This window comes from Peribacillus sp. NPDC097225 (assembly GCF_044761955.1).
Taxonomy (GTDB): domain Bacteria; phylum Bacillota; class Bacilli; order Bacillales; family DSM-1321; genus Peribacillus.
On sequence record NZ_JBIWDJ010000011.1, the window covers coordinates 1 to 55,182 of the forward strand.

55 protein-coding genes, 21 tRNA genes, 1 rRNA gene, 2 pseudogenes, 1 riboswitch and 1 other annotated feature are annotated in these 55,182 nt (G+C 43.7%); of the genes and pseudogenes, 55 read left to right on the plus strand and 24 right to left on the minus strand.

The features are described 5' to 3' along the window. The 22 genes from rrf to ACIQXH_RS18995 all read left to right on the plus strand — a co-directional run. A 5S ribosomal RNA gene (gene rrf / locus ACIQXH_RS18890) occupies nt 1–94 on the plus strand; the annotation flags it as partial. 9 nt (nt 95–103) lie between these two features. Then, nucleotides 104–179, plus strand: a tRNA-Val gene (locus ACIQXH_RS18895). Between the two features lie 15 nt (nt 180–194). Continuing rightward, a tRNA-Thr gene (locus ACIQXH_RS18900) sits at nt 195–270 on the plus strand. Nucleotides 271–291: 21 nt separating this feature from the next. Then, nucleotides 292–364: transfer RNA gene (locus tag ACIQXH_RS18905), tRNA-Lys, on the plus strand. Between the two features lie 12 nt (nt 365–376). Then, nucleotides 377–458, plus strand: a tRNA-Leu gene (locus ACIQXH_RS18910). Between the two features lie 8 nt (nt 459–466). Further along, nucleotides 467–541 (plus strand) — tRNA-Gly (locus tag ACIQXH_RS18915). 12 nt (nt 542–553) lie between these two features. Further along, a tRNA-Leu gene (locus tag ACIQXH_RS18920) sits at nt 554–642 on the plus strand. Nucleotides 643–651: 9 nt separating this feature from the next. Next, nucleotides 652–728: transfer RNA gene (locus ACIQXH_RS18925), tRNA-Arg, on the plus strand. Nucleotides 729–738: 10 nt separating this feature from the next. Further along, nucleotides 739–815, plus strand: a tRNA-Pro gene (locus ACIQXH_RS18930). Between the two features lie 18 nt (nt 816–833). Beyond that, nucleotides 834–909 (plus strand) — tRNA-Ala (locus tag ACIQXH_RS18935). A 31-nt stretch (nt 910–940) separates the two neighbouring features. Continuing rightward, nucleotides 941–1,017 (plus strand) — tRNA-Met (locus ACIQXH_RS18940). Nucleotides 1,018–1,027: 10 nt separating this feature from the next. After that, a tRNA-Ile gene (locus ACIQXH_RS18945) sits at nt 1,028–1,104 on the plus strand. Nucleotides 1,105–1,124: 20 nt separating this feature from the next. Continuing rightward, nucleotides 1,125–1,217 (plus strand) — tRNA-Ser (locus tag ACIQXH_RS18950). A 102-nt stretch (nt 1,218–1,319) separates the two neighbouring features. After that, nucleotides 1,320–1,393, plus strand: a tRNA-Met gene (locus tag ACIQXH_RS18955). Between the two features lie 6 nt (nt 1,394–1,399). Then, a tRNA-Asp gene (locus ACIQXH_RS18960) sits at nt 1,400–1,475 on the plus strand. Between the two features lie 7 nt (nt 1,476–1,482). After that, nucleotides 1,483–1,558: transfer RNA gene (locus tag ACIQXH_RS18965), tRNA-Phe, on the plus strand. Between the two features lie 18 nt (nt 1,559–1,576). Further along, a tRNA-His gene (locus tag ACIQXH_RS18970) sits at nt 1,577–1,652 on the plus strand. 4 nt (nt 1,653–1,656) lie between these two features. Continuing rightward, nucleotides 1,657–1,730 (plus strand) — tRNA-Gly (locus ACIQXH_RS18975). A 4-nt stretch (nt 1,731–1,734) separates the two neighbouring features. Then, nucleotides 1,735–1,811: transfer RNA gene (locus ACIQXH_RS18980), tRNA-Ile, on the plus strand. An 11-nt stretch (nt 1,812–1,822) separates the two neighbouring features. Continuing rightward, nucleotides 1,823–1,897: transfer RNA gene (locus tag ACIQXH_RS18985), tRNA-Asn, on the plus strand. Between the two features lies 1 nt (nt 1,898). Continuing rightward, nucleotides 1,899–1,989, plus strand: a tRNA-Ser gene (locus tag ACIQXH_RS18990). A gap of 3 nt (nt 1,990–1,992) precedes the next feature. Next, nucleotides 1,993–2,064, plus strand: a tRNA-Glu gene (locus ACIQXH_RS18995). A gap of 191 nt (nt 2,065–2,255) precedes the next feature. Here the strand turns inward: ACIQXH_RS18995 and ACIQXH_RS19000 are convergent. The 3 genes from ACIQXH_RS19000 to hxlA form a co-directional block, all read right to left on the minus strand. Then, a complete protein-coding gene (locus tag ACIQXH_RS19000) occupies nt 2,256–2,669 on the minus strand; it encodes an ABC transporter permease (RefSeq protein WP_402875241.1) in 414 nt (137 codons plus the stop codon). Between the two features lie 447 nt (nt 2,670–3,116). After that, a complete protein-coding gene (gene hxlB, locus ACIQXH_RS19005; RefSeq protein WP_402875239.1) occupies nt 3,117–3,674 on the minus strand; it encodes a 6-phospho-3-hexuloisomerase in 558 nt (185 codons plus the stop codon). A gap of 8 nt (nt 3,675–3,682) precedes the next feature. After that, nucleotides 3,683–4,315 carry a 3-hexulose-6-phosphate synthase gene (gene hxlA / locus ACIQXH_RS19010; protein ID WP_403125294.1) on the minus strand — a complete coding sequence of 211 codons (633 nt, stop codon included), beginning with the start codon at nt 4,313–4,315 and terminating at the stop codon, nt 3,683–3,685. Between the two features lie 209 nt (nt 4,316–4,524). On the opposite strand from hxlA, the gene hxlR reads away from it, so the two are divergent. Continuing rightward, entirely contained in the window at nt 4,525–4,890 is a 366-nt protein-coding gene (gene hxlR, locus ACIQXH_RS19015; RefSeq protein ID WP_402875234.1) for a transcriptional activator HxlR, read from the plus strand. Nucleotides 4,891–4,975: 85 nt separating this feature from the next. On the opposite strand, the gene ACIQXH_RS19020 is transcribed toward hxlR, so the two are convergent. Both ACIQXH_RS19020 and ACIQXH_RS19025 read right to left on the minus strand, forming a co-directional pair. Then, nucleotides 4,976–5,746, minus strand: a complete 771-nt coding sequence (locus tag ACIQXH_RS19020; RefSeq protein ID WP_403125297.1) for a TraR/DksA C4-type zinc finger protein — start codon at nt 5,744–5,746, stop codon at nt 4,976–4,978. Nucleotides 5,747–5,884: 138 nt separating this feature from the next. Beyond that, on the minus strand, nt 5,885–6,808 hold the full coding sequence (locus ACIQXH_RS19025) for a 1,4-dihydroxy-2-naphthoate polyprenyltransferase (protein WP_402875228.1): 924 nt from the start codon (nt 6,806–6,808) through the stop codon (nt 5,885–5,887). A 298-nt stretch (nt 6,809–7,106) separates the two neighbouring features. Between ACIQXH_RS19025 and ACIQXH_RS19030 the strand changes: the two genes are divergently transcribed. The 8 genes from ACIQXH_RS19030 to ACIQXH_RS19065 all read left to right on the plus strand — a co-directional run bounded on the left by ACIQXH_RS19030 (nt 7,107) and on the right by ACIQXH_RS19065 (nt 15,008). Beyond that, nucleotides 7,107–8,516 carry an isochorismate synthase gene (locus tag ACIQXH_RS19030; RefSeq protein ID WP_403125300.1) on the plus strand — a complete coding sequence of 470 codons (1,410 nt, stop codon included), beginning with the start codon at nt 7,107–7,109 and terminating at the stop codon, nt 8,514–8,516. After that, on the plus strand, nt 8,509–10,260 hold the full coding sequence (gene menD / locus ACIQXH_RS19035) for a 2-succinyl-5-enolpyruvyl-6-hydroxy-3-cyclohexene-1-carboxylic-acid synthase (protein ID WP_403125304.1): 1,752 nt from the start codon (nt 8,509–8,511) through the stop codon (nt 10,258–10,260). Before ACIQXH_RS19030 ends, menD begins: the two co-directional genes overlap by 8 nt. Next, complete coding sequence (gene menH / locus ACIQXH_RS19040; RefSeq protein ID WP_402991853.1) at nt 10,257–11,066, plus strand: 2-succinyl-6-hydroxy-2,4-cyclohexadiene-1-carboxylate synthase; 810 nt, start codon at nt 10,257–10,259, stop codon at nt 11,064–11,066. The genes menD and menH overlap by 4 nt, the downstream gene beginning before the upstream one ends. A 12-nt stretch (nt 11,067–11,078) precedes the next feature. Beyond that, nucleotides 11,079–11,897 (plus strand): 1,4-dihydroxy-2-naphthoyl-CoA synthase, encoded by an 819-nt coding sequence (gene menB, locus ACIQXH_RS19045; RefSeq protein ID WP_402991850.1) that lies wholly within the window; start codon nt 11,079–11,081, stop codon nt 11,895–11,897. A gap of 101 nt (nt 11,898–11,998) precedes the next feature. Then, nucleotides 11,999–13,480: an o-succinylbenzoate--CoA ligase gene (locus tag ACIQXH_RS19050; protein ID WP_403125344.1), complete on the plus strand. Its 1,482-nt coding sequence runs from the start codon at nt 11,999–12,001 to the stop codon at nt 13,478–13,480. Next, a complete protein-coding gene (menC, locus tag ACIQXH_RS19055; RefSeq protein WP_403125307.1) occupies nt 13,477–14,580 on the plus strand; it encodes an o-succinylbenzoate synthase in 1,104 nt (367 codons plus the stop codon). Before ACIQXH_RS19050 ends, menC begins: the two co-directional genes overlap by 4 nt. A gap of 41 nt (nt 14,581–14,621) precedes the next feature. Further along, nucleotides 14,622–14,750 (plus strand): hypothetical protein, encoded by a 129-nt coding sequence (locus ACIQXH_RS19060; protein ID WP_403125310.1) that lies wholly within the window; start codon nt 14,622–14,624, stop codon nt 14,748–14,750. Between the two features lie 111 nt (nt 14,751–14,861). Continuing rightward, nucleotides 14,862–15,008, plus strand: coding sequence for a hypothetical protein (locus ACIQXH_RS19065; protein ID WP_402991844.1), 147 nt, complete (start codon nt 14,862–14,864; stop codon nt 15,006–15,008). 44 nt (nt 15,009–15,052) lie between these two features. Here the strand turns inward: ACIQXH_RS19065 and ACIQXH_RS19070 are convergent, their stop codons facing one another. Both ACIQXH_RS19070 and ACIQXH_RS19075 read right to left on the minus strand, forming a co-directional pair. Beyond that, complete coding sequence (locus tag ACIQXH_RS19070) at nt 15,053–15,748, minus strand: response regulator (protein ID WP_402875198.1); 696 nt, start codon at nt 15,746–15,748, stop codon at nt 15,053–15,055. After that, nucleotides 15,745–17,349 carry an ATP-binding protein gene (locus ACIQXH_RS19075; RefSeq protein ID WP_402875194.1) on the minus strand — a complete coding sequence of 535 codons (1,605 nt, stop codon included), beginning with the start codon at nt 17,347–17,349 and terminating at the stop codon, nt 15,745–15,747. Before ACIQXH_RS19075 ends, ACIQXH_RS19070 begins: the two co-directional genes overlap by 4 nt. A 143-nt stretch (nt 17,350–17,492) precedes the next feature. On the opposite strand from ACIQXH_RS19075, the gene ACIQXH_RS19080 reads away from it, so the two are divergent. Further along, nucleotides 17,493–18,554 carry a DctP family TRAP transporter solute-binding subunit gene (locus ACIQXH_RS19080; RefSeq protein ID WP_402875191.1) on the plus strand — a complete coding sequence of 354 codons (1,062 nt, stop codon included), beginning with the start codon at nt 17,493–17,495 and terminating at the stop codon, nt 18,552–18,554. Between the two features lie 48 nt (nt 18,555–18,602). Here ACIQXH_RS19080 and ACIQXH_RS19085 read toward each other — a convergent pair whose 3' ends face one another. The 3 genes from ACIQXH_RS19085 to yidD form a co-directional block, all read right to left on the minus strand. Further along, nucleotides 18,603–18,764: a DUF1540 domain-containing protein gene (locus ACIQXH_RS19085; RefSeq protein WP_402875188.1), complete on the minus strand. Its 162-nt coding sequence runs from the start codon at nt 18,762–18,764 to the stop codon at nt 18,603–18,605. Between the two features lie 113 nt (nt 18,765–18,877). Further along, nucleotides 18,878–19,819 carry a metal ABC transporter solute-binding protein, Zn/Mn family gene (locus ACIQXH_RS19090; protein WP_402875186.1) on the minus strand — a complete coding sequence of 314 codons (942 nt, stop codon included), beginning with the start codon at nt 19,817–19,819 and terminating at the stop codon, nt 18,878–18,880. Between the two features lie 143 nt (nt 19,820–19,962). Continuing rightward, nucleotides 19,963–20,181 carry a membrane protein insertion efficiency factor YidD gene (gene yidD, locus ACIQXH_RS19095; protein ID WP_402875252.1) on the minus strand — a complete coding sequence of 73 codons (219 nt, stop codon included), beginning with the start codon at nt 20,179–20,181 and terminating at the stop codon, nt 19,963–19,965. A gap of 205 nt (nt 20,182–20,386) precedes the next feature. Here yidD and ACIQXH_RS19100 point away from each other — a divergent pair, with 205 nt between their 5' ends. Further along, nucleotides 20,387–20,860, plus strand: a complete 474-nt coding sequence (locus tag ACIQXH_RS19100) for an S-ribosylhomocysteine lyase (RefSeq protein WP_402957008.1) — start codon at nt 20,387–20,389, stop codon at nt 20,858–20,860. Between the two features lie 40 nt (nt 20,861–20,900). On the opposite strand, the gene ytzI is transcribed toward ACIQXH_RS19100, so the two are convergent. Then, nucleotides 20,901–21,056, minus strand: a complete 156-nt coding sequence (gene ytzI, locus ACIQXH_RS19105) for a YtzI protein (RefSeq protein WP_402875181.1) — start codon at nt 21,054–21,056, stop codon at nt 20,901–20,903. Between the two features lie 122 nt (nt 21,057–21,178). On the opposite strand from ytzI, the gene ACIQXH_RS19110 reads away from it, so the two are divergent. Continuing rightward, the gene (locus tag ACIQXH_RS19110; protein ID WP_402875179.1) at nt 21,179–21,619 is read left to right on the plus strand and encodes a Dps family protein; all 441 of its coding nucleotides are present in this window, start codon (nt 21,179–21,181) and stop codon (nt 21,617–21,619) included. 52 nt (nt 21,620–21,671) lie between these two features. Here ACIQXH_RS19110 and ACIQXH_RS19115 read toward each other — a convergent pair whose 3' ends face one another. Next, nucleotides 21,672–22,586, minus strand: a complete 915-nt coding sequence (locus ACIQXH_RS19115) for a DMT family transporter (RefSeq protein WP_403125315.1) — start codon at nt 22,584–22,586, stop codon at nt 21,672–21,674. Between the two features lie 152 nt (nt 22,587–22,738). Between ACIQXH_RS19115 and pdxR the strand changes: the two genes are divergently transcribed. Both pdxR and ACIQXH_RS19125 read left to right on the plus strand, forming a co-directional pair. Continuing rightward, complete coding sequence (pdxR, locus tag ACIQXH_RS19120) at nt 22,739–24,142, plus strand: MocR-like pyridoxine biosynthesis transcription factor PdxR (RefSeq protein ID WP_403125318.1); 1,404 nt, start codon at nt 22,739–22,741, stop codon at nt 24,140–24,142. Between the two features lie 29 nt (nt 24,143–24,171). Next, on the plus strand, nt 24,172–24,624 hold the full coding sequence (locus ACIQXH_RS19125) for a GNAT family N-acetyltransferase (protein ID WP_403125321.1): 453 nt from the start codon (nt 24,172–24,174) through the stop codon (nt 24,622–24,624). Between the two features lie 535 nt (nt 24,625–25,159). Here the strand turns inward: ACIQXH_RS19125 and ACIQXH_RS19130 are convergent. Both ACIQXH_RS19130 and ACIQXH_RS19135 read right to left on the minus strand, forming a co-directional pair. After that, nucleotides 25,160–25,693: an isochorismatase family protein gene (locus ACIQXH_RS19130; protein WP_402875164.1), complete on the minus strand. Its 534-nt coding sequence runs from the start codon at nt 25,691–25,693 to the stop codon at nt 25,160–25,162. 253 nt (nt 25,694–25,946) lie between these two features. Further along, nucleotides 25,947–26,204 carry a DUF6154 family protein gene (locus ACIQXH_RS19135; RefSeq protein ID WP_402875161.1) on the minus strand — a complete coding sequence of 86 codons (258 nt, stop codon included), beginning with the start codon at nt 26,202–26,204 and terminating at the stop codon, nt 25,947–25,949. 241 nt (nt 26,205–26,445) lie between these two features. Here ACIQXH_RS19135 and ACIQXH_RS19140 point away from each other — a divergent pair, with 241 nt between their 5' ends. From ACIQXH_RS19140 to ACIQXH_RS19150, 3 genes are all read left to right on the plus strand, one after another. Beyond that, a complete protein-coding gene (locus ACIQXH_RS19140; protein ID WP_402875159.1) occupies nt 26,446–26,790 on the plus strand; it encodes a hydrolase in 345 nt (114 codons plus the stop codon). A gap of 97 nt (nt 26,791–26,887) precedes the next feature. Next, the gene (ytkD, locus tag ACIQXH_RS19145; RefSeq protein ID WP_402875156.1) at nt 26,888–27,349 is read left to right on the plus strand and encodes an RNA deprotection pyrophosphohydrolase; all 462 of its coding nucleotides are present in this window, start codon (nt 26,888–26,890) and stop codon (nt 27,347–27,349) included. A gap of 94 nt (nt 27,350–27,443) precedes the next feature. Further along, on the plus strand, nt 27,444–28,046 hold the full coding sequence (locus tag ACIQXH_RS19150) for a hypothetical protein (RefSeq protein ID WP_402875153.1): 603 nt from the start codon (nt 27,444–27,446) through the stop codon (nt 28,044–28,046). 99 nt (nt 28,047–28,145) lie between these two features. Here ACIQXH_RS19150 and ACIQXH_RS19155 read toward each other — a convergent pair whose 3' ends face one another. From ACIQXH_RS19155 to ACIQXH_RS19175, 5 genes and pseudogenes are all read right to left on the minus strand, one after another. After that, nucleotides 28,146–28,937, minus strand: a complete 792-nt coding sequence (locus ACIQXH_RS19155) for an ABC transporter permease (RefSeq protein WP_403080342.1) — start codon at nt 28,935–28,937, stop codon at nt 28,146–28,148. Beyond that, nucleotides 28,927–29,697 (minus strand): ABC transporter ATP-binding protein, encoded by a 771-nt coding sequence (locus ACIQXH_RS19160; RefSeq protein ID WP_402957022.1) that lies wholly within the window; start codon nt 29,695–29,697, stop codon nt 28,927–28,929. The genes ACIQXH_RS19155 and ACIQXH_RS19160 overlap by 11 nt, the downstream gene beginning before the upstream one ends. 24 nt (nt 29,698–29,721) lie before the next feature. Further along, a pseudogene (locus ACIQXH_RS19165) lies at nt 29,722–30,183 on the minus strand (ABC transporter substrate-binding protein); the annotation flags it as partial. 167 nt (nt 30,184–30,350) lie between these two features. Next, nucleotides 30,351–31,850 carry a malate:quinone oxidoreductase gene (locus ACIQXH_RS19170; RefSeq protein WP_403080344.1) on the minus strand — a complete coding sequence of 500 codons (1,500 nt, stop codon included), beginning with the start codon at nt 31,848–31,850 and terminating at the stop codon, nt 30,351–30,353. A 511-nt stretch (nt 31,851–32,361) separates the two neighbouring features. Next, nucleotides 32,362–32,898: a TetR/AcrR family transcriptional regulator gene (locus ACIQXH_RS19175; protein ID WP_403125325.1), complete on the minus strand. Its 537-nt coding sequence runs from the start codon at nt 32,896–32,898 to the stop codon at nt 32,362–32,364. A 165-nt stretch (nt 32,899–33,063) separates the two neighbouring features. Between ACIQXH_RS19175 and ACIQXH_RS19180 the strand changes: the two genes are divergently transcribed. From ACIQXH_RS19180 to ACIQXH_RS19190, 3 genes are all read left to right on the plus strand, one after another. Beyond that, nucleotides 33,064–34,494: a DHA2 family efflux MFS transporter permease subunit gene (locus ACIQXH_RS19180; protein WP_403125330.1), complete on the plus strand. Its 1,431-nt coding sequence runs from the start codon at nt 33,064–33,066 to the stop codon at nt 34,492–34,494. A gap of 152 nt (nt 34,495–34,646) precedes the next feature. Then, complete coding sequence (locus ACIQXH_RS19185) at nt 34,647–34,853, plus strand: hypothetical protein (RefSeq protein WP_402875142.1); 207 nt, start codon at nt 34,647–34,649, stop codon at nt 34,851–34,853. A gap of 61 nt (nt 34,854–34,914) precedes the next feature. Then, nucleotides 34,915–36,516: a recombinase family protein gene (locus ACIQXH_RS19190; protein ID WP_402875139.1), complete on the plus strand. Its 1,602-nt coding sequence runs from the start codon at nt 34,915–34,917 to the stop codon at nt 36,514–36,516. An 18-nt stretch (nt 36,517–36,534) separates the two neighbouring features. Here ACIQXH_RS19190 and ACIQXH_RS19195 read toward each other — a convergent pair. After that, a pseudogene (locus tag ACIQXH_RS19195) lies at nt 36,535–37,041 on the minus strand (ABC transporter substrate-binding protein); the annotation flags it as partial. A gap of 180 nt (nt 37,042–37,221) precedes the next feature. Between ACIQXH_RS19195 and ACIQXH_RS19200 the strand changes: the two are divergent. The 7 genes from ACIQXH_RS19200 (at nt 37,222) to ACIQXH_RS19230 (ending at nt 43,711) form a co-directional block, all read left to right on the plus strand. Continuing rightward, nucleotides 37,222–38,010 (plus strand): alpha/beta hydrolase family protein, encoded by a 789-nt coding sequence (locus ACIQXH_RS19200; RefSeq protein ID WP_402957029.1) that lies wholly within the window; start codon nt 37,222–37,224, stop codon nt 38,008–38,010. A 39-nt stretch (nt 38,011–38,049) separates the two neighbouring features. Further along, nucleotides 38,050–38,292: a DUF2584 domain-containing protein gene (locus tag ACIQXH_RS19205; RefSeq protein WP_402875134.1), complete on the plus strand. Its 243-nt coding sequence runs from the start codon at nt 38,050–38,052 to the stop codon at nt 38,290–38,292. Between the two features lie 299 nt (nt 38,293–38,591). Further along, on the plus strand, nt 38,592–39,362 hold the full coding sequence (locus tag ACIQXH_RS19210; RefSeq protein WP_402875132.1) for a TSUP family transporter: 771 nt from the start codon (nt 38,592–38,594) through the stop codon (nt 39,360–39,362). A 156-nt stretch (nt 39,363–39,518) separates the two neighbouring features. Further along, nucleotides 39,519–40,091, plus strand: a complete 573-nt coding sequence (locus ACIQXH_RS19215) for a TetR/AcrR family transcriptional regulator (RefSeq protein WP_402957031.1) — start codon at nt 39,519–39,521, stop codon at nt 40,089–40,091. 24 nt (nt 40,092–40,115) lie between these two features. Next, nucleotides 40,116–41,477 carry an MATE family efflux transporter gene (locus ACIQXH_RS19220; protein ID WP_403125333.1) on the plus strand — a complete coding sequence of 454 codons (1,362 nt, stop codon included), beginning with the start codon at nt 40,116–40,118 and terminating at the stop codon, nt 41,475–41,477. A 130-nt stretch (nt 41,478–41,607) separates the two neighbouring features. Beyond that, complete coding sequence (locus ACIQXH_RS19225; protein WP_403125336.1) at nt 41,608–41,745, plus strand: hypothetical protein; 138 nt, start codon at nt 41,608–41,610, stop codon at nt 41,743–41,745. 277 nt (nt 41,746–42,022) lie between these two features. Next, complete coding sequence (locus tag ACIQXH_RS19230) at nt 42,023–43,711, plus strand: methyl-accepting chemotaxis protein (RefSeq protein WP_403125339.1); 1,689 nt, start codon at nt 42,023–42,025, stop codon at nt 43,709–43,711. Between the two features lie 241 nt (nt 43,712–43,952). Here ACIQXH_RS19230 and pckA read toward each other — a convergent pair whose 3' ends face one another. Beyond that, complete coding sequence (pckA, locus tag ACIQXH_RS19235; RefSeq protein WP_402875118.1) at nt 43,953–45,536, minus strand: phosphoenolpyruvate carboxykinase (ATP); 1,584 nt, start codon at nt 45,534–45,536, stop codon at nt 43,953–43,955. Between the two features lie 579 nt (nt 45,537–46,115). Beyond that, nucleotides 46,116–46,279, plus strand: a riboswitch (SAM riboswitch). A gap of 168 nt (nt 46,280–46,447) precedes the next feature. Between pckA and metK the strand changes: the two genes are divergently transcribed. Beyond that, nucleotides 46,448–47,644 (plus strand): methionine adenosyltransferase, encoded by a 1,197-nt coding sequence (metK, locus tag ACIQXH_RS19240; RefSeq protein ID WP_402875116.1) that lies wholly within the window; start codon nt 46,448–46,450, stop codon nt 47,642–47,644. Nucleotides 47,645–47,785: 141 nt separating this feature from the next. Here the strand turns inward: metK and ACIQXH_RS19245 are convergent, their stop codons facing one another. Beyond that, entirely contained in the window at nt 47,786–48,304 is a 519-nt protein-coding gene (locus ACIQXH_RS19245; protein WP_402875249.1) for a gamma carbonic anhydrase, read from the minus strand. 214 nt (nt 48,305–48,518) lie between these two features. On the opposite strand from ACIQXH_RS19245, the gene ACIQXH_RS19250 reads away from it, so the two are divergent. After that, complete coding sequence (locus ACIQXH_RS19250; RefSeq protein WP_402875113.1) at nt 48,519–49,322, plus strand: alpha/beta hydrolase; 804 nt, start codon at nt 48,519–48,521, stop codon at nt 49,320–49,322. Between the two features lie 41 nt (nt 49,323–49,363). Beyond that, nucleotides 49,364–49,576, plus strand: coding sequence for a hypothetical protein (locus tag ACIQXH_RS19255; RefSeq protein ID WP_402957041.1), 213 nt, complete (start codon nt 49,364–49,366; stop codon nt 49,574–49,576). Nucleotides 49,577–49,654: 78 nt separating this feature from the next. Here ACIQXH_RS19255 and mnmM read toward each other — a convergent pair whose 3' ends face one another. Beyond that, a complete protein-coding gene (gene mnmM, locus ACIQXH_RS19260; RefSeq protein WP_402957043.1) occupies nt 49,655–50,227 on the minus strand; it encodes a tRNA 5-(aminomethyl)-2-thiouridylate-methyltransferase MnmM in 573 nt (190 codons plus the stop codon). Beyond that, the gene (gene mnmL / locus ACIQXH_RS19265) at nt 50,224–51,189 is read right to left on the minus strand and encodes a tRNA modification radical SAM protein MnmL/YtqA (protein WP_402957045.1); all 966 of its coding nucleotides are present in this window, start codon (nt 51,187–51,189) and stop codon (nt 50,224–50,226) included. Before mnmL ends, mnmM begins: the two co-directional genes overlap by 4 nt. Nucleotides 51,190–51,353: 164 nt before the next feature. Between mnmL and ACIQXH_RS19270 the strand changes: the two genes are divergently transcribed. The 3 genes from ACIQXH_RS19270 (at nt 51,354) to leuS (ending at nt 55,064) form a co-directional block, all read left to right on the plus strand. Further along, complete coding sequence (locus ACIQXH_RS19270; RefSeq protein ID WP_402875102.1) at nt 51,354–51,857, plus strand: SMI1/KNR4 family protein; 504 nt, start codon at nt 51,354–51,356, stop codon at nt 51,855–51,857. A gap of 87 nt (nt 51,858–51,944) precedes the next feature. Then, complete coding sequence (locus ACIQXH_RS19275) at nt 51,945–52,208, plus strand: DUF2524 family protein (RefSeq protein WP_402875099.1); 264 nt, start codon at nt 51,945–51,947, stop codon at nt 52,206–52,208. A gap of 159 nt (nt 52,209–52,367) precedes the next feature. Continuing rightward, nucleotides 52,368–52,596, plus strand: a binding site (T-box leader). Nucleotides 52,597–52,649: 53 nt separating this feature from the next. Further along, nucleotides 52,650–55,064 carry a leucine--tRNA ligase gene (leuS, locus tag ACIQXH_RS19280; protein ID WP_403125343.1) on the plus strand — a complete coding sequence of 805 codons (2,415 nt, stop codon included), beginning with the start codon at nt 52,650–52,652 and terminating at the stop codon, nt 55,062–55,064. The last annotated feature ends 118 nt before the right edge of the window (nt 55,065–55,182 follow it).

Consider the following 55,182-nt stretch of genomic DNA (forward strand, 5'->3'; position numbering starts at 1 on the left):
TCACACCCGTTCCCATTCCGAACACGGCAGTTAAGCTCTTCAGCGCCGATGGTAGTTGGGGGTTTCCCCCTGTGAGAGTAGGACGCCGCCAAGCATATAATATGGAGGATTAGCTCAGCTGGGAGAGCATCTGCCTTACAAGCAGAGGGTCGGCGGTTCGATCCCGTCATCCTCCACCATTATTTTTTACACCTGCCGGTGTAGCTCAACTGGTAGAGCAACTGACTTGTAATCAGTAGGTTGGGGGTTCAAGTCCTCTTGCCGGCACCATTTTTATAGTAAGACAAGCATGAGCCATTAGCTCAGTTGGTAGAGCATCTGACTTTTAATCAGAGGGTCGAAGGTTCGAATCCTTCATGGCTCATCATTTTTTCATGCGGGTGTGGCGGAATTGGCAGACGCACCAGACTTAGGATCTGGCGCCGCAAGGCGTGGGGGTTCAAGTCCCTTCACCCGCATCATTCATGCGGAAGTAGTTCAGTGGTAGAATACAACCTTGCCAAGGTTGGGGTCGCGGGTTCGAATCCCGTCTTCCGCTCCACTTTTCGTATGTGCCGGGGTGGCGGAACTGGCAGACGCACAGGACTTAAAATCCTGCGGTAGGTGACTACCGTACCGGTTCGATTCCGGTCCTCGGCACCATCTTAATATGCGCCCGTAGCTCAATTGGATAGAGCATCTGACTACGAATCAGAAGGTTGTAGGTTCGACTCCCGCCGGGCGCACCATGTTTTTTTGCGGGAAGTAGCTCAGCTTGGTAGAGCACTTGGTTTGGGACCAAGGGGTCGCAGGTTCGAATCCTGTCTTCCCGACCATGTGATTTTTAATGAAATGGGGCCTTAGCTCAGCTGGGAGAGCGCCTGCCTTGCACGCAGGAGGTCAGCGGTTCGATCCCGCTAGGCTCCACCATTTTTTCAAAAAAGAAAACTTATATTATTTTGGCGGTGTAGCTCAGCTGGCTAGAGCGTACGGTTCATACCCGTGAGGTCGGGGGTTCGATCCCCTCCGCCGCTACCAATAAATATAAGGACCTTTAGCTCAGCTGGTTAGAGCAGACGGCTCATAACCGTCCGGTCGTAGGTTCGAGTCCTACAAGGTCCACCATAGAATTTTTTCTTAGCCATGGAGGTATACCCAAGTTCGGCTGAAGGGATCGGTCTTGAAAACCGACAGGGGAGTCAAATCCCGCGGGGGTTCGAATCCCTCTACCTCCTCCATTTTTTTAAAAGCAACAAGTTGTTTTAAAACAACCTTACATATTAGGAAGTAAAAAAACAGTATTCATGAAAACTTGGTGCAAAATGATTCATTATTACCGTCGCGGGGTGGAGCAGTCCGGTAGCTCGTCGGGCTCATAACCCGAAGGTCGCAGGTTCAAATCCTGTCCCCGCAATCATTAGGTCCCGTGGTGTAGCGGTTAACATGCCTGCCTGTCACGCAGGAGATCGCGGGTTCGATTCCCGTCGGGACCGCCATTTTTTAGGCTCAGTAGCTCAGTCGGTAGAGCAAAGGACTGAAAATCCTTGTGTCGGCGGTTCGATTCCGTCCTGAGCCACCATTACAATTTCATATTACGGCGATTGTGGCGAAGTGGTTAACGCACCTGATTGTGGTTCAGGCATTCGTGGGTTCGATTCCCATCAGTCGCCCCATTTTGCGGGTGTAGTTTAGTGGTAAAACCTCAGCCTTCCAAGCTGATGATGAGGGTTCGATTCCCTTCACCCGCTCCAATATGGGCCTATAGCTCAGCTGGTTAGAGCGCACGCCTGATAAGCGTGAGGTCGATGGTTCGAGTCCATTTAGGCCCACCATATTTTATTGTTCCGCAGTAGCTCAGTGGTAGAGCATTCGGCTGTTAACCGAACGGTCGTAGGTTCGAGTCCTACCTGCGGAGCCATGGGGAAGTACTCAAGAGGCTGAAGAGGCGCCCCTGCTAAGGGTGTAGGTCGCGCGAGCGGCGCGAGGGTTCAAATCCCTCCTTCTCCGCCATTCGGCCCGTTGGTCAAGCGGTTAAGACACCGCCCTTTCACGGCGGTAACACGGGTTCGATTCCCGTACGGGTCATAAAAAGAAGCATACTTATGTATGCTTCTTTTTTTATGACTGTTTTTCTTGAAGAGATGCGACAAGGTTGATGCAGTCTATTTACTTATTATAGATGTATTTAATCAATCCGATGTTTAATAAAGCTAATTCTATCTATTTAACCGATTGCGTAATGTGCATTCCTACCATAATGATCACTCCTATTCCTACTAATACTCTATCAATGTTAAGTTCGCTGAAGGCTGTGCAATAAAATAGCCTATTCCCCCCGTTGAAACAAACATTTCAGCAGCAATTACACCAACCAAGGACTGCCCGATTCCTACACGTAATCCAGATACAATTTGGGGTAAAGAACCTGGAAGAGCGACCGTAAGGAAAGTTTGAAGCTGAGAAGCTCCGAAAGCCTTTGTCACTCTTGTGAGATTGGGGTCAAGATTCTGTACACCGGACATGGTATTGAGAATAATCGTGAATACACCTTCGAGAAAGACGAGTAATACTTTGCTAGGAAATCCGACTCCCACCCATACCATGATTAAAGGCAGTAGGACAATGCGAGGGGTACCTAGCATTGCGGTTAGAAAAGGATCAAAAGCTTTATACCTAAAGGTTTGTACCATCCAGTAATTAGTCCGATGCCTATCCCTACGAAAGCAGCTAGAATGAATCCTACGAAAAAATTCTTAAGTGTGAATGCCAAATTTTCCAAAAGTACACCGCTTACAGCTAGTTGATATCCGACCTGTACCATTTGCAATGGAGAACTTAAAAATATAGGATTGATTACTCTAAATTGATAGAGTAACTCCCAAAAGTTGAGTACACTTAAGAAGCTAATCAAACCTATATAGGGTGGTCAGCTACATCGTAGGAGTCTTTTTTCTATAAGTTTGATGTTTCCCTCTATAAAGGAAGAGACCTTTTATTAGGATGGGCATATAATATGTCTTCCGTCACTGGACGGTATCTTAATTTATAGAATATATAGGAGCCTGTAATCCTTTTACAAAAAAAAGACCGCAAGTAAATTCAGAAGAATTTCTTGCGGTCTTTTTATATTTCACTTTTTACTCGAGATTTGCGTGTCGGCCATACATTTTATTCGTATCCAATCCCTTTTTATCCATTATCCTTAAAATGACGCTATCGAAGAAAAGTAAAAGAGTCTGCTCAAATAGAGAGCCCATCGGTTGGATTGTTTGGTAATGACCTTCCGACTGGTCTTTTGGTGAACCAGGCAGCTTTATTGAGTAATCCGCCAATTTTCCAATGGTCGATTCGGGGGAAATGGTTACGGTAGCAATGGTTCCACCGATATTCGTTGCTTTCTCTGCTATGGAAATCAAACTTTTTGTTTCTCCCGAACCGGTTCCAAGGATTAAAAGGTCATCTTTTTCGAAGGTGGGGGTGACGGTTTCACCTAATACATATGCATCTATCCCCATATGCATCATTCGCATGGCAAAGGATTTACCCATCAGCCCGGATCTTCCTGCACCTGCTACAAAAACTTTCTTTGCTTCAAGAATCCGATTAACCAATTGTTCAGCTTCTTCGTCAGCTATTAAGTCTACTGAACGACTTAGCTCTTGTATGATTTTAGCCATATATTGAGAAGTCTGCATGATACTTATTAGCCTTGTTTAATTAATTCTTGTATTTGGGCTGCTGTCCCTTTAATATCATCTTGTCCAGTGATGCCTCCGCCAACAATGATAAGGTCAGGTTGTACTTTAATGACTTCCGGAAGTGTATCTAATTTTATGCCGCCTGCAATAGCCGTTTTTGCATTCTTTACAACGCGTTTAATGGTTTGAAGGTCCTCAAAAGAGTTTTTTCCAACAGCTTGAAGATCGTAGCCAGTGTGCACACAGATATAGTCGACGCCAAATGCATCCAATTCTTTCGCACGTGTTTCAAGATCTTTCACAGCGATCATATCAACAAGGATTTTTTTGCCTTGTTTTTTAGCTTCTTCAACAGCGCCTTTGATGGACATGTCTTCAGCTGCACCAAGAATCGTGATGATATCAGCGCCAGCTTCAGATGCCTTCATCACTTCGTAACCGGCTGCATCCATAATTTTAAGGTCAGCTAATACTTTTAAAGAAGGGAAAGCTTCTTTCATTTCTTTAACAGCCCGAAGCCCTTCATTAATAACTACCGGTGTACCGATTTCTACGATATCTATATATTCTTCCACCTGTTTAACCAATTCAATTCCTTCTTGAATGTTTACTAAGTCCAATGCCAATTGTAATTCCATTTATCCTTCACTCCCACTAGTATGTTTTAGTATGTTGCACAGTAAGTATGTACCTCTCACGTTCATTCAATGCACAGCAAGAAAATCATCTTGACTATACAATGTATCATATACTAAGTATAATATTTTTGTTAGTACGCACTTTTATTATACATAGTGTTAAAAAGTATACTATGGGATTTAGGATTATAAATATGGAGGTAATTCAGATGACAAGGCTAGAGAATAAAACATTCAATTGTGAGAAGGAATTGACCCTATCTGTTATAGGGGGCAAATGGAAGATGCTTATTTTATGGCACTTAGGCAAGCAGGGGACCAAGCGTTTTGGTGAATTGAAGGCACTTATGCCGGGCATCACTCAAAGAATGCTGGTTAACCAGCTTCGAGAACTGGAAGAAGATCTTATTGTTCATCGCGAGGTCTATCCAATCGTACCTCCCAAAGTGGAATACTCTCTGACAGAACAAGGAGAAAGCCTGATGCCGATTCTTGATTCGATGTATAATTGGGGTAAAAATTATATGGAGAATGTCGTTGGAGGCCAAGAAGATAGTAAAGAGAGTATCAAGTAGAAAACGATTTCTTTTAAGCCTTATAAGGATAGCATTAAAAAAGTGCTGACCCCGTACAAAGTTCTGTACAAGGTCTGGCACTTTTTTATTTTTCATCTATATAGCTGTCTTTCTTCTTGTAAGGGATATTGCCCATTTTAGAATCAATCTTCCGGTCATCGAGCATGTCTTCGTATTCTTCTTTGTTCTCGTTGGATACGACTTGACGATTTTTTCCTTCTATATCATTGGCTGCATATCCTTCATAGTCTTCAGGGAATGTCTCGGTATCGTCTTCTGTATCATAAAGTTCGTTATAGCTTGTGCGATTATGCTGATAGTCTGCCGGAGTGTCTGATGTTCCGAATTGGGCGACTTCACCGAAACTGTCCTCTTTGACCGTATTTTCGTCGTCTGTATCTGAGTGGCGCCTGTTCTCAAAGTTATCTCCCTTAGAAGGGATCAGGATATCTTCCTCAGCTGGCCTATATTCATCGGTCACGTCGTCATGGACTTTTTGTTCTGGCGTATGCTCGATACAATATAAGGTGGAAGGAACCACTTCAAGCCGTTCATATGGGATATCTTTGCCGCACTCCTTACAAACACCGTATGTTCCTTCTTTTATGGCTTCTAGGGCAAGATCGATTTTTCCGATTTCCTCTTCCGCGTGCTCATTGATGGCTTGATATCTTTCCTTGTCGAAAAGCTCGGTGCCTAAGTCGGCGGGGTGATTATCATAGGAAGAGATTTCGCCGGAAAAGTCGGTTTGTGACTGTTTGGTTACAGTCTCATCATTCTTGATTCTTTGTTGAAGCTGTTCTTTTTCACTTAACAGTTCTTCTTTTAATTTCAGGATTTGTTTTTCAGTCGCCATTGGTTTCCTCTCCTTTTATAAGTACGATTATGGTTTCATCGTTGTTTTTTGTGTAGTTATTAGTAAGTACCCGAATCAGCGGGGTGGGAAACAACGAAAAAACCCCATGCACCATGCACGGGGTTTAAAGCTTTGCGTTTATTGAATGAAATAATGGATGAGTAAACCGATGAACATCAGTAAACCGAAGAACGTATTCGTTTGTGCCGTTGCTTTCATCGCTGGCACCATTGTGATGGCTTCCGTTTTACCTGCAAAGCCTTTGATGGCAGTCAGGGCCTTCGGAATGCTTAGGAAAGAAAGCAGGATCCAAGGTGTTACGTCTCCCAAGAGAATCAGTCCGACAACCCACACATAACAGAATGCAAACATGACGGACATGAAAGTTAGTGCATTTTTCCTTCCCATAACGACAGGCATCGTTTTGCGGCCATGGGCCTTATCGCCGTCATGGTCCCGAAGGTTATTCGATAGATTGATCAACCCGACAAGAACACCGCTTGGTACGGCAATCAGGATGGCTAAGGAAGAAACTGTACCGGTCTGGATGAAGTAGGCGATCAAGATGATCAAGAAGCCCATGAATAGACCGGAAAAAAGTTCCCCGAATGGTGTGTATGATATCGGTAGCGGACCTCCGGTATAAAGGTAGCCGACCAGCATGCAAACAAGGCCGACAGCGGCAATCCACCAAGATGAAGCGGCGCAAATATAGATTCCTAGTAAAAGAGAGATTCCATACATGCTAAGGGCCAAGGTCATGATCAGCTTCGGGGTCATGCCATGACGGACGATACCGCCACCGATGCCGACTGATTCTTCGGTATCAAGGCCCCTTTTGAAATCATAGTATTCATTAAATAAGTTCGTTGCAGCTTGAATAAGGATGCTTGCGATCATCATGGCCGCAAATAATAACCAATTTACGCCATCCTCTAACAAGGCAAGGACGGTTCCAAGCAGGACGGGAACAAAAGCTGCGGTAAGTGTATGTGGACGAATTAACTCCCACCAGATTTTCCAGGTTCGTTTAAGGGGAAGCTCGTCGTATTCTGTGTGCATTATTTCTCTCCTCAAAATCATGATCAGTACCTTAAAATTATAACAAAGATTGAATTTGTTCACAAAAGGATATCCTATAAAATGTAGGAAAAGTGTTCGAGCGTGTCGAAGGGATTTGATGAGCCGGGACTTCCAAATTGAAGGAGATGCTACATCATTATCTAAGAATCATATAATAAGGAAAAAAGCAGGCATGATTTGTCTGTTCGAGGGTGGTTTTATTGACATGAGGTTAAACGGAGGTGTATCTTTAAATAGGTTAAAAAGCTTTTAAAATGTACGATTTGGGGGGATATTTTTGGCTATCTCGAAAGAAACTGAACGGTTTCAGGGACTGGCTATGGCCATACAAAAGGCGAAGAACTTGAATGAACAAGTTCTATTCAGTCATATTAAGAAAATAGAGTGCAACAACCCCCTTTCATTTTATCAAGCTGGAAGAGAACGGTATAAGGGTGAACGCTTCTTTTGGCAGGATCCCGCAAAAGATATAACCATTACTGGTTTAGGCAACGTTAAGAAAATCCAGGAGGCACCAAATGCCGACCGTTATAGAGAAGTTGAAATGAGCTGGATCAAGCTGCAGAATACTGCTGTTACAACAGGAGTGACCGATGTGGATGCGACCGGCCCTTTGCTATTTGGGGGCTTTTCTTTTGATTATGAAACCAACAGTTCGTTCCTATGGAATCAATTTGGGGACAATCTGTTCTATATACCTGCCTTCATGCTATCGATAGTGGAGGGGGAGGCCTACTTAACGACAAACCTACTTTGTTCGCCGGATGATTCAGAAAAACTCTTCATAGATATGATAAACGAAAGGGAAGCATTCCTTACCGAAAACTTGGATGATGGCGAAATACCGGCCAATGTCTTTGTTGAGCAGAAGGAAGTCGAACCTGAGGCATGGAAGAAGACCGTTGCGCGGGCCGTTGAGGAAATTAAGACGACGGATCTTGATAAGATCGTTCTGGCAAGGGAATTGCGCCTTGTGTTTGAACGCTCCATCGATTCGAAACAGGTTCTAGAGCAACTGCTTGCCGAGCAGCCGATGAGCTATATTTTCTGTTTAGAGGCAGGCGGTGACTGTTTTGTCGGGGCCACTCCTGAGCGATTAATCAAAAAGCAGGGAAATGAAGTCTTTTCAACTTGTCTTGCCGGATCAATGGGCCGGGGGAAAACCGAAGAAGAGGATACTCGTCTAGGTAATGAACTTCTTTTGGATCAAAAGAATCTACAAGAGCACAAGTACGTCGTTTCGATGATTACCAACGCTTTTGAAGCCGTATGTGATGAGGTCATCATTCCATCAGGACCGAAGTTGATGAAGAACCGTCATATACAGCATTTGTTTACACCGGTGAAAGGTACGTGTAAAGCGGATACGACTATTTTCGAGTGTGTCGAGAATCTCCATCCAACGCCGGCATTGGGTGGGCTTCCAAAAGAGAAAGCTGTCACACGCATTCGGGAAATAGAAGGTCTGGAACGAGGCTTTTATGCGGGACCACTCGGCTGGGTGGATTCGAAGGGGAACGGTGAATTCGCGGTTGGAATCCGTTCCGCACTATTACAGGACAATGAGGCATCGCTTTTTGCAGGATGTGGCGTGGTAGAAGATTCCACACCGGAAAGTGAATTCCAGGAAACGGGGATTAAATTCAACCCGATGTTAAGTGCTTTAGGAGGAAAAATGAATGAATGACCGAGATGCATTGACAGCCTATGCTGCTTCATTTGTCGATGAGCTGGCACAAAATCGAATGAAGCATGTGGTCGTGAGCCCTGGTTCACGTTCTACACCTCTTGCTTTATTGATGGTGGAACATCCTGATATTCAGGTACATATTAATGTCGATGAGCGTTCGGCGTCTTTTTTTGCTCTTGGATTGGCTAAGGCATTAAAAGAACCAGTCGGACTTCTTTGTACGTCCGGAACGGCTGCGGCGAACTTTCATCCTGCCGTCATTGAGGCTTTCTATTCAAGGGTGCCCCTAGTTGTCCTGACAGCTGATCGCCCCCATGAACTGCGAGATGTCGGAGCTCCACAGGCCATCGACCAAATCAATTTATATGGAAAACAAGTGAAGTGGTTTGTCGAGATGGCGCTTCCGGAGAGCAGTGATGAAATGATCCGGTATGCGAGGACCATTGGGGCGAGAGCGGTAGCGACGGCATCCATGGAACCTTCAGGACCTGTCCACTTGAACTTCCCTTTACGTGAGCCACTCATTCCAGATTTAAAACAAGCCAAGGAATATAGGCAAAGTAAGGAAACGCCGACTGTGATGATCGATAGTGGGATACGCTCACTAACGGCCGCACAATTAGACGGATTGACCTCTACTTTGTCAAAAGCAAAACAAGGCATCATCGTGTGTGGGGAACTTAGGAACCCAGAGATGAAGGATGCCATCATCACATTAGCAGACAAGCTTGGGTTCCCGATACTGGCTGACCCGCTTTCTCAGTTACGGAGCGGTACACATGACAAAGACGCCATCATCGAGGCTTATGATACATTTTTGCGCGATGAAGCTGCCAAGGCTGCATTCCAACCGGATGTCGTGCTTCGATTCGGCTCGATGCCAGTTTCGAAGCCCCTGCTTTTATTCTTGAAAAAACAAAAGCAGGCTTTGACATTGGTCATCGATGGTGGTGCAGGATGGCGTGAACCGGCTGGATTGGCCACGAGCATGATCTATTGTGATGAAGTCGACTTTTGTCATCGCATCGGTGAAAAATTACCTGAAGCAACAGACAGAGACTGGCTTGGTTTGTGGCAATCCATCAATGGAGCGACGAAGAAAGCCTTATCTTCCATCCAGGATGAATCGGAGTTGAGTGAAGGAAAGCTCTTTTCCTTACTCCAGGACATGATGCCGGTAGGTTCGACCATATTTGTCGGGAACAGTATGCCTATCCGGGATTTGGATACGTTCTTTTTAAACAACGAGAAAAGCATCAAGACGATGGCGAACCGTGGGGCAAACGGAATTGATGGTGTCGTTTCCACGGCAATCGGGGTGAGCACGGTTACCGAAAATACGGTGCTGGCCATAGGTGATTTAAGCTTTTTCCATGATATGAACGGATTGCTTGCAGCCAAACTGCAAAAGCAGAACATCACGGTCCTGTTGATCAACAATGATGGCGGAGGGATCTTCTCCTTCCTTCCACAGGCGAAAGAGAAGGAACATTTCGAAACGTTATTCGGAACGCCGCACGGACTTGATTTCTCCCATGCTGCTTTGCTTTATGGAGGGAAATATAACAAGGTGCGGAATTGGGATGAATTAAAACAAGTGTTTACGGATTCCTTTGAAATACCTGGATTGAAAATCATTGAAGTGCCTACAGAGCGGGAATCCAATATGCAAACCCATCGAAATTTGTGGAGTTTTGTTTCCCAGGAAATAAAGCGGGTGCTTGATGGGGAAATTTCATGAAAATTGTCAGTGGAGATGTCACATATGCTGTTGAAATAGCGGGAAATGGTGAACCTATAGTATGTCTACATGGGTTCACCGGGAACCGGGATACATGGGACTTTCTTGTTCCCATGTTGCAGGACCGCTATTCTTTGATCATGGTTGATATCATCGGCCATGGGGAAACGATGGCGCCTGATGATTTCCAGCGGTATGGGATGGAGCAAGTAGCAAAGGATTTGAAGCTTATTCTAGAGAAATTGAAGCTGCGAAAAGCCCATATCCTTGGTTACTCGATGGGTGGCAGATTAGCATTGGCGTTCTCTTGCTTGTATCCAGAGTATGTTCATACATTGATGCTGGAAAGTTCCTCTCCGGGTCTAAGGACAGAAGAGGAGCGAGAACACCGCAGGGGCAACGATGCGAAGCTTGCCAAGCGAATCCTTGAACATGGCATGGAAGCGTTTGTCGAACAGTGGGAAAACATCCCGTTGTTTGAAACCCAAAAAAGGTTGTCCACAGATATACAAACTGCCATTCGACAGCAACGACTCGCAAATACACCGATCGGTCTGTCGAACAGCTTGCTCGGCATGGGGACAGGAAACCAACCATCCTATTGGGAAAATCTTGAGACCCTGGATTTTCCCGTGTTGCTTGTGACAGGTGAATTGGATGAAAAATTCTGCCATATCGCTGAAATGATGCAAAGTCGATTGAAAAATGTCGAATGGAAAAAAATTAATGACGTCGGGCATGCAATTCATGTGGAAGATGGGCAAAAGTTTGGTAAAATAATAAATGGGTTTTTAAAGCGAAATTAAGGAGGAAATACGATGACAATTCAATGGGAAACTATTCGTGAATATGACGAAATTTTATACGAGAAGTATAATGGCATTGCAAAAGTATCGATTAACCGTCCGCATGTACATAATGCATTCACGCCAAAGACGACTGCAGAAATGATTGATGCTTTTGCTAGAGCACGTGATGATGCAAGCATCGGTGTTATCATTTTGACAGGTGTAGGCGGAAAAGCCTTCTGTTCAGGTGGAGACCAAAAGGTACGCGGGAATGGCGGATATGTTGGGGAAGATAATATCCCACGCCTGAACGTACTTGATTTACAACGCTTAATCCGTGTGATTCCAAAACCGGTCGTAGCGATGGTTGCAGGTTGGGCAATTGGCGGCGGTAATGTATTGAATGTCGTTTGTGACTTAACAATCGCTGCTGACAATGCGGTCTTCGGTCAAACTGGTCCGAACGTGGGAAGCTTCGATGCCGGTTACGGTTCAGGTTACCTAGCTCGTATCGTTGGACATAAGAAAGCGCGTGAAATCTGGTACCTATGCCGTCAATACAATGCACAAGAAGCATTGGATATGGGCTTAGTCAACACAGTTGTGCCTCTAGATCAATTAGAAGCCGAAACAGTTAAATGGTGTGAGGAAATGCTTGAGAAGAGCCCAACAGCGCTTCGTTTCTTAAAAGCAGCGATGAACGCCGATACAGATGGACTTGCTGGACTTCAACAACTTGCTGGAGACGCAACTCTTTTATACTACACAACAGATGAAGCAAAAGAAGGCCGCGACGCGTTCAAAGAAAAACGTGATCCAGACTTCGGACAATTCCCTCGTTTCCCTTAATGAAAAAAGTAAGAGAATGAGTGGTTAGATTAGGGGGCAGCTTGGCGGAATTATTCGTCGAGCTGTTTTCTATATACAAAGGAAAAGGAGAGGGCTCTTGGATGACTGAAGAGAAATTGCCGAATTGGCTGAAAAACCGTGCTCATTTATCACCTGACCGTCCGGCGATCGAGTTTGAAGGGAGCACGTATACGTTTCTTGAATTACATAGGTTGACGGAAAATATGGCGGGGAAATTGGCAGCTAGTGGGATAAAGGCTGGTGAACCATGCGCGGTTTTACTTCGGAATCATATTGATAGCGTCGTCATGATTCATGCACTCTTTTATTTGGGCGCGAAAATCGTGGTGCTCAATAATAAGCTGACGGTCAGGGAATTATCTTGGCAAATCAAGGACAGCGAGTCAATGAGGCTGATTTCGGAAGAAGGGTTTATCGAAAAGCTTTCCGGGATCCAATCGTTGCTTCCGGATGTAGAGGTTCTTTTTAAAGAAGAGTTGCCTGCACAAGGAACCGCTGATATACGCGATGCCTTCTATCTGGAAGATACTGCGACGATCATGTATACATCGGGTACGACGGGCCATCCAAAAGGCGTCATCCAATCGTTCGGCAATCACTGGTGGAGCGCGGTCGGCTCCGTATTGAACCTTGGCTTGAGGGAAGAGGACAGCTGGTATTGTGCAGTCCCGATTTTTCATATAAGCGGGTTATCGATTCTGATGAAAAGTGTAATCTATGGTATGAAAGTCGTGTTGGTCGAGAAATTCGATGAACATGAGGCAAACCGAGCCATCTTGAATAATGGTGTGACGATGATATCGGTTGTGACGGCGATGTTGAATAGAATGCTGCATGACCTTGGTGCTGCGCGTTATCCGGAAACATTTCGTTGCGCACTGCTAGGCGGAGGCCCTGCACCTGTACATATGCTCGAAGCCTGCAGGGAAAAAGGAATACCCGTTTATCAGACCTACGGCATGACGGAAACAGCTTCGCAAATCGTGACACTTGCCCCGGAAAATGCGATGACAAAGGTTGGGTCTGCCGGTAAGGCCTTGTTCGCTTCCCAACTAAGGATAGAGAAGGACGGCAAGATATGCGGACCGGGTGTACCGGGTGAGATTGTCGTATCGGGTCCGAATGTAACGAAAGGCTATCTCAATCGTTTGGATGCGACAGAGCAAGCGATTTCAGAGGGCTGGCTTTACACGGGGGATCTGGGTTACCTTGATGAAGAAGGGTTTTTATACGTGCTTGACCGGCGTTCGGACTTAATCATTTCTGGAGGGGAGAATGTCTATCCAGCCGAGATCGAGAATGTCCTAAGTACGCACCCAGCCGTTTTCGAGGCGGGTGTCACCGGTATCGATCATGAAACATGGGGGCAGGTGCCGCTTGCTTTCGTTGTCAGGCATAAAGGCATGGAAGTTAGCGAAGCTGAGCTGTTGGCCCATTGCCGAGAGGGGCTAGCTGCTTATAAAATTCCCCGCAACGTATTATTTCTTGAAGAACTGCCACGCAATGGTGCAAGTAAGCTGCTGCGGAGGGAACTGAAGAAGCGATGGGGGGACCAGAAATGAAGTTGGCATCCATCACTTTAAGGCTCGTGAAGGCCCCTTTAAAGCGGCCATTCACGACCCATCTGGAAACCGTGACGGAACGGGAAGTCATCGTTGTCGAAGCACGAGATCAAGATGGGATTATTGGATACGGGGAGGCAGTGCCGTTTTCGAGTCCATGGTACACCGAGGAAACGGTGAAAACCTGTTTTCATATGTTGGAGGACTTCCTGATTCCTAAGACTTTGGCATTCGATTTGAAGCATCCCAATCAGCTTGCGGGTCTTTGGAGCGGTATCAGAAGGAATGCCATGGCAAAGTCGGCCTTGGAACAGGCAATCTGGGATCTGTATGCCAAGCAAGAGGGCATCTATCTCGGAAAGCTATTCGGCGGGGAACGAACCGAAGTGGATGCTGGGGTCGTCGTTGCCTCGGATCACATAGAGGATGCACTCCGGCAAATAGAGGAAGGCTTGGCGGTCGGCTATCGACGCTATAAAATCAAGATCAATCCAGCAAATGATACGGAATACCTGACGCAAATCCGGAGGGCCTATCCAGATATCCCCTTGATGGTGGATGCGAATTCGGCCTACTCGCTTTCGGATGTCCCGCATCTGCAAAAGCTGGATGACTTTCAGCTTATGATGATCGAGCAGCCTCTTGGGCATGATGATATCGTCGAACATGCCATTTTGCAAAAACGGCTAAAGACACCGATTTGCCTTGATGAAAGCATCAATTCCTACCATGATGCGAAAAGTGCGCTGATGCTAAAGAGCTGCGGAGTGATTACGATCAAAATGGCAAAGGTCGGAGGTTGGTCGCAAGCGGTCAAGATTCATGATCTTTGTGTGGAGCAGGATATTCCCCTTTGGTGTGGTGGCATGATCGAGTTTGGCATATCACGTGCCCATAATCTTGCACTGGCCACGTTAAAAGGATTCACGATTCCGGGAGATATTTCTTCCTCGTCACGTTATTGGGAGCATGACATCATCGAACCGGAAGTCATCGTGAAAAATGGCGTCATTAAGGTTCCGGACAAACCGGGAATCGGTTTTGACATCCGTGAGAAGCGGTTGGATGAACTGACAAGCTATAGGGTCGTTTATAAGTAATGAAAACCCCGATGCAATAGGGGGGAGATTATAGTGAGTAGATGAAGCTGTCATGGGGCAGCTTTTTTGCTATGGATAAAGGAGAGAACTGGATCGGTTTCCAGTTCGGCGACTCTATTACAATCGTAACTGGTTTTACCTTCCTCCTCATTTATCGATTGAATGATTAGTCCTTATTAAAATAACTCAAAAATGGGGCTTTGTCTATTTTTCCTTTTATGGATTATTTTGTATAATGTAAGAAAGCGAAAACATTTTAGAGAAAGGGAGGGGGGAAGAATATGAAAAAGCCGTACCTTATTGCAGAGGTTTTGTTAAGAAGGGGGATGCCGGATTTTGTCATTAAGGAAATCACTGCATTAGCGGAGTGCGAGTTGTTTCTTTTGAAAAGAAAATGGGGAATGTATGACCGGACGAAGGAAGCATGAAAGGAACCGTCTTCATGGTATGAATCGGTCCCTTTTTATATGGGCTATTCCTTGTTAAGGCGGTATCGATTGACAGGGCGGCCAATATTGCCATACTGGACATCAAGTTGAAGGATTTCTTCATCATGTAAGTACTCGAGATAGCGTCGGGCCGTCACCCGCGCAATGCCGATTCCATCGGCGACGTCCTCTGCGGATAGAGAGCCAGGTTGGGTTTTGATGAATTTCGTGACCTGTTCCAGAGTGGACCCGTTCAACCCTTTGGGGACATCTTTTTTCAATGTCTGCTTAGGAGACGATTGGTTTTGGAAGAGAAGGCGATCCAGTTGGGTTTGAGAGATAGAATGATCTGGCTCAACTTCCATGCGAAAGGCATAATACTGCTCAAGTGTATGTTGCAGCCTTTCGAATTTAAAGGGTTTGATTAAATAATCAAAGGCTCCATTCTGAATCATTTTCCGGATGGTTTTCTGATCATTGGCCGCCGAGATGATGATGACGTCGACATCAAGTTGGTCTTTCCTTATTTGATAAAGCGTATCCACGCCATTCAAGTTCGGCATGAAGATGTCCAAAATGACAAGATCCGGTTTTAGCTTCTTGATTTTTTCAAGACCTTCCAGTCCATTATTAGCCGTATCCACCACGGTAAAGGCGGAAAGGCGCTCGATAAATTGTTTATTTACCTCCTGGACCATTGGGTCATCTTCAATTAAAAGTACACATATTTGATTGGTCATTTGATCTCCTCTATATCCTGCATGGGAAAGGAAAGAAAAAAGCTGGTCCCTTCGTTAGGCCGCGTCGTAAAACTCATTTCGCCATGCGCCTTTTTTACAATTTGATTGATTAGATAAAGTCCTATTCCCGATCCCTCGGAACCTTTTGTCGTGAAACCATACTCGAAAATATCCTTATGTATAGGTTCGGGAATGCCCGGTCCATTGTCTTCCAGCACGATTTGACAATGCCGTTCATCTTGATAGATGGACAGATAGACCTGCTTGGATTCTTCGGTCGAATATTTCAGTGCCGCAAAAGAATTCTCTATCAGATTTCCGACAATCAAGACAAAATCATGATAATCCAAGTCAGGTGGAAAGCGGTCCAGCTTCGTATGCTTATCCATGGTAAGCTCGATGCCAAGCTCCCTGCCTATGGAAACCTTACTCAAAAGCAGCCCCACTAAATTATCATCGTGTATGTGCTTCGTTAAGAACCTGGTCAATTCCTCCTGTTCCTCGGTGATCTGAAAAATATACTGTAGAGCATCGTCTAAATTTCCTAGTTGTATCAATCCGGCGATCGTATGTAGCTTGTTCATATGTTCATGATTTTGTACACGCAGAGCTTCCACGAATGCCTTTACGCTTGTCAGTTCCTCGGCAAGCTTCGTCACATCCGTCCGGTCTTGGAAAATGGCCACGGCGCCGACGGTCTTATCGTCTATCTTGATCGGTACCCGGTTGCTCAGGATGTTTTTTTGCTGGACGGAAATTTCCTGATTGACGATGGGAGTTGTCCGTTCCAAAACTTCTGGGAGGCGGGTATCATCCACCACATCCGTGATTTTTTTGCCGATCACGGAACCGCTTATGTTCAGCATCTGTTTGGCCTTTTCATTGAATATCGTAATGATCTGATTAGTGTCAATGGCGATGACCCCTTCATGCATGGCATTGAAGGCGGCCGTCCTTTCAACGAGCATCTGGGAAATCTGGTGGGGCTCAAGCTGGAAGGTTTCCTTTTTAATGCGCCTGGCCAGTAGCCATGAGCCGCATACACCAAACAGAAGCGTCAAAAAGAGAAGAAGCAGGATTTCCGTCTTTAAGTCAGTGATGACTTCCGGGATCGTCGGCAGGATGTTCCCGACAAGGACGACACCTATCTGTTTGTTTTCTTCATTTAGGATGGGAACGAAGGCACGAACGGAAACGCCAAGTTCCCCTACGGCTTTCGAGATATATTCATGTTCTGCAAAAGCGGCACGCTCATCATTGCTTTTCGATAAGGTCCCCAGTTGGCTGTAAACCGGATGGGAGTACCGCATATGTTTTTCATTCAGGACAACGATATAATCGGCCTGATGAATTTTTCTTAAATTTTCAATGATGGGATTCAGTTCGGTCCAGCCTTCCGGTTCCAGGACCATCTTTTGTACTTCGGGAAGTTCTGCAATCGTATGGGCCGTGATCATCGAACGGGCACCGGTTTCCTCTTCCCTGATGGAGACGATATTCCCAAAAATGATAATCCCACCAATGAGGATGGAAAAGGCCACGATTATAAAGGATAGCAGGGTGATCTTTAATTGAATCGGCATATGAAAGGATTTATCCATTTGTTTTCCTCCATTAGATCTCTCCTTAATACTACCAGAATCTTCGGTTATTTTCGCCCAATTTCCTAGGTTGTCATACAACGGTGAAAAAGCTGTGATAGAATGAACGTATAATGTGAAGCGTTCGGTAAGGAGATGTCACTATGCGTGCTTACGGGGGATACCTGGTGTTAATCGGAATAGGGGTATTGGTTGCGGTTTATATCGCCTTTCAATCGTTCTTTACAAGCTTTGGGTTCGATTTGCCCATAGATGAGGAACAGGTTGGAATGGAGGATCAAATCGTGATTAAGTTCAGTCATGTGGTGGCTGAGAATACACCCAAGGGTTTGGCGGCAAGCCGGTTTGCGGCCCTTGTGGACGAATATACCGATCACCGTGTCAAAATTGAGGTGTATCCGAATCAATCGTTGTATAGTGATCGCGAAGAAATAGAGGCATTACAAGAAAATAAGGTGCAGATGATTGCACCGACCACTTCTAAAATTACGAACATATCGGAAAAATGGATGCTTTTGGACCTTCCTTATATCTTTCCCACGGATGCTGCCCTCAAAGAAGCGCTGAATGGGGAAGTGGGAGAAGAACTTCTGAATCATTTAGCTGAGGTAAATATCGAGGGTCTTGCCTTTTGGTCCAATAACTTTAAACAAATGACAAGCAATGAGCCCATCCGCCGTCCTGAAGACTTGTCCGGGAAAAACTTCCGGATCATGCCAAGTCCTGTGCTGGAGAGTCAATTCGAACACTTTGGCGCGTCAACCTCGAAGTTGGAGTTTAATGACACATTCAAAAGTCTCGAAATCAAGAAGACGGATAGCCAGGAAAATACGATCTCCAATATCTATTCCAAGAAGCTATATGACGTGCAAAAATATTTAACCATAAGTGACCATGGCTATTTAGGGTATGTCGTCATGATGAATCAATCCTTTTGGGAAGACCTTCCTCCGGATATCCAACAGCAAATCACGCGGGCGATGGATGATACAACATCTTGGCTTTGGGACAAGGCGAAGGAAATGAACCAAACCCAGCTACAAGCCATTGAAGAGAAATCCACGATTGAAGTCTATACCTTATCCGATAAAGAGAGAAAGCTGTGGATGAAAGAAATGACAAGCATCTATCCTGAATTCGAGCCAGTCATCGGAAAAGACTTGATGGAGAAGATGGAAAGAATACGCGAGAAATATATCGAGTGAAAAAAAACCGGACTCAAATCCAATCTTTGAGTCCGGTTTCTTATGAACTTACAAATCCTCAGCGGGTTTGAAGGTGCGGCATCCAGTTTGATGGCTTGTGTGAGCACGTTCTTCGGAATAGTGCTCGATTTTAATCATATCAGCGGAACAACGATTGCCGTGCTTCCAAAACGTACAGCTGTCAACAGCACATTTTACATCCTGAGCCATATGAATTCCTCCTCCTTTAATGGTACATCTATAGCTTTGAACAAAGGAAGTGCATTTACACTGGATTAAAAATGGAAAAGAGGCGAACCATGTGGGTTCGCCTCCTGATATGTTTAGTGTAATGCCGTTTGTAGGGTCTTGATGTTATTTTCCATGAGGCTGAAGTAATCCTCACCGGCTTCGATGTCCTTATCTGTCAGAACGGAAAGATTGTGGAACTCGAGTGCTTCCGCTCCCATTTCCTTCTGGATGATTTCGGTCAGCTTGGAACTGATATTCTGTTCGAAGATGACGTAATGAAGGTCTTCATCTTTAGCCATGGAGACGATGTTAGCCAGCTGTTTTTGGGACGGTTCATTTGACGATGTAAGTCCGGTTACCCCGATTTGTTCTAGGCCGTAGCGTTCTTCCCAATACCCATAAGCAGAATGGGAAACAATTACCTTATTCGTACGGCCGGCCTTGATTGTTTTCGCGAACTGCTTGTCGAGTGCCTTCAATTTATCTGAAAGCTCGTTAAAACGCAATGTGAAGTAGCTTTCCTGTTCCGGCATCTGCTTCGTTAACTCGTCTTTCACGGTTTCGGCCATCTGAATGGAATAGATGGGGTCTAGCCATAGATGTGGGTTGACGCTGCCATGATCATGGCCATCGTCATCGGTTTCTCCATGATCGTGTTCCTCATTATGTTCATCTACTGAAACGGTTTCACCTACAGCGACCGTAGTTACGCCTTCACCCTTTAAGATCGGTTCAGCTTTTGTGACAAAGCCCTCTAAATTATATCCAATATAGAAAAATAGGTCTGAGTTCGCCATGCCTACAATATCCTTTTGGGAGGGATCGAAGGTATGCTCATCTGTACCCGGAGGATAAACCGTTTCAACGTTCACAAATTCGCCCCCAATGGTTTCCGTGAAATATTCCAGAGGATAAACGGTCGTGTATATATCCAGCACATCTTTATCTTCCTTCTGCTTTCCTTCAGACTTGCCGCAACCTGTAAGGGCCAATGCTGCAATGAGTGAAAGAGAAAGTAATAATTTTCTTTTCATGAAAAAATTCTCCTTTTTAAATAATTCGTATTGATTACGATTTAAAATGTATGGTTTTGAAAACGAAATGATTACGATTTGACTATAGTATAATACATAAAATCGTTCCGAAAAGCAAGGTTTTTTTGACTCGTTCCTTCTTATTACTGTTTTTTCTTTTTTTCTGGAACAAGGTCAATACCACCTGGATGGAACGGATGGCATTTAAGAATCCTGATGATGGCTAGCCAGCTTCCTTTGATCGGACCGAAACGGTTCACGGCCTCTAAACCGTAATGAGAACAGGTAGGGTAAAAACGGCAAGTTGGCGGTTTTAATGGAGAAACCACGATCTGATAAAAACGTATGATGCCCATGATCATTTTTTTCAGCAAGGCACTTTCATCTCTTTTCGAATAAATTCACTATCGTTTATTATACCATATTTCTTTTGTTTTCTAGAAGGTTAATAAAGGATGTGGGAAAGGATTTTAGGCCTGGTCAGCCAATTGGCATAAATTTAAAAGGGTGAAATATATTGTGTTTCAAGGTAAAATAGAAGAGACATACAATTAAGGAGTGAATAAAATGCCTTCAGTTGAAAGCTTTGAATTAGATCATAATGCTGTTAAAGCCCCCTATGTAAGACATTGCGGTGTCCATAAGGTCGGAACAGATGGTGTTGTTAATAAATTTGATATCCGTTTCTGCCAGCCGAACAAGCAAGCGATGAAGCCGGATACGATCCACACTTTGGAACATTTGCTCGCGTTCAACATTCGTAAGCATTCCGAGCAGTACGATCATTTTGATATCATCGATATTTCGCCAATGGGTTGCCAAACAGGATATTACCTGGTTGTGAGTGGTGAGCCGACCGTGACGGAAATCATCGACGTATTGGAAGATACGTTCAAGGATGCCCTGCAAATCACGGAAATTCCAGCTGCTAACGAAAAGCAATGCGGCCAAGCAAAATTGCATGATCTTGAAGGGGCCAAGAAATTGATGAATTTCTGGTTATCACAAGATAAAGCGGACCTTCATAAAGTATTCGGTTAAACTCTAAAAAAATCCTGTCTTTTCCAAGACAGGATTTTTTTTATTTATCTTGGTCTTTTTCCTCTTCTTCGTTTTTTGGCAGCGGGTCAATTGGATCGACAGTATGCTTGTAGCTATAGCCTTTACCGATCGTCAGGACGGATAGCCCTAGTACAATCAAGATGACTATGATGGATATCACTAAAACCGTAAACATATTGACAGCTCCTTTGGGACAAATTATATATTCATTTTAGCATAAGAATTGAAGCGATAAAGGTTTCAATTTTTGTGGAGAGGGAACTATATAGGTATAACCAACTAACGGAGGTAGATATTATGACTCAGAAAAAATTAGGTAAATTAGTAAACAAAGAAATTGCAAACTTCAATGTCCTTTATACAAAAATCCACAATTTCCACTGGTTCGTAAATGGACCTCACTTCTTTGAACTTCACCAAAAACTAGAAGAATTATACACAGAAATCGGTACAGACATGGACGAGCTAGCTGAACGACTTTTAGCCATCGGAGAAAAACCGGTCGCTACGCTTAAAGAATATTTAGAATTGACGACTCTTGAAGAAGCGACAGGTAAAGAAAATACAGAAGATATGGTACAAAGCGTCATCACCGATTTCGAAAAACTTTCTACGGAATTCCTAGAAATCATCGAAGCCGCTGAAGAGGAAGATCCAGTAACAGCCGATATGCTTACTAGCATGAAGAAAAGCTTGAACAAACATGCTTGGATGCTACGTGCTTATTTAGGAAACTAAGCTTAGAATGAGATGGGCCCTACTTCGGTAGGGCCTTTTTTTGTTTCTAGATCTATTTCGTCAAATCACTTCTCGTGTCTTCTGTCTCGGTTTTCATTCGTGGTGTTCTTGCTACACGCCGAGTCGCTGCCACACAAAGCACCACAGCTATATTCACAGCTATGAGTGTGGGACCAATCTCCTCATGCAGAAAGACAGCTGCAAGCAACAGCCCGAAAAATGGTTGAAGGAGCTGCAGTTGCCCAACCGCCGCTATACCACCCTGAGCGAGACCACGGTACCAGAAGATGAAGCCGATGAGCATGCTGAATAAAGATACATAAGCAAGGCTCAATAGTGAAGGTCCACCAATGTCGTCCCACGAATCCGGGGATAGATAGACGGAAAGTGGAAGCATAAGAGGAAGGGATAGAACGAGAGCCCAACAGATCACCTGCCAGTCCCCTAGCTTCCGTGAGAGTCGAGCGCCTTCAGCATAACCGAGACCACATATGATGATCGAGGCCACCATGTAAATGTCGCCGATTGGGGAAGCTTCCCCATCTTGGATGAGGGCATAGCCTGCAACCAGGAAGCTACCAGCAGCAGAAAATATCCAGAAGGAGGGACGTGGGCGTTCCCCACCCCGAATCACCCCAAATATAGCCGTCGAGAGCGGAAGTAGACCAATGAAGATGATAGCATGTGCCGATGTGACAGATTGCAGGGCCAAGGCAGTCAGCAGTGGGAAACCGACCACGACACCAACCGCTACGATCATAAGAGGGACGATATCCGTTCTTTCAGGACGTGACTGCCGGAAGAGAAGAAGAAGGGCACCTGCCAATACACCTGCTATCGCCGCGCGGCATAAGGTAAGGAACACTGGATCGAAATCCGCTACAGCTAAGCGAGTCGCAGGCAGTGAGCCGCTAAAAATCAGTACGCCAATAAAACCGTTCACCCAACCATTTGATGTTTTCTTCATTACAATCACTCCCAATCATATTTCTCCAACATCCTTTTTTATCTGCGTCTTATTCCTTTTTATGGATTACAATGAATATAAACAGAAAATGGTTCTTAATAAACAGCCAGTTTCTTTAAATAAAAGCATGCCAGTTAGGAGGGATCATCGAAGTGGATATCACATTTTTTTTAAATCGAAACCACGATACGCCCCTTTATCAACAGCTCTATCAGCTTTTCAAGAAAGAGATGCAGGAAGGGCATCTTCAAAACGGGATGAAACTTCCTTCCAAAAGGGTGCTCGCGTCTCAGCTTTCAATCAGCCACACGACAGTCGAGCGTACCTATGATCAGCTTGCGGCTGAAGGGTACATTGTGAGCAAGCCGAGAAGCGGCTGGTATGTGGATTATAGGGAAGCCGATTTTGTACATATGGCAAACGACTCTTCCATTAAGCCCAAAGTAAAGGAGAATGAACAATGGATTGATTTTCATTATGGCCATGTGGATTCAACTCACTTTCCTTTTTCTTCTTGGCGAAGAAGTATGGTCAGTAGCTTAGATCAATATGGTCAACAGCTTTATCGGCCAGGGAATATATTGGGGGAACCTGTGTTGAGAGAGCTTATTGCCGAACACTTATATCATTCACGCGGTGTTCATTGTCAACCTGAACAGGTCATTTTAGGGGCGGGTAATCCTATACTGTTGCAGATCTTATGCCAAGTTTTTGGGCGGGATATTTCCATAGGGTATGAGGATCCGGGCTTTCCGAGAGCGAGGAGGATCTTTGAAATCAATTCTATGAAGATTCCCCCTATGCCAGTGGATGAAGAGGGAATCTGTATGCAGGGAATCCGAAATAAAAATCCATCTCTTGTGTATGTAACGCCTTCTCATCAATTTCCACTCGGCACCACCATGACGATCAACAGAAGAAGGCAGCTCCTTAAATGGGCAGCGGATAATCAATCTTATATCATTGAGGACGATTATGAGGGGGAGTATAGATACAGCGGACAGCCGATTCCTTCTTTGCAAGGGATTGACCAGCATAACCGGGTCATTTATATGGGCACTTTCTCTAAATCCCTTCTCCCCTCGTTGCGCATCAGCTATATGGTTCTTCCTGCACCTCTATTAGAAAAAGGTACCGAAATCACTTCCTTGTATAAACAAACGGTATCCTGTCACATTCAGTTTACGCTTGCTGAATTTATCAAAAGGGGTGAATGGCAAAAACACATCAACAGAATGAGAAAGCTGTATCAAAAAAAGAGAGAGATGGTATTAGAGACCATCCAAAGCGAATTAGGAAGACATGTGAAGATTCGGGGAGGAGACTCAGGACTGCATATCTTGCTTGACGTGGACTCACGGTTTAATGAAGGAGAGCTTATTGAGAGAGCAAAAATGCATGGCGTGAAAATCTATCCCGCTTCACTGTTTTATACAAAGCAACCTCCGACCACCACTGTCTTAATAGGGTTCGCAGGGGTATCAGAAGAAGAAATACAAGTGGGCATAAAGAAATTGAAAGGTGCCTGGGATTTAGAAGACGATAAGTTGAAGTAGGTAGACTGAGGAAATTAGGAGGGTCTTCGATGGAACGCAATATTCGGTTATTAACAGATACGGATTTAGAGGAAGCAGCAAAACTGTTCACCAGCGTTTTTAGTTCCAATCTTTGGAATGAACCTTGGAGTGTGAAGACTTCTTACAAACGCTTGTTGGACATAAGCAGGACTCCTGGATACATAGGAATCGGTTATTATAATTCCGAGGAACAATTAATTGGATTTTTAGTTGGAAATGAAGGGAAATGGGCTGATAACAAGAGCTACTATATAAACGAGATTTGTGTGTGTGGTAGCATTCAACAAACAGCTATTGGCACAAACTTGTTAAACTATTTGACGGAAATCTTAGCAGAGAAAAAAGTTGATTCGGCCTATTTATCCACTGAGAGAGGCGAAGGAAAACCGGAGATGTTTTTCACGAAAAATGGTTATACGACAAGTGAGTCTAGAGTGTTAATGACGATGAAGATATGTTGAATCGAAATGATCGAATTTTTTTAAGAGAGAATCTACAATCAAAATGATAGCAAATTATCTAAATAGACATTTTAATCGTTATATAACACTTTTTCAGCTCTATTTGTTTCAATAATGAAGATTATCAAAAAAAGGGGCTGTCCAAAAAGGGGGGAGCCCGAATTGAAAAAAGTGAAGAGGCATAAACGTTGATGTAACAACATTTATGCCTCTTCACTTTGTCGTCCGTTTCCTTCCTAGTATAGTTCCAGCTTTAGTTGTTCTCTGCTATGTATATCTAAAAAAAAGAATCGAAATAACATCAAAAAAGGACCAATATGTTCACATAATGGTCCTTACCGAAGACCTGAGCAATGTACAGGTATAACGTTTTTTTTTATAAGAACTCTTGTTTTTGTATGCCTTCCTTCAGAAATAAAAAAGGAAGGCATACAAAAACCTAATATCCAAGCTTAGACAAAGTATTGAATGAACTGATTTTTTTGTAAAGCTTTTATTCCCATTTTCTTTACTCAAATTGCTGACTGTGAAATACCTACAAGAAAATATCTTTCGTTTTTTGTACATTTGCAAACCATTGAGCATGTATATCATTATGGTGATTGATAATTTGAGAAGCATTTAAAATGTTAGAGTCGTATGTGCTATGACCATCCTCTGCAAGAATCACTTCATAACCTAGGCTATATGCACGACGACAAGTAGCATCTACACAAACTTCCGATTGAATCCCTGTTATAATAATTCGACTGATTTTTTTGTTTACTAATTGTTGCTGAAGATCCGTTTGTTGGAAGGAATCAGGAAAATCTTTTTCAATGATAACGTCCTCTTTAAAAAGAGGGATCGACGGATGAACTTCCCATCCACGATTTCCTTTCTGATTAAGGGTTCCCGCTTTACCATTGTGTTTCGTGAAAAAAATGGGGATCTGCTCAATACGGGCTTTTGAAATGAGAAATTGAATATTGTTTAATAATTCATCTCCTTTATATATCAGTTTTTCCTTCAAAAATGGTCCTATCTGAAGATCAATTATAAGTAATGCCGTGTTTTTTTCCGTGTTCATAAACATCCCCGCTCATTCTGGATTGTTCCTTTCTAATGCTTTTTTAAAATGAGGTAATATTCTATCTAGTTTCCCCTAAATCAAGAGTTTATCCCTAAGATGATTAGCCTATTAAAACCGGAAAAATTAGAGGAAGTACAAGCCGTTGTATGACAATTTTTAGCGAACTTCGGCAATAAATAAGGGTAACCCTTTTAACAGACAACAAAAAGAAAGGCGTCCCAAGATGCGGGACGCCTAATATGGTATGTAATTAATGTATATTCCTTGGTGAAAAGTGAGTAGGTTTCGTATCATTTAAACTATTTTGTGCGAATTTTCCTTTTAACGTTTCAATAATGTAAAGGCCCATAAGATCGGTTAGTTCTTGGTCATCCATCTCTTGAAGCAATTCGAAAATTTCCTTGCGGTCCAATTGTTCCAGGACAGCAAAGGTTAGCATATCAATGTCTTCTTCATCACCAGTCAATTTATTACGGTACATGTTGTACAATTCTTCAATCAACTTCATAACTTTCACCTCACATTTCTTGAAAATCCGTTATCTCTTTATATGTAGGTTATCAAAAAAACCTCATGATGCATATAAAAATCTGTAGGATGCTTGGGCTTATTATATGTTTTACCCTTTGAAAGATACTTTAATCTATTATTTAACATCTTTCCCATTTGTGCAAACAAATTTTTCCATCGTATGAAGGTGGAATCTGGTGAGAAAATAAGCGTAGGAGTTAGGGAAAGGATGATGACGAATGGAAGAAACCAGGAAAAAGTATTACGTATACATCCCAAACGGGCAAATCACGCAGGACCGGGAAAGTTCTCCTTGGAATTTTGAAATCGAGGCAACGGATAATGAAATCATCCAGCTTCGGGAATTGTTCGATTACAATTATTCAGTAGGGGAAGATAATTTTTATCGTGCCCACGTACCGTATTTACAATATCATTATGACCGTGAAAACGATGAACAGGATGTCACGCTTCAAAAGATTTATGAAATGATCTATATGCTAGGAACAGAAGAAGGCAAGCGGCATATCGAAAGCATGGGTATTCTGCAGGCAAAGCGGACAGATGATGGCCTCGAATATTAGAGGTCATCTTTTTTGCTACATTCTCATTTTTTTATCTTATAATAAGTATAACTCAAATGGAGAGAAATGGGTGAAATAAGGATTGGTTGTGGGAAATATGAAAAGCTTTATAGACGAAAATGGATATATGGTCGAGTTTTCACATGATGAGGCTTTCGGGGATGCCTATCATGTATTTGTCATATGCCGATACAGTGGCAAGTGGGTATTGACGAAACACCGGAAGCGCGGGTTGGAATTTCCAGGTGGCAAGCGGGAGGATGGAGAAACGATTGAAGGGGCAGCTAAGCGTGAAGTGTATGAAGAAACAGGCGGATTGGTGAACGAGTTGATTTTTTTAGGGCAATACAAGGTCCATGATCCCATAAAACCGTTCATCAAATCCATCTATTTCGCCGAGCTAGGTGGTCTGGAAAGCAAAAAGGACTATCTGGAGACGGACGGACCGCTCCTTTTGGCTAAGCTGCCGGACGTCCCAGGGAAGGAGTACAGTTTTATCATGAAAGACGAAATCCTGCCGCTGAGCCTGGAACGGCTTCAAAGCATGATGGAAGGATGACATGAGCAAAGAGACAGTCAGCAGGCTGTTTTTTTTACGACAATAAGTGGTAAAATAGTAATGGATATAAATACCTAGTTATGGAGTGAGTGAATTGAGGAAAAAAGGTACATTACTATTGATTGTCCTGTTCATGTTTAGTCTGGTCTTTCCGTTAACGCATACCTCAGCAAAAGCAAAGGCGAAGGTCTATCCCGTACATATGAATGATAGTGGAACAGGTGAATTTTCCAAAAAGCTAAAAAATGGGTTGAGCGTGGGAATAGAAGAAAGAGATGAATGGAACTATACGCCTTTTATTAAAAAAGGGAAAAAGAAAGTGTGGAGCTTGAAATATTTATCGAGCACATTTGGATATATGCAATATACAGAAACAAAAGAGAAGGATACGTTTCTGTATTATACGGAAATCGCTGGCGGCGGTGCGAGAACGACCATCGTAGGCGTCCATTCTAATGGTAAAGTCTTTTTGAAAAAAGGATATACAAGTGGAGCAGGATTAGACACGAAGTTCCTTTCTGCTAATACGATAGAAGTGGCAATAGAAAGAATGAAGAAAAATTGGGATCCAGGTAAAGAACCGAATGCTGAAAAATATACGGATACTTGGGACGTGAAAAAATATTCATTATCTAAAAATGGGAAAATGAAGCTTGTTAAAAAGTACGTACAAAAAAACAGGAAAACTAATTATTGATTGTAAAACAGCATGGCCCCTTACAAGGCACATGCTGTTTTGCCTATCATGAAAAGGAATAACTACAAAAAAACTGCCGATGTACGATCAGCAGCTAGGTCAGTCCTTGATCAATTTTCGTTCAAGCAGTTCGACAAGCTGGTACATGATTGTTGCGAAGACGGCGATGATCATCAAGGCAAGCATCACGAGGGTGAAATTGAAGACTTGGAATCCATAGATGATTAGGTAGCCGAGCCCTTTTGCCGAAACAAGGAATTCTCCGACGATGACACCCACCCATGAGAGTCCCACGTTCACTTTCAAGGTGGAGATGATGGTTGGAAAGGAAGCAGGTAATATGGCTTCCCGGAACGACTGTAACCGTGTGGCCCCGAATGTTTGAAGGACCTTCAGATAGTTTGGGTCGACTTCGCGAAAAGCGGTATAGACGACGATCGTGGTGATGATGATGGAAATGATCGCACCCATGGAAATGATCGAAGGGAAGCCGGGACCGAATGCGACGATGATGATGGGACCAAGGGCCACTTTTGGCATCGCATTTAAAATCACGAGATAGGGGTCAAGGATATTGGATAGTCTAGGAGACCACCAAAGCACGGATGCGAGCACCGTCCCAAGCAGTGTCCCGATAAGAAAGCCGAGTACGGTTTCGAATAGCGTCACACCCGAATGGGAGAGCAGGGAACCATCAGCCACTTTCGTTAAAAATAAATGCCAGACTTTCGAAGGGGAACTGAAGATGAGCGGATCGATCCATTTCATCCGTGAAAACAACTCCCACCCACTGAAAAAGACGATGAAAATGAGGAGCTGATAAACACGGACCAGCTTTTTTTCTTTTTTCAACGAGGCTTTATATTGGCCATGAAGCTGTTCAATATTCAAGACTTTCAAGCTCCTTCCAAATTGTTTGGAATAACGCGGTGTACTCTGGATGATTACGGGCATGGAAAGGTGTCAGTTCACGCAGTTCCATAGGCACATCGAATGTCTTATGGATTTTACCCGGTTTCGCAGCGAACAAATAGATCCGGTCACTCATCGCAATCGCTTCACCGATATCATGGGTCACAAGGACAGCAGTCTTTCCGAACGATTTCAGTGTTTCCGATACAAGGTCCTCCAGTTTCAGTTTCGTTTGATAATCCAGGGCGGAAAACGGTTCATCAAGAAGCAGGATCTTCGGGTCAACGGCGAGTGTCCGGGCCAGGGCAGCACGTTGCCTCATTCCACCTGAGAGTTCGCGTGGATACGACTTTTCAGATCCGGCCAACCCGACCTCATTCAATAACTTCAACGCTTTGACCCGTTCCAATCCTTCATTTTTCTTCAATAGACGTAATCCCAACGTAACATTTTCATCTATCGTCTTCCATGGAAAGAGGTAATCCTGCTGAAGCATATAGCCAATCGGAAAATCATGATCCGTCCCAAGCGGTTCGTTCTCGAGCAGGATTTTCCCAGAGGTGGGTGGAAACAGTCCGGCGATGATGGAAAGCAGGGTCGTTTTCCCGCAACCGCTCGGGCCAAGAAAAGAGACGAATTCACCTTTTTCAATATCGAGAGAAATGCCCCCAAGTGCGGTTTGAGCCGCCTGATTTGAAAAATACGTGTGGTGAATGTCTTCGATCGTCAAAAATCCCATGAGACATCCTCCTTACTCTGTACCTTATTTGGTGACTTCTTTTGCAAAGTCCGTATTGACAAGCTCATCATGGCTGATGCGTGTAGGCAATTCACCGGCTTCGTCCATGATATCCTGCAAGTTATTCCATTCTTCTTCATCCAGAATCGGATCCGGTGCAAAGGAACCTTGCTCCTTGTAACGGTCGATAACGGTCTCCATCGTGTCAACGTCGATATCTTCGAAGAACGGTTGAATCACTTTGGCGACCTCTGCTGCATCATTTTCCTGCACCCAATCCTGTGCCTTCTTCAAGGCTCGAGTGAATTTCTCTACGGTCTCTTTATCGTCCTTCAGATAACTTTCCTTGGCCATAAAGGTGGTATAGGGAAGATGACCGGACTCTGCACCAAAGGAAGCGACAATATGGCCCTTGCCTTCTTTCTCGAACACACTGGCAGTCGGTTCAAACAATTGGACGAAATCACCTGTACCGGATGCGAAGGCAATGGATAACAAGATACATACAAATCATGGTATGGGAAGATTAGTGAATCTATTTTTATGGTCTATGTCATGATTTCCAGTTTGGCGGAATAAATAGAGGGGGAGAGTTTTGAGTTAAAATAAATAAAAAAACCTTCAATCCTTTTCAGATTGAAGGTTATCGAATATTAATTATAGGCTTTTTCTTTTTTTTTGTGTAAACCAAGTACCTCTGCTGTAGAAGCATGAACTTCTTCAAGAACGTCTGGGTTATCTTTCAAGGAAATGCCGTAAGATGGAATCATTTCTTTAAGTTTCGGTTCCCATTCTTGCTTCTGTTCAGGGAAGCATTTGTCGATGATTTGAAGCATAACATGAACGGCTGTTGAAGCACCTGGTGATGCACCCAATAACGCGGCAATCGAACCATCAGCCCCTGTAATGACTTCCGTACCAAATTGAAGCGTTCCTTTTCCTTTATCCGTATCCTTGATAACTTGAACACGTTGTCCAGCTACGACCAAATCCCAATCTTCAACTTTAGCGTTAGGGATGAACTCACGTAATTCTTCAACGCGTTGTTCTTTCGATAACATAAGTTGCTGAACCAGATATTTAGTCAAAGGCAATTCTTTTGCGCCTGCTGATAACATCGTCAAGACATTATTCGGTTTGACGGAAGTGATTAAATCAAACATGGAACCTGTTTTCAGGAACTTCGGTGAGAAGCCGGCAAACGGTCCGAATAGCAATGATTTTTTATTATCGATGAATCGTGTGTCAAGATGCGGAACAGACATTGGTGGCGCTCCAACTTTAGCTTTTCCGTATACTTTGGCATGATGTTGCTCGATGATTTCTGGATTATTACATACCATGAAGATTCCGCTGACAGGGAATCCACCAATATGCTTTCCTTCAGGGATACCGGATTTTTGCAGTAAGTGCAAGCTTCCGCCCCCGCCGCCGATGAAGACGAATTTAGCATTATGGCGTTCAACATTACCCTTGGCGTTACGAACTTTCAATTCCCAAGAACCGTCGTTAGCCCGTTTAATGTTATCAACAGAATGTTTATATTTAATATCTACATTTTTATTTTCTAAGTGGTCAAATAACATACGCGACAAGGCACCAAAGTTAACATCTGTTCCAGAGTCGATTTTAGTGGCCGCAATGCGGTCATTCGATGGACGGTTTTCCATGATAAGTGGAATCCATTCCTTTAATTTTGAAGGGTCTTCAGAAAATTCCATCCCTTGGAATAGAGGGCTTTCAGATAGCGCTTTAAAACGTTTCTTTAAGAACGCAATATTTTCTTCCCCTTGAACCATGCTCATATGTGGCAATGACGTGATGAAGTCTTGTGGATTATTTATCAGCTTGTTCTTTACAAGATAAGACCAAAACTGAGTTGAAAGTTGAAATTGTTCGTTAATTTTAAGGGCCTTGCTAATATCAATAGAACCATCTGGTTTTTCAGTTGTGTAATTAAGTTCACACAGTGCTGCATGACCTGTCCCCGCATTATTCCACTCGTTAGAGCTTTCTTCCCCCGCGCTTTCAAGCTTTTCGAACACCTTGATTTCCCATTCCGGTACTAGTTCTTTAAGCATTGTCCCCAAAGTCGCGCTCATGATCCCGGCACCAATTAAGATGACGTCTGTTTTGATTTCTCCGTTGCTCATCATTACCATCCTTATACCCTAAAATTTGCAGAAAGGATGTAGGTGGTCCTGCTTAGGCGTCACAATAAGCCAAGGCGTGACCTGGTCACACATCATTCCTGTCTTTATTATAAGCATATCATACTGTATTGCTTTTTTTAATAGATTAAAATAGCCAATAATACTATATCGTTAAAATATAGATGATGTGAAGTAGTGAACGTAAATTATATCGCTGCTTTGGTTATGAGCATAAACCCAATACCAATAGGTAAAACCAATGAAACATGACCTACCATTTATACATTATCTCCATTATATCTTAAAAACACTCTCAGAAAAAGTTTATCCAATTGGATTTTCCACCCGTATTTCTTATAGGAGGAAAGTAATGGAGAACGTAAATAAAGACGAAATATGGGACTGTATAGTTTGATAAATCCGGTCGATATTTATTTTACACCTTTTAATGAAAAGAATGCATAATAAATGTAAAAAAAGAGCATTTTGATTATTTGGTTTGTTAATCTTATTATCGATAGAGTTCAATAATTTGTTTGGCAATATATTCGGAACTGAAATGAACGCCATCTTTAAGCCACCACATGATGACACCCAGGATGGAGGAGGCGAGAATATCCATGGATAACGCTACTTCCTTTGTCCGGTCCCTTACACGTTTTATGGCAATGGAGTCCTTTAAGATCATATGCAATTTTTTCTTGAACCCCGGGTGGGCAAAAAGCACGGCAAAAAGCTTTCGGTGTTTATAAAAGTAATCCAAAAATGTAATTAATTGCTCTTCATGATTCAAATTATCAATTTGCAGGATGGGTGACAATTCCGACGATAAATCGTCGAAAATATCATAGACCAACTGTTTTAATAAATCATTAATATCGACAAAGTGTAAATAAAAAGTTGCACGATTCAGCTCTGCGCGGTCCGATATCTTTTGTACGGTAAGCTTCGATATATCAGGGTTTTCCATCAGTATATCTGTGACGGCCTTTTTAATCATTCGCTTAGAGCGAAGGGCACGGGGATCCTGCTTTTTTTGTGTCGACAACGTGAACCTCCTTCATCTATTATTTCGAACTTTTTCAATATATTTTACAAATCTGTTGTTTAATTAACACTTCATAACAAATTGTGAATAGGCATCCAAAAAAATGAATGGTACTATCTATTTTATTGACAAGGTGTTAAAAAAGCAAATGAAGTGAGGGGTAATATGTCGGAACCAATCAATAAAAAGGTATTATTAACCGTGTTGATTTTAGGGTGTTTTTTATCCACTTTAAATCAAACCCTTTTAAACGTTGCACTAAGTAACTTAATGGAGGTATTTTCTGTATCCGCTACAACCGTGCAGTGGATATCCACTGGGTTTATGTTGGTGAATGGGGTGTTAATCCCGATTACGGCCTATTTAATGAAACGTTTTTCTACACGCCAATTATTTATAAGTTCGATGCTGTTTTTATTAATTGGCTCTATTTTGTGCGCGGTAGCACCGAATTTCGCTATTTTACTGATGGGACGTATGATTCAGGCCATTGGGGCAGGAATTATTATGCCATTGCTAATGAGCGTCGTCATGTTTATTTTCCCTCCAGAAAAAAGGGGAAGCATGATGGGGTTGATGGGACTGGCGATCATATTCGCTCCAGCCATTGCACCGACATTGGCCGGTTTCGTTATTGAATATTATTCATGGCGCTGGTTATTCATCGGGATCATTCCATTTGTCGTGATCGTCATATTATTAGCGGTGAAATATTTAATCAATGTTTCGGAAACAGAAAAAGTGAAGTTGGATGTAGCAAGTGTTATTTTATCAACCATCGGATTTGGTCTTATTCTATATGGCTTCAGTAATGCCGGGAGCCATGGGTGGGATGATAAGGTTGTCATAATGACCATACTTGTAGGGATCGTGACGATAGCGATTTTCTGTATGAGACAAATAAAATCATCTTATCCGTTCCTTAACTTATCGGTTTTTAAGAATAAAGTATTTACGCTAACTTCCATCATTAACATCTTCGTTACGATGATGATGTATGCGGATATGATCCTATTGCCGATCTATTTACAAAATGGTCGAGGATTCACTGCATTTGACGCCGGTTTATTATTATTGCCGGGTGCTATCATCAACGCCTTGATGTCTCCGGTCACGGGGAAATTGTTTGACCGCTTAGGCGCGAAACCGGTATTCATCATCGGGTTGATTTTCATTATTCCGTCCATGTGGGTGGTTACAGATTTAACCGAATCGACGACCTTCGTCTTTTTGATGGTGCGGACCATTTTCCTTCGCATAGGATTGAGCTTTATTACGATGCCATTAAACACGGCCGGTTTGAATGCCTTACCGAAAACACTAGTGACACATGGTACAGCCGTGAATAATACGGTTCGCCAAATTGCAGGGGCAATTGGAACGGCTATTGTCGTTACCGTGTTTACGGCACAAACGACAAAGCATGCGGAAACATTGTTGGGGGATACACCAAATGCTACAGGTGAATCCATCCGCGCACTAGCTTCGATCTTGGGTTCGAGTGATGCCTATTATTTCATGACCATCCTAGCGATTATCGCGTTCGTGTTAACCCTGTTTGTTCCGTCTACAGCAAAGATTAAACAACCATCATAATTGGTCAGCCAGTACTTTCGGGTACTGGCTTTTTTCTATCCTTATGTATCTCATTCTGCCCCAGTATTCTACGGGTAGTGATTAGAAGACTATTAATACTATCATCGTGACGGCCATAGATTATAGGAATCCATGGCAACGGGGTGATGGCGATGACAGAGGAAGCAAATGGAGGGAAAGGGAAACTGATTGTATGGGACACAACGGAATACCAGCACAGAACAGATGAAGAATACGATTATTTGTTGGAGATCTCCGATTATAAGGTGAAGGTGACTTTGAAGTTCGCTAAGAGTGAGGCGAGGAACGAGGTGGCGAGAAAAGGGCTTAAAGCGTTTTTTAGGGGGATATGGTTTTGAGGCACCGTTTTAATGAGGGTTTTATTTTAACCGAATGAAACAGGGAAAAAGGGGTGTGAAAATGAAACGGGTTTGGTGCCTGTATCGAGTATCCACCATGAAGCAGATGGCTACGGATGATGATATTCCCATTCAAAAAAACGCATGCCAAGAATTCGTGAAAAATAGGCCGGATTGGCGCATCACTCAGGAATTAATAGAAAAAGGGGTTTCGGGCTGGTCGAAGAAAGCGGACGAAAGGGATGCCCTGAATACGATTAAACAAGGGGCCCTGGACAAGGAATTGGATGTTCTTTTGGTGTTCATGTTTGACCGATTAGGGAGGCGGGAGGATGAAACGCCTTTAATCGTCAATTTCCTGAATCAGAATGCCGTAGAGGTCTGGTCCACGCAAGAAGGAAAGCGGAACACGGAAACACATATCGACAAGCTGTTGAACTATATCAGTTTCTGGCAATCCGACGGGGAAAGCCAGAAAACTTCTATGAGGGTACGGGAAGCTAAAAAGCAGCTAAGTGAGCAAGGCTATTTTCAAGGTGGGGCCGCCCCGATTGGTTATAGAATCCTTGAAACAGACCGGGTGCATTGGAAGAACAAAGACAGACACCTGAAAGAGTTGGCGGTGGATGAGGAAGAGTCCGCCATGATAAAGCTGGTTTTCCGTTTATACGTGGACCGACACATGGGGTATCGAAAAATTGTTGATTACTTGAACAACAAAGGCTATCGAAATAGGGACGGGAACATATATGGGGTAAGTACCATTCAGCGCATCTTGGCCAACCCGATTTATATCGGGAACAAACGCTATAAAGGCTTTAATGGGGAAGACGGAAATACACAGCCATATAATGAGAAGTTACGAATTATTCCGGATGAAGTATTCAAGGAAGCGGAGCGGATCAGGAGTGCAAGGAGCAGTAAATTAAACCGGCAAGACAAGGAAGGCATCCCGTTGGCAGGGAAGCTGATGTTTTCGGGGTTGGCCTATTGCCAGTATTGTGGGGCAAAGTTGAGTGGCAACTACTTGTACCGCAAAAGTAAGGGGAAGGAGGATCACTCCGCCAAAGTTATGTATCGCTATAGGTGCCCGCTTAATAAAGGCAGGATGAATGGCGAACATGTAAGCAGTACGTGGGAAGGCAGAAAATACGATGCCATCGTGATGAAAAGGGTGAAGGCCGTTCTGTCTCAACTGGATATAGGCTCCTACTTCGCTCTCTCCTCTCACAAGGCATCACATCTAGCCCAGCTTGAGCGGAACCTAAAGCAGCTGGAGAAGGAACATCAGGTTCTGACGAAGCAATTGGCTAAGCTACATGGTGAAATCATCAAATCATTGGGGGGAGATAGTGCATTTACCCCGGACCAACTGTCGGGTGCCATGGGAAGTGTAGAGAAAAAGATAGCTGAAAGTACGGCACGTATGACAGGATTGAAAGCAAATATCGAAAAGGAAGCCTCATCAAGGCATGTCGATCTAGCTGACCAGTGGGAGGTCGAATTCGAGCAGGCGGACAATGATTTGAAAAAGGCTATGCTTTCCAGGGTTGTGGATAAAGTGGTTTTTGGAAAAAATGAAGTCCAGATTACGTTCAATTTAGCTCTTCGGGAATGTTTACATGAAAATACGGAGGAACTTCCTGATAGCGAGGCGCCTTGAAGTATGCATTTTGTTACTGGATGCGAATGCGGTCGCGATGTTCGCAAAATCAATATTCTGAATGAGCGTCAGATCTTTTTGCGGGTCGATATTGTGTTTTTTCAAGACAAATTCCCCCGCCATTTGCGGCATTCCGCCTTTACGCTGTCCGAGGAAGGTGGAGTCTTTCAACATATCCCATTCAAAATTTTCAATCTTTTCACGTGAAACAAGGAAGGTCCCATCCGTTTGCGTTAGCTGGGCAAAGTTAATGACCGGGTCACTGGACCCTTGCGCCTGGACATAGATGGATGTTTCCGATCCGACGAGTGCAATGTCCGCACCATCAGACAGTAGAGTGGTCATCGTCTTATCGCCGCCAGCAGTCGTTTTTAAATCGATTTTTAGGCCTTCTTCTTCAAAAAAACCTTTTTCAATCGCGACATATTGCGGCGTATAGAAAAGCGAGCGTGTCACTTCGGCCACACGGACCTTCGTCGTTTCTTCTTTCTTTGAACCACATGCCCCAAGGGGAATGACTAGCATGCATACAAGTAAAAATAGGACACCCGCTTTACACCATTTCTTCAATTTACCTTCCTCCTTGATATATAGGAATTTTGCCTATCTTATCGTATGAACGAGTGGGAAAATGGTGAATGCCTAACAGGGGATAAAATCGATTGAATGTTTTACAATAAGGGAAACAGAAAGGGGGAGCGGAACATGGAGAACGGAAGGATGATTTCAAAGCAACGGTTCCCTTCACCACATCCTGGCATTCACCTTTTTTTAGTCACATACATGTCTCAAGGTTTGAAGGTAAAGGGATTACTGGCTGAGCCGGTGGATGGGGACATTCACGATGCTTTCCTTTATTTACGGGGTGGCATTAAAAACGTCGGCAAGGTAAGGCCTGGACGAATCATCCAGTATGCGGCAGAAGGGTTCATCGTCTTTGCCCCGTTTTATAGGGGCAACCAAGGCGGCGAGGGGGACGAGGATTTTGCCGGAGAAGATCGGTTCGATGCGATAGCAGGCTTTAACCTGTTGGAGCAGCATCCACGGGTGAATAAGGAGCATATTCATATCCTCGGCTTTTCCCGGGGTGGCATCATGGCACTATGGACGGCGATCCATTGTCAGACGGCTGCGTCCCTTGTCACATGGGGTGGAGTGTCGGATATGTTCATGACGTATGTCGAACGAGTCGATATGCGGCGGATGATGAAGAGGGTCATCGGTGGTAGTCCTAAGAAATGCCCGGAGCAATATGAATACAGGACGCCGTTGTTTGCCATCGAGGAATTGAATGTTCCGGTTCTGATCATTCATGGGGAAAGGGATGATAATGTATCGGTGGAACACGCCTATCGACTGGAAAAAAGGTTGAAGGCCCACGATAAGCCTGTCGAAAGTTGGTATTTCCCACAATTCACGCATTTTTTCCCGCCTGCGGTCAATCGAAAAGTGGTCGAAGATTTAACAACTTGGATGAAAAGTAAAACCGAATAATGGTAGAATGAAGTATATTGACCAGAGGAGGAGATATACATGGGCATGCCTATGGAACTCAACACCATGATCGTGACAAAGGGAAACGAAATTCGTGAAGAAGAAAATGTGTTCAGCCTGACGAAAGCCGGGTACCGAATATATCCAATCGACATCCCGATTGATGTCCGTAAAACGATTCAATCCGATTCAAGTGGAACGGCCGTCATCCGCAAAGTCGAATGGATGAATGAAAAAACCAACATTACATATCAATTGATCTCACTGAATTCAACGAATTGAATACATGAAGCGCATGCGAATCTAGCATGCGCTTTTTTATGTGGTAGAGAACGGACGGAATTCGACCGAACTATCCAGCATTCCGCCATTGGTGGCACATAATTCGACGTTCGTGCGATTAATTCGACATTCACGCGGATAATTCAACATTCACAGCGTGCAGACCGGTCGTGGGCCGTTGATTCGCCCACGTTATAAGATCAAACCGAAATTTTATGAAGAATTGTTTGATATTTATAAAAAATCCGGGACACCGGAGTATAATGGATGAGATATTGCTGTTGAAAGAAGGAATGTAGATGGAGGATATTAATCTTTATACGTTGCTGTTTTTGGTGATAGCGGGTTTCATCGCTGCGTTCATTGATTCTGTTGTGGGCGGGGGCGGTCTTATTTCCATACCTGCTTTATTGTTTACGGGAATTTCACCATCTGCGGCTTTAGCGACGAATAAGTTTTCGAGCTCGATGGGTTCCTTGACGAGTACGATTTCATTTATTCGGGCAGGGAAAGTGAACTTCAAATTTGTCATCAAGTTTTTGCCGCTGACCATAATCGGGTCGATATTGGGGGCCTATGTCGTTCACTTTGTTTCGCCTGACATATTGAAGCCGTTGATTCTGTTGATATTAGTGATTGTCGCGATTTACACGATCGTCAAAAAGGATTGGGGTAAAGAAACCTTGTATAAGGGATTGACCCGGAATAAGCTCATCCTGATGTTAGTGGTCATTTTTGCAATTGGTTTTTACGATGGTTTTCTTGGACCAGGGACGGGTTCTTTTTTATTGTTTGCCTTTTTGATCATAGGATTTGATTTTGTTCAAGCGGCTGGCAATGCCAAGATTTTGAACTTTGGCAGTAATATTGCAGCACTCGTTGTTTTCCTATCGATGGGCACGGTCAATTTTGCTTACGGAATTCCGATGGGAATCGCCATGGTGGCCGGGGCTTTAGTCGGGACGAACTTCGCGATTAAAAAGGGATCTTCCTATGTTAGGCTATTATTCATTTGCGTCACCGTCTTATTGATCGGCAAGAATATCTTAAACTATTTCCATGTGATTTAAATGCAAGTATACATACCAGTGGCCGTGGAATGATCTGCGGCTGCTTTTCCCTGTTTACAGAATGGAATTTCTGTGTGATAATTGCCTGACGAACGTTCGTTAGGATAATGAGCGTACCAGTGCGGGTAAAATATTGGTTGATGAAGGGTGAAGGTAATGAAAAGTGAAGAAATTAAAAAAGCGGCACTCAAACATTTTGCGGTTAACGGATATGAGGGCACGTCGCTTTCTCAAATAGCTGATGATGTGGGAATTAAAAAACAGTCGATTTATTCTCATTTTAAAGGAAAGGATGATTTATTTTTAGCCGTCCTTACAGATGCCAAGGAGATGGAGCTATCCTTTTATGAGGCGTATTTTAAGCAAAAACAAGATCCGGAAAGGATGCTATATGGATTCTTGGATGAGATGAGAAGGATGTTTCAGGAAAATGAGAATTTAAAGTTCTGGCTCAGGATGGAGTTCTTTCCGCCTACCCATTTGTATAAAGAGGTGCAGCAGGAAGCGGCGGATCTCGAGAATCAACAGGAAGCACTGTTAGAAAAGTTATTCGATTCATGGATAGCAGAAGGGGCGATTCGTTCGGGAAATGCCCGGACGCTAACATTGGCCTACACAGGTGTGATCGTGGCCATCTTGGTCGAACTTGTATACTCCGATGACCCTAAGCGGTTGGAAGATAAATTTGACGCATTATGGACCGTATTTTGGAGCGGAATTTCCAAGTAAGGTTAAGCAATAGGAGATGGGAACATGGCAATGAGAGAACAACAACAGAAAAGTCTTCTGGAAATAGAATCGACGGTAAAGATCTTCTTACGCTATTTGATTCCTTCCATGATCGGAATGATCTTGATGGCATTGAACTTTGTCGTCGATGGCGTCATGGTCGGTAACAAACTTGGGTCCGTTGCCCTTGCAGGGGTAAATATTGCTGGGCCCATTTATACCATTTTTGTCGCCATGTCGATCTGGATTGGTGTCGGCGGTGCAACGCTATACTCCCAAAGCATGGGAGCGAAGGATTATGTGCGTTCCCGCTTCATTTTTACGCATTCCATCGTTCTAATTACAGGCTTCACCATCGTCATTGGTTTGATTGCCTATATGTTTCACAATCAGCTCGTTTTCGCATTAGGGGCAAATGAAGCGACCGCTCCCTTTGCGACGGATTATATGAACGTTTTCTTGATGCTCGGTTTTGTTTTCACCTTAGAAAATGCCTTGAGTATTTTTATCCGGAATAATGGAAATCCGACACTGGCCATGACGGCATTGATCGTGACGGCTGTTTCGAATTTCGTATTGAACTATATCATTTTGTATGTGTTTGATTTAGGGGTGCGTGAAATCGCGTTTGGGACAATCACCGCGTCGGCGCTTGGAATCGTCGTGCTTTCCGCCCATTTCTTCACGAAGAAAAACACCCTTCGTCTGGTCAAGTTCCGGTTTGATAAGCGGCTTTTCCTTTTGACCATGTCAATCGGCTTTCCCAGCTTTTTATCTGAACTCGGTGTATCCGTCTTTACGATTGCGCATAATAATGTGTTTTCCCGGTTGGCGGGAACGGACGGATTGTCCGCCTTTTCCATTGTCAATTATGCCCACAGTGTGATGCTATTGATGTTTCTTGGCATCGGGTCGGCCATCCAACCGCTCGTTAGCTATTACCATGGAGCAAAAGATGAGAAGCGAAAACGCGAGACGGTTCGCATCGCCATTTTTACGGCCATCGGTGCGGGGGTATTCATTACCTTACTCGGACAAGTGACGGCACCGTATATAGTTGCTTTATTCGGAGACTTTTCACAAGACGTGAAGGAACTTGCGACAATTGGCATTCGGATTTTCTTTGGCGGGTATATTCTGATGGGGGTCAACTTCGTCATGATGACCTATTTTCAATCGGTCGGGCAAGTCAAGATGGCAGCCTGGATCACGATTGGCCGGGAATTTCTCTTCATGCTCATATTCCTGGTAACCCTTCCTTTCCTATTCGGAACCAATGCGGCATGGCTGTCGATTCCTTTATCAGAAGTAGTCATTTTCTGTACCATCCTGCTTTATTTGAAAAGAGAAGGTACGTTTTTTGGTAAAAGAGGTCATGGAATTTAGAGATCACCTATTCGGTGGTCTTTTTTTGTTTTTTTAAAATTTCTGAAAAAATATTGACAGAATGATTAACTCTGTTATATATTATTAATACAATAAATATTTTGTTATATAACAGAGGAGGAAAAGTAAAATGAATATGTATACTAAAGCGTATGAAACCTATTTAATGACTTGCGAAAGATATGGAATCGAGTCGATTAACTTTCACCATTTCATCAAACATTTAACCAAGGATCAGTTAGACGAATACAGCAAATTAGCCATTTAAATTGAAAAGGACGTGTTCTTGTAGATGGATCTAGCCGATGTGGAAGCCTTATAGAAACCCCACCCGTTACGAATAGTAGAGGTGGGGTTTTGTTATGTCTAAAAAGGAAAAAGTGATATGGATTCGACGAGGAAACCTAATGACTCTTTAGCGAGCATTAGGTTTTTTTTTCCTTGAAGTGACAAAATATTATGTAGAATATGGTAAAATGGATATAGGACTTTATACTCTTATATGATGGTCAAAGAAGATAGAAAACCGACTTGGGGGATGCTATATGAAATTAACTGTATCAAAAAAATTATGGGGTAGTTTTTTATCTTTACTTGTATTTTTATTGGCCATTGGAACTGTATATTTGTTGATTATCGATGATCTTAATAAACAATATACGTTTTTATTGGATAATCGCGTGAAAAAGACTCAACTTGTGGATGACCTGATCATCAATCAGCAAGATTACTCCAACGATATTCGGGGATATATGATCTATGGAGATGCCAAGTATTTAGAAGGCCGGTCCGAGAAGAATGATAAGTTTGAAGGTGCCTATAAAGAGTTAGAAAAGACGATAGAAAAGAAAGAAGATCGGACTTTACTGGAAGAGGCATATAAAGCAAAATGGAAGTATACAGAACTTTCAGAAGAAATAATCAATAATGTCCAGAAAGAGAAAACACAGGAAGCTTTGGTCATTGCGAAAGAGACCAGTGTACTAGAAGAAATAATCATCGAAAAAGCCATACAGTTAAGTGACAACCAGAAGGTTTATATGCAAGAGAAAAGGAAAGAGATTGATGCTTTGGTGAAGGATATGCTGAGCTTCATCACGTTGGTCATCATCGGAGGCTTCATACTTAGTATCGTAATGCCGACTGTCCTGAGTCGCAGCATTACCCGCCCGGTCCGCAAGCTCACTGCGGCTATTGGTGAGGTTGCTGGAGGGAATCTCCAGGTGGAAAGCATACAGGTCAGGAACAAGGATGAGATTGGGGAAATGGCCGGTGCATTCAACAAAATGGTTAATGAACTGAAGTCGATAGTCTCGAGTATGAGGGATTCTTCGAGCCAGTTAGCCGTTCAAGCGGAGCAAATGTCGGCCAGTTCCGAGGAAAGCCTTGCCTCTTCGGAGATGGTTGCTAAAACGGCAGAGGATAATATGCAAGGAACGAATCAGCAGGTGGTCATTATTGAAAATTCGGTGGATTCCATGAATGAAATGGCTGCAGCCGTCGGGAGAGTTACGGAAAGCAATGTCGACATGCTTCAATCTGCTGAAACGGTGAATTCGCTAGTTCGTGAGGGATCATCCAGCATGAATGCGGTGACAAAGGAAATGAATCATATCAATTCCACCATTCAGGACTCGGCGAAAATCATGGAAATGATGACGAGCCATTCAAGTGATATTCAAAGAGTGACAGCCTTGATTACGGACATTTCCGACCAAACCAATTTACTGGCATTGAATGCCGCGATCGAGGCTGCCCGTGCCGGGGATCATGGAAAGGGTTTTGCGGTCGTGGCAGATGAAGTCCGGAAACTGGCTGAGCAATCGAAATTGTCCGCTTCAGAGATTGCAAACATGGTCAGCATGATTCAAGATGCGACCAAAAAAGGGGTGGAATCCATCAAGATGGGAACCAAGAAAGCCGAAGATGGACTCATTGCATCGGAGAATTCCTTGCAGGTGTTCGACCAGATCAAAGTGGCAGTCGGTGAAGTGGGAAAACGGATAGAGTCGGCATCCAATGCTATCGAAGACATTCAAGCCATGACCGAAGAGGTGGCAGCAGGGGCCACTTCCGTAAAGGAAATTGCGGTGAGCGCTGCTGAACGGGCACATGATACAAGTGCAGCCACAGAAGAGCAGCTAGCGGCGAATGAACAGATTACGACAGGCGCCCAATCACTAGCAATCCTGGCCGAAAACCTACAGAAGGAAGTAAGCCATTTCAAGATTTAGGAACACGATGAAGAGCCCGAACGATGAACACCACTCCCACGGTGTTTTAGTCGTTCGGGTTTTTTCTGTTGCAATGCGGCTTGTCACATGAAATAGGAGGAAGGGGATGGGGATAGCCAAGGGGTGTGCGCGTAGAAAGCTAATGTGGGGAAGAGGAGGATATCCAGGGACTATGCATTCTTGCTTTGATGATAAAGAAAAGGACCAAGCGATTTTCGCTTGGTCCTTTTTCCTATCTTTATTATGCAATCGGCCCGCCAAGTTCTTCGATTTCGTTTGGTACGCTACCGAATTTCTTGAAGTTTGCACGGAATTGAGCGGCAAGGTCTTTTGCTGATTTTGTGTATGCAGCAGGGTCTGCCCATGTTTTGATTGGTTGAAGCACTTCATCAGGAACACCAGGAACATGAACCGGAATGTTCAAGCCGAAGATATCATCTTGAACGGTTTCAATGTTGGCTAATTCACCTTCAAGTGCTGCTTGGATCATGGCACGAGTATAAGCAAGCTTCATACGGCTTCCAGTTCCATAAGCTCCGCCAGTCCATCCTGTGTTAACCAGGTATACTTTTGCGTCATGCTCGTCGATTTTTTCTCCAAGCATTTCAGCATAGCGTGTAGCAGGAAGTGGTAGGAAAGGTGAACCGAAGCATGTAGAGAATGTTGCTTCAGGAGACGTCACGCCTCTTTCTGTACCTGCCAATTTGCTTGTGTATCCGCTCAAGAAGTGGAACATGGCTTGTTCTTTAGAAAGTTTGCTGATTGGAGGCAGTACGCCAGAAGCATCAGCCGTTAAGAAAATGATTGTATTCGGGTGTCCCGCAATACTTGGATTCACGATGTTATCGATCGCTTGCATTTGGTATGCAGCACGGGTGTTTTCCGTTAATGAGCTGTCATCGTAATCCGCCACGCGTGTTTCGGGATCTACCACGACATTTTCCAATACGGCGCCGAAACGGATGGCGTCGAAGATCTGTGGTTCTTTTTCACGTGAAAGGTTGATGGTTTTTGCATAGCATCCGCCTTCGATGTTGAATACACCGTTAGAAGACCAGCCGTGTTCGTCATCACCGATCAGTTTACGGTTCGTGTCGGCAGATAAAGTCGTTTTACCAGTACCGGACAATCCGAAGAATAAAGCGACATCGCCTTCACGACCTACGTTTGCCGAACAATGCATTGGAAGGATTTCTTCTTCCGGAAGTAGGTAGTTCATGATTGAGAAAATCGATTTCTTCATTTCACCTGCGTATTCAGTTCCACCGATTAGGATAGTACGGCGTTCGAATGATACCATGATGAACGTTTCGGATTGCGTTCCATCAACTGCTGGATCCGCTTTGAAATTAGGTGCGGAAAGGATGGTGAATTCTGCTTCGTGCCCTCTTAGTTCTTCCTCATTCGGACGGATGAACAATGTATGAGCGAAAAGGTTGTGCCAAGCATATTCATTAACCACTCGGATAGGAAGGCGTGATGATTCGTCTGCTCCAGCAAAACCTTTGAAGACAAAGACTTCTTCTTTTGTCTTTAAGTAGTCCACAACTTTACTATATAGTTTATTGAATACTTCCTCGGAAATGGGTTGGTTCACTGGGCCCCAGTCAATTTTGTCCTTTACAGAAGCTTCTTCCACAATATATTTATCTTTAGGTGAACGGCCCGTGTATTTGCCCGTTTCAGCTTTTACTGCGCCGGTTGAAGTTAAAACGCCTTCATTTCTGCTTAATACTTTTTCAACTAATTGAGGAACTGAGAGTTGAGTTTGCACATTATTTCCTGCTAATAATTGGTGTAACTCATTAACGTCAACAGAATTCATATATGAGATACCTTCCTTTGTTTAAGTTTTTATAATACAATTAGTATAACACATTGGATTAAATAGTCTATACTATTTAACTTTTTTTGTGAATGAAAATGGAATAGTCACATTAATCAATTATCTCACTTCGAGTGTAACCTTATGTATAGTGCGGGCATATACTTGCAGTGAGTCATCCTGGATGGATGTTTTTGAATCTGGTTGAATCGGGAGACGATCTGGATGAAGTGAATCTAGGGTGTGAAAAACGATTGCTGCCACAAGTCTTTGTGAAGTCCCGTTTTAGGATTAGTGTACCTTTTCATTTATAATAGGAAGAAAAGAAGTGAACAACCATTTATGTATCTGAAAAAGGGATGAATATAGGGGTTCGGATGGTATGTTCATTTTGTCCGATTTATCCATTGTAAGTCAATGGTCTTATCTTCTTAGTTTACACTCTTTAAGAATACTATTTATAGTCCGGCTGTGCCAGATAAAAAGTTTTTTTTATTTTTCATTGGGGAAAAATGTTCTATTTAGAAAAACATTGACAAATTCAGACTAAATACGATAGTATCTTAAATTGTACGGATTCTCTTATCCCGAGTTGGTGGAGGGACAGGCCCTTTGAAACCCAGCAACCTGCCATATTGAACTTGACTCCAAGGTCAATCGCCGAAAATAAAGCGATGAACCTTCAAGGAATAGTGGTGATGGTGCTAACCTGAGCAAGGTAAAAAACCCTTGAACGATAAGAGTGAAAGGATAGATGATAGAATTTTTAAACCTTTCCTCATTTGCCAGGGAAGGTTTTTGTGTTTTTATTCATTAATTCTGTGTCTATGATTGAAACTAATAAGGGAAACGAGTTCCGTAAAAGATCAGGCTCATGCCTACAACATACTAACTTCCAAGGAGGAAATAAGATGTCAAAGAAACGTCTATTTACTTCTGAATCTGTGACAGAAGGCCATCCGGATAAAATTTGTGATCAGATTTCAGATTCCATTTTAGATGCAATCCTAGCTAAGGATGCAAATGCACGCGTTGCGTGTGAAACAAGTGTAACGACAGGTCTTGTACTTGTTGCTGGAGAAATTACAACATCGGCTTACGTGGATATTTCACGCATTGTCCGCGATACGATTGCAGGTATCGGGTACACTCGTGCGAAATATGGTTTCGATGCCGAGACTTGTGCCGTGCTAAGCTCGATCGATGAGCAGTCTGCTGATATTGCAGCGGGTGTTGATAAAGCATTGGAAGCACGTGAAGGTACGATGTCCGATGAGGAAATCGATGCTATCGGTGCAGGGGACCAAGGTCTTATGTTCGGATTCGCGTGCAATGAAACGGAAGAGCTTATGCCACTTCCCATTTCATTGGCTCATAAGCTATCATTCCGTCTTTCTCAAGTTCGTAAAGATGGCACGCTAAGTTATTTACGTCCTGATGGAAAAACGCAGGTAACGGTTGAATATGATGAAAATAACCTACCTGTACGTGTAGACACAATCGTCATCTCCACACAACATGATCCTGAAGTGACACTTGAACAAATTCAAGCCGACTTAAAAGAACATGTGATTAATGCGGTCGTACCGGCTGACTTAATCAATGAAGATACGAAATACTTCATCAACCCGACTGGCCGTTTTGTAATCGGCGGACCTCAAGGGGATGCTGGTCTTACTGGCCGTAAAATCATCGTTGATACGTACGGCGGATACGCTCGTCACGGCGGCGGTGCTTTCTCTGGTAAAGATGCAACAAAAGTGGACCGTTCTGCTGCATATGCCGCTCGTTACGTTGCGAAGAACATCGTGGCTGCCGGCCTGGCTGACAAAGCGGAAGTGCAATTGGCCTACGCAATCGGCGTGGCTAAGCCTGTATCCATCTCAATCGATACATTTGGAACGGGAACAGTAAGTGAAGAGGTGCTAGTGGAATTGGTAGAGGCGAATTTCGACCTACGTCCAGCTGGTATCATCAAGATGCTTGACCTACGTCGCCCAATCTACAAGCAAACAGCTGCATATGGTCACTTCGGCCGTACAGATGTTGATTTGCCTTGGGAGCGTACGGATAAAGCAGAAGCTTTAAAAACACAAGCTAAAGCGTAAATCATATGAGAAAAGGTGCCTTGCTTTAATGCAAGGCACCTTTTTTGATGGGCAAAAATAGGATTAAATATGGCTTCCTAGGGAATAATTCAAGGAATCCTATTTTTAGCTAAGCGTTTTTTTGTAATCATACGATTGGTGTTACTTTATTCGGTCAGCCTGTTTATAGAGTTGTCCTTTTTCAGCATATTCCCGGACAATGCGATCCATATCCTGGCGATCTTCCTCATTAATTTCACGAACGACTTTGGCCGGCCTTCCAAAGGCTAAGGTGTTCGGCGGGATAACCTTTCCTTGGGGGACAAGGCTCCCTGCACCGATGAAGGCACCTTCACCGATTTCCGCTCCATCAAGGATGATCGAACCCATGCCGATGAGGGCTCTCTTTCGAATTTTGCAGCTATGTAGAATGACTTGGTGGCCAATGGTCACTTCATCTTCGATTATCAGTGGGTTATTGGGACTTTGATGAAGTACGCTGTTATCTTGCACGCTTACTCTTTTCCCGATGATGGTGGGTGCCACATCGCCGCGAATGACGGTATTGAACCAGATCGTTGATTCATCACCGATTTTGACATCGCCTGTCACGACGGCATTTTCAGCAAGATAGGCGCTTTCGGAAATTTCTGGTTCCATGCCTTTGAATGGATAAATAATCAATTTTCATCATTTCCTTTCCGAAGTGGATAATTTTGCTGTATTATTTTAATATACCGTATCAAAATAGCCTTGGCTACTATTTGATTGAGCACAATTAATTAGGTTTCGTTTTTGTCGAAAACCGAAAATGTGGTTATAATTTACCATATAGATTATTTTTCATTCTGCATGGAACGTTTACAACTAGAGAAAAGTGAAAGGGGGATTTCGAATGTGGAAATGGGAGACGGACGGAGATGCAAAAGGCGTCATCGTCATTATTCATGGGGCAATGGAGCATCATGGCCGTTACAAGTGGTTAACACAAATGTGGCTTTCAGCCGGATACCATGTCGTCATGGGCGACCTACCCGGGCAGGGAATGACGACACGCGCCTTCCGGGGGCATATCGATTCCTTTGACGAATATTTAGAAGAAGTAAAAAGCTGGATTGAAGATGCATACGATTATTCCCTTCCTGTCTTTTTATTAGGACATAGCATGGGTGGGTTGATTGCGATCCGCCTGCTTCAGGAGGAAGAATGGGACATCGCGGGGGTCATTTTATCATCGCCATGCCTCGGTCTGATGACGCATCCTCCCAAATACTTAACCGCCATTTCACACGGCATGAATATCGTGATGCCAAAATTCCGGGTGGATTCTGGGTTAACTCCCCAAATGGCGACGAGGAATTCGGAAATCCGTGAATCGGATACGAACGATACATTGTACATTACCAAGGTTTCCGTTCGCTGGTATCGGGAGCTTGTACAGGCAATGAAGGATGCTTTTGAAGAGATTCCGGAGTTTCAGGACGTGCCTTTACTGATGATGCAGGGCGGAGATGACAAGGTCGTCAACAAAAAGGCGGTCCGGGAGTGGTTCAACTATAACTTGGCCAGCGAAAAGCAATACAAGGAATGGCCGAAACTATATCATGAAATTTTCAATGAACCGGAGCGGGATGACGTATTTCAATATGCACTGAGTTTCGTTGAAAACCGGTTGAAGATATTGGGCTATGTCGTTTAAATAAGAAAAAAGCTGCTGAGAAACTTCAGCAGCTTTTTGTTTTGGAGGAACTTGTCAAAGACATGTTCGAACGGCTTCAATTCTTCCATCGTGTTCTATCTTCGGTCAATGCAGTCAGGCTAGTGACGAATTGGCCAAATGATTCACTTGTATCTCGTTTGATTTTCTCAGTCAATAAATCTGCCCTGCCAGTAACGAAGTCGATAATTGTTCCATGTTTCTACACCCACTTATCCATTTTTTCCTCATTATAATGGGTAAAAGTTTAAAAGTTCGAAAAAATCGGTCGAAATTACAAAAACACCACCGTTTATTGAACGGTGGTGGGAGTTCTACCTTTTTTCTATCGCAATGAGGAACGGAGGAGAATGAACTTGGTTGATGAAGTCGTATTTCAGGACATGGGCTTTTTGTTGAGACAGGTTCTGTACATAGTGCATCAACGCATCCCGTTCCGTTTCTCCTCCTGGATGGCCGTGATAGATGACGAGGACGATGATGCCCTCTGGCGCCATCATGTCGAACAGTTTTTCAAGAGAAGCGATTGTCGTATCGGCTTGCGTGATGATCGATTTATCGCCTCCAGGTAGATAGCCAAGGTTGTAGATGGCCCCGGTGATCTTTCCCGCATGTTCCCCGGTGATATACGTATCAAGCTGTTCATGTCCATCGTGGACGAGGGTGCAACGCTTTTGTAAATGTTCCGTTTCCAATTTATTCGCGGTAGTGTGAATGGCTTGCTCTTGAATGTCAAAACTATAGACATGACCGGTTTCGCCGACCAATTGGGCGAGAAAGACGGTATCATGGCCGTTGCCCATCGTTCCATCAACGGTGATGTCCCCTTGTTGAACGGCTCTCTCAAGAAGTAGCTTCGCAAAATCCAAAACGCGATTCAGCTTCATGGTGATGGGACCTCCTCTGATTGATAATGTTTTCCCTGCCAGCTATTGCGGCGTTTCAGTTCGGCATCGATGGCGTTCAGGACATCCCATTTATTGACGCTCCACATCGGCCCGATCATCAAGTCTATGGGGCCATCGCCGGTAATGCGGTGGACGATCATTTCTGGGGGAATGACTTCCAACTGATCGCATACGAGATTTACATAATCGTCCCGTTCAAGAAATTCAAGCATCCCTTTTTCATATTGCTTGACCATCGGCGTTCCTTTCAAAAGGTGAAGCAGGTGGATCTTGATTCCCTGGACATCCAGTTTAGCGACTTCACGTGCGGTCTCCATCATCATTGCATAATCTTCGTTAGGCAAGCCATTGATGATGTGGGTACAGACTCGGATCCCGTGTTTACGCAGTTTATCGACGCCTTCCTTGTAGCAAGCATAGTCGTGGGCCCGGTTGATCAAGTTCCCCGTTTCATCATGGACCGTCTGCAGGCCAAGCTCGACCCAAAGATAGGTACGTTGATTCAGTTCGGCTAGATAGTCGACTACATCATCAGGCAGGCAGTCCGGGCGTGTCGCGATGGAAAGCCCGACCACTCCATCCTGAGTGAGGACGCTTTCGTACTTTTCACGAAGCTCTGCCACGGGGGCGTGCGTGTTCGTGAACGCTTGGAAATAGGCCATATACTTGCCGTCTTTCCATTTGTGGTGCATTTTTTCACTGACTTTCTTAAATTGGACATCAAGCGGTTCGACGCGATCGCCTGCAAAATCCCCCGATCCTGCGGCACTGCAGAAGGTGCAGCCGCCATGTGCGACTGTGCCATCACGGTTCGGACAGTCGAAACCGCCGTCAAGCGCAACTTTGAAAACTTTATGGCCAAAGTGATGGCGTAAATGGTAATTCCAAGTATGATATCGTTTGTTATCCGTTGCATATATAAACGGGTTTGCTTGATCCATATCAGCAACCTCCTACGTGTAATAAAGCGCAACCTATATTATACAACATTCCGGAGAATAGGTCTTTTTCTTAAAAAAGAAGCGTATAATGTATCTTGAAGGTTAATTTTAGATAGTTAAACAGGTGTGTTCGTTTATCTAAATTGAGTCGGGAGCTGATGAATATGACCGTTCAAGTAGAAGAAGTCATAAATCAAATGAAAAAGAAATTAGCAGAAAATAACCAGGTGCTAGAAGTCAATGATGATGGGACTGTGTTCAATGCAACGTGTACCTTCAATTCTCCTGCCTCGGACGAACAAATCCTCGCTTTTGAGGAAAAGACCGGTTTGCTGCTGCCAGATGAATATAAAGCATTTTTGAAGATAACGAATGGGTGTCGCCTGTTCGATCATGTTGAATCCGGGGGCGAAAATGATCTATACAGCCTTGAGGATATCATAAATTACACGTATGAAGAAGATTATGAAGGCTGTTATAAGGTGGCCTGCATTTATCAAGATAATATTGTGATCCATGGAAATGACGTGGCCAAAGGCAAGCAGGATTATATCATGGTAAAAGGTCATATCGATGATTTCGATGAAAGCAAGCCGCTTCATATGGGTTTCGCGGAGTGGCTGGAGCAATTCATTTCCCATCAAGGGGTAAAGTTCTGGGATAAGTGAAAAAAAATGATAATCCTCCCGTTCTTAGTTCAAACTAATTGTGATGATGTAATGTCATCCAAATGAACGTGAAGGAGAGGGTTTGAAATGGCAACAAGACAATCCGTTGGTCAGTTATTGGAGCAATGCGAAGGGGCTCTCCGATTTGCAGATTATGAATATAACGAAGCATCAAGGCTGGGCCATTACAGTGATGAGGAATTCCAGAAGTCACAGCTTTATATCGAAGAGGCTTTGACGAACTTGGACAAAATGTATGGAAGTGCGGATGCCCAGCAACGGGATATGCTTCAAAGGATGCAACAGCAATTGAATGATATAAAGAATGATATGATTTTATTGCGTCATTAAAGGTGTATGTGGGGGCTATGGAAGCATAGCTCCCTTTTCCAATGTGCACGATTTTGAATGGTGATGCATATATAATGAAAAACCTGGAGATAATGTTGGTGACCGGCTATTGCAATTATCGGTAAAATTGACTAGAATGAAATAAAATCAAATATTCTTATAAAGACTATGAAGAGAAGTAGTAGCAATTAGAACCAGTTTAGAGAGTTGACGGATGGTGCAAGTCAACCTGGATTGATTGTGAACTCGTCTTGGAGTCACAGGTGTGAAGCGATAGTAATGCCTGGCGTCCAATCCACGTTACGGAACTTTTAAGCTGGGCGATTGTTTGTTGTCGCCAATGTGGGTGGTACCGCGGGAAGATATACATAATCCTCTCGTCCCAATTTGGGATGAGGGGTTTTTTATTGTTTTTTTATACGGAAAATAGGAGGAAGTCTAATGAGTTTTGAACATAGAAGCATAGAAACGAAATGGCAGCAATATTGGGAAGCGAACAAAACGTTTAAAACGGGAGAAGATAGCGGCAAACGTAAATTCTACGCGCTGGATATGTTCCCTTATCCATCTGGAGCGGGTCTTCACGTTGGACATCCGGAAGGATACACGGCGAGTGATATTCTGGCACGGATGAAACGGGCGCAAGGATACAATGTGCTCCATCCAATTGGCTGGGATGCATTCGGTCTTCCGGCAGAGCAGTACGCAATCGATACGGGGAATGACCCGGCTGAATTCACGGAACACAATATCAACACGTTCCGTCGCCAAATCAAGGCGCTTGGTTTCTCTTATGACTGGGATCGTGAAATCAATACGACGGATCCGGAATATTATAAATGGACACAATGGATTTTCTTGAAATTATACGAAAAAGGCCTTGCCTATATCGATGAAGTCGCTGTGAACTGGTGCCCGGCACTTGGTACGGTTTTAGCGAATGAAGAAGTCATCGATGGGAAAAGTGAACGTGGCGGACATCCGGTCGAACGCCGTCCAATGAAGCAGTGGATGTTGCGCATCACGGCTTATGCCGACCGTCTGATCGACGATTTGGATGATGTGGATTGGCCAGAAAACATCAAGGATATGCAACGTAACTGGATCGGCCGTTCTGAAGGGGCTGAAGTCACGTTCACGATCGATGGATTCGATGAATCATTCACGGTGTTCACGACACGTCCGGATACATTATTCGGTGCAAGCTATGCGGTTCTTGCTCCAGAGCATCCTTTCGTGGATAAGATCACGACATCCGAACAACGTGCTGCCGTTGACGCCTATTTAGACGAAGTGAAACATAAAAGTGACCTGGAAAGAACGGACCTTGCAAAAGATAAATCAGGCGTGTTCACGGGTGCTTATGCAATCAATCCGGTCAATGGCGAAAAGATGCCGATTTGGATTGCCGATTACGTATTGATCAGCTATGGAACGGGTGCAATCATGGCGGTTCCTGCTCATGATGAACGTGATTATGAATTCGCAGTTAAATTCGACTTGCCAATCAAAGAAGTCGTAGCTGGTGGAGATGTGACGAAAGAAGCCTATACGGGCGACGGACTTCATGTGAACTCCGGATTCCTGGATGGAATGAATAAAGAAGAAGGCATCACGGCCATGATTAAATGGTTGGAAGAAAAAGCAATCGGTACGAAAAAAATCACGTACCGCCTTCGCGACTGGTTGTTCAGCCGCCAACGTTACTGGGGTGAGCCAATTCCAATCATCCATTGGGAAGATGGCACCATGTCAGCACTTAAGGAAGAAGAGCTTCCATTACTTCTACCTAAGGCAACGGACATCAAGCCTTCAGGAACGGGGGAATCACCACTTGCGAACATCACGGATTGGGTGAATGTAGTTGACGAAAACGGACGTAAAGGCCGTCGTGAGACGAATACCATGCCACAATGGGCAGGTAGTAGCTGGTACTTCCTTCGTTATATCGATCCGGACAATACGGAAGCTCTTGCCGATTCGGAAAAATTGAAAGAGTGGATGCCGGTCGACATTTATATCGGTGGTGCCGAGCATGCCGTGCTTCACTTATTGTACGCGCGCTTCTGGCATAAATTCTTGTATGACATCGGTGTCGTACCAACGAAAGAACCGTTCCAAAACTTATTCAACCAAGGGATGATCCTTGGCGAGAATAATGAAAAAATGAGTAAATCAAAAGGGAATGTCGTGAACCCTGATGACATCGTGGAAAGCCATGGTGCGGATACGCTTCGCATGTACGAAATGTTCATGGGGCCATTGGATGCATCCATTGCCTGGTCGACAAACGGATTGGACGGTTCACGCCGATTCCTGGATCGCGTCTGGCGCTTACTTGTCAATGAGGACGGTACGATGACCGATAAATTGGTCGAAACGGATGACAGTGGCAAGCTTGAAAAAGTGTATCACCAAACTGTCAAAAAAGTGACCGAGAACTATGAAGAATTGAAATTCAATACGGCAATTTCACAGCTGATGGTATTCATCAACGATGCCTACAAAGCGGAAGCACTTCCGAAAGAATATATCGAAGGCTTCGTGAAGTTGTTAGCACCGGCTGCACCACATATCTCAGAAGAACTTTGGTCTAAGCTGGGTCATTCTGAAAGTATCGCTTACGGAACATGGCCTGCGTTCGACGAAGCGAAGCTCGTCGATAACGAAGTGGAGATCGTCATTCAAATCAACGGAAAAGTCAAAGCCAAACTTATGGTGCCGACTGATACGACGAAAGAAAAACTCGAAGAAATCGCGATGGGCGAAGACGCCATCAAAGAACAGATTGATGGTAAAACCATCCGCAAAGTCATTGCCGTACCTGGCAAATTAGTTAACATCGTCGCAAACTAACAATCAAAAGAGCTGCCCCGCATTAAAGTGTACCCTGTGTAAAGGACATTTTAAAAAAGCCTAAGCAATTTTTAAAAGATGATCTCTGTATTGAACAGGGGTCATCTTTTTTAGGTTC

Bases quoted from the DNA above. Each gene is read 5' to 3' on its own strand.
- menH (WP_402991853.1), top strand. From the start codon at position 10,257: ATGAAAATTGTCAGTGGAGATGTCACATATGCTGTTGAAATAGCGGGA.
- ACIQXH_RS19215 (WP_402957031.1), top strand. From the start codon at position 39,519: ATGAAAAGTGAAGAAATTAAAAAAGCGGCACTCAAACATTTTGCGGTT.
- hxlR (WP_402875234.1), top strand. From the start codon at position 4,525: ATGACAAGGCTAGAGAATAAAACATTCAATTGTGAGAAGGAATTGACC.
- ACIQXH_RS19110 (WP_402875179.1), top strand. From the start codon at position 21,179: ATGACTCAGAAAAAATTAGGTAAATTAGTAAACAAAGAAATTGCAAAC.
- ACIQXH_RS19225 (WP_403125336.1), top strand. From the start codon at position 41,608: ATGAATATGTATACTAAAGCGTATGAAACCTATTTAATGACTTGCGAA.
- ACIQXH_RS19020 (WP_403125297.1), bottom strand. From the start codon at position 5,746: ATGGCGACTGAAAAACAAATCCTGAAATTAAAAGAAGAACTGTTAAGT.
- ACIQXH_RS19205 (WP_402875134.1), top strand. From the start codon at position 38,050: ATGGGCATGCCTATGGAACTCAACACCATGATCGTGACAAAGGGAAAC.
- ACIQXH_RS19200 (WP_402957029.1), top strand. From the start codon at position 37,222: ATGGAGAACGGAAGGATGATTTCAAAGCAACGGTTCCCTTCACCACAT.
- ACIQXH_RS19115 (WP_403125315.1), bottom strand. From the start codon at position 22,586: ATGAAGAAAACATCAAATGGTTGGGTGAACGGTTTTATTGGCGTACTG.
- ACIQXH_RS19210 (WP_402875132.1), top strand. From the start codon at position 38,592: ATGGAGGATATTAATCTTTATACGTTGCTGTTTTTGGTGATAGCGGGT.
- ACIQXH_RS19060 (WP_403125310.1), top strand. From the start codon at position 14,622: ATGAAGCTGTCATGGGGCAGCTTTTTTGCTATGGATAAAGGAGAGAAC.
- ACIQXH_RS19070 (WP_402875198.1), bottom strand. From the start codon at position 15,748: ATGACCAATCAAATATGTGTACTTTTAATTGAAGATGACCCAATGGTC.
- menD (WP_403125304.1), top strand. From the start codon at position 8,509: ATGAATGACCGAGATGCATTGACAGCCTATGCTGCTTCATTTGTCGAT.
- ACIQXH_RS19180 (WP_403125330.1), top strand. From the start codon at position 33,064: ATGTCGGAACCAATCAATAAAAAGGTATTATTAACCGTGTTGATTTTA.
- metK (WP_402875116.1), top strand. From the start codon at position 46,448: ATGTCAAAGAAACGTCTATTTACTTCTGAATCTGTGACAGAAGGCCAT.
- pckA (WP_402875118.1), bottom strand. From the start codon at position 45,536: ATGAATTCTGTTGACGTTAATGAGTTACACCAATTATTAGCAGGAAAT.
- ACIQXH_RS19250 (WP_402875113.1), top strand. From the start codon at position 48,519: ATGTGGAAATGGGAGACGGACGGAGATGCAAAAGGCGTCATCGTCATT.
- hxlA (WP_403125294.1), bottom strand. From the start codon at position 4,315: ATGGAATTACAATTGGCATTGGACTTAGTAAACATTCAAGAAGGAATT.
- mnmL (WP_402957045.1), bottom strand. From the start codon at position 51,189: ATGGATCAAGCAAACCCGTTTATATATGCAACGGATAACAAACGATAT.
- menB (WP_402991850.1), top strand. From the start codon at position 11,079: ATGACAATTCAATGGGAAACTATTCGTGAATATGACGAAATTTTATAC.
- ytkD (WP_402875156.1), top strand. From the start codon at position 26,888: ATGAAAAGCTTTATAGACGAAAATGGATATATGGTCGAGTTTTCACAT.
- hxlB (WP_402875239.1), bottom strand. From the start codon at position 3,674: ATGCAGACTTCTCAATATATGGCTAAAATCATACAAGAGCTAAGTCGT.
- menC (WP_403125307.1), top strand. From the start codon at position 13,477: ATGAAGTTGGCATCCATCACTTTAAGGCTCGTGAAGGCCCCTTTAAAG.
- yidD (WP_402875252.1), bottom strand. From the start codon at position 20,181: ATGATCATGGGCATCATACGTTTTTATCAGATCGTGGTTTCTCCATTA.
- ACIQXH_RS19160 (WP_402957022.1), bottom strand. From the start codon at position 29,697: ATGGGATTTTTGACGATCGAAGACATTCACCACACGTATTTTTCAAAT.
- ACIQXH_RS19090 (WP_402875186.1), bottom strand. From the start codon at position 19,819: ATGAAAAGAAAATTATTACTTTCTCTTTCACTCATTGCAGCATTGGCC.
- ACIQXH_RS19080 (WP_402875191.1), top strand. From the start codon at position 17,493: ATGCGTGCTTACGGGGGATACCTGGTGTTAATCGGAATAGGGGTATTG.
- ACIQXH_RS19275 (WP_402875099.1), top strand. From the start codon at position 51,945: ATGGCAACAAGACAATCCGTTGGTCAGTTATTGGAGCAATGCGAAGGG.
- ACIQXH_RS19140 (WP_402875159.1), top strand. From the start codon at position 26,446: ATGGAAGAAACCAGGAAAAAGTATTACGTATACATCCCAAACGGGCAA.
- ACIQXH_RS19185 (WP_402875142.1), top strand. From the start codon at position 34,647: ATGACAGAGGAAGCAAATGGAGGGAAAGGGAAACTGATTGTATGGGAC.
- mnmM (WP_402957043.1), bottom strand. From the start codon at position 50,227: ATGAAGCTGAATCGCGTTTTGGATTTTGCGAAGCTACTTCTTGAGAGA.
- ACIQXH_RS19075 (WP_402875194.1), bottom strand. From the start codon at position 17,349: ATGGATAAATCCTTTCATATGCCGATTCAATTAAAGATCACCCTGCTA.
- ACIQXH_RS19000 (WP_402875241.1), bottom strand. From the start codon at position 2,669: ATGGTACAAACCTTTAGGTATAAAGCTTTTGATCCTTTTCTAACCGCA.
- ACIQXH_RS19065 (WP_402991844.1), top strand. From the start codon at position 14,862: ATGAAAAAGCCGTACCTTATTGCAGAGGTTTTGTTAAGAAGGGGGATG.
- ACIQXH_RS19100 (WP_402957008.1), top strand. From the start codon at position 20,387: ATGCCTTCAGTTGAAAGCTTTGAATTAGATCATAATGCTGTTAAAGCC.
- ACIQXH_RS19190 (WP_402875139.1), top strand. From the start codon at position 34,915: ATGAAACGGGTTTGGTGCCTGTATCGAGTATCCACCATGAAGCAGATG.
- leuS (WP_403125343.1), top strand. From the start codon at position 52,650: ATGAGTTTTGAACATAGAAGCATAGAAACGAAATGGCAGCAATATTGG.
- ACIQXH_RS19230 (WP_403125339.1), top strand. From the start codon at position 42,023: ATGAAATTAACTGTATCAAAAAAATTATGGGGTAGTTTTTTATCTTTA.
- ACIQXH_RS19085 (WP_402875188.1), bottom strand. From the start codon at position 18,764: ATGGCTCAGGATGTAAAATGTGCTGTTGACAGCTGTACGTTTTGGAAG.
- ACIQXH_RS19270 (WP_402875102.1), top strand. From the start codon at position 51,354: ATGACCGTTCAAGTAGAAGAAGTCATAAATCAAATGAAAAAGAAATTA.
- ACIQXH_RS19025 (WP_402875228.1), bottom strand. From the start codon at position 6,808: ATGCACACAGAATACGACGAGCTTCCCCTTAAACGAACCTGGAAAATC.
- ACIQXH_RS19125 (WP_403125321.1), top strand. From the start codon at position 24,172: ATGGAACGCAATATTCGGTTATTAACAGATACGGATTTAGAGGAAGCA.
- ytzI (WP_402875181.1), bottom strand. From the start codon at position 21,056: ATGTTTACGGTTTTAGTGATATCCATCATAGTCATCTTGATTGTACTA.
- ACIQXH_RS19050 (WP_403125344.1), top strand. From the start codon at position 11,999: ATGACTGAAGAGAAATTGCCGAATTGGCTGAAAAACCGTGCTCATTTA.
- ACIQXH_RS19135 (WP_402875161.1), bottom strand. From the start codon at position 26,204: ATGAAGTTGATTGAAGAATTGTACAACATGTACCGTAATAAATTGACT.
- ACIQXH_RS19130 (WP_402875164.1), bottom strand. From the start codon at position 25,693: ATGAACACGGAAAAAAACACGGCATTACTTATAATTGATCTTCAGATA.
- ACIQXH_RS19170 (WP_403080344.1), bottom strand. From the start codon at position 31,850: ATGAGCAACGGAGAAATCAAAACAGACGTCATCTTAATTGGTGCCGGG.
- ACIQXH_RS19220 (WP_403125333.1), top strand. From the start codon at position 40,116: ATGGCAATGAGAGAACAACAACAGAAAAGTCTTCTGGAAATAGAATCG.